A 56255-nucleotide genomic window follows, 5' to 3' on the forward strand; every position below is an offset into this window, starting at 1 on the left:
AATCGGTCAACGGCGCGCAGAAGCGCGTGCTGGGCGACAAGGTCGTGCGCCGCTTCGGCGATGACCTGACCGGCCGCACCTTTGCCGTGTGGGGCCTGGCCTTCAAGCCCAACACCGACGACATGCGCGAGGCGCCGTCGCGGGTGCTGGCGCGCGAACTGGTGTCGCGCGGCGCGTCGCTGCGCATGCACGACCCGGTGTCGATGGCCGAAGCCCGGCGCGTGCTGGATGCCGACCTGGCCGACCTGCCGGGCGGCGCCGCGCGCGTGAGTTTCCATGAGAACCAGATGGATGCGCTGGACGGCGCCGACGCGCTGGTGATCGTGACCGAATGGAAGGTGTTCCGCAGCCCCGACTTCGGCCAGATCAAGCGGCGCCTGAAGACCCCGGTGATCTTCGACGGGCGCAACCTGTATGAGCCCGAGGCCATGGTCGAGAACGGCGTGGAGTACCACGCCATCGGCCGCCCGACCCGGCCGGCCGTGAACGAATGAGGCGCCGGCGGGTCAACGGACTCATCAACCGATAAGCTAGCGCGACGGCTGCGGCCGTCGCGATATTGCCAAGGATCTTCATGAACAAGACCGTCATTCCGCAGGAGCAGATCCGGCAGTCCCATATCCTGGTGGTCGGCGACATGATGCTGGACCGCTACTGGTTCGGCGATGTGGAACGGATCTCGCCGGAAGCGCCGGTGCCGGTGGTGCAGGTCAAGCGCAGCGACGAGCGCCTGGGCGGCGCCGCCAACGTGGCCCGCAATGCCGCGGCATTGGGCGCACGCGTGGGCATGCTGGGCGTGGTCGGCGACGACGAGCCGGCCCGAACGCTCGAAACGTTGCTGGGCGAGAGCCACGTGCAGCCCTATCTGCACCGCGATCCCAAGCTCAACACCACCATCAAGCTGCGCGTGGTGGCGCACCAGCAGCAGTTGCTGCGCGTGGATTTCGAGAGCGCGCCGGCGCATGAAGTGCTGGCCGCGGTACAGGACCGCTTCCTGGCCCTGATCAACGACTACCAGGTGCTGGTGCTTTCCGATTACGGCAAAGGCGGCCTGACCCACGTCACGCGCATGATCGACGCCAGCCGCGCAGCCGGGCGCAAGGTGCTGATCGACCCCAAGGGAGACGACTACTCGCGCTACCGCGGCGCCACCCTGATCACCCCCAACCGGGCCGAGATGCGTGCCGTGGTCGGCGCCTGGAAGACCGAGGCCGACCTGACCATCCGCGCGCAGAACCTGCGCCGCGGGCTGCAGTTGGAGGCACTGCTGCTGACGCGCTCGGAAGAGGGCATGACGCTCTACACCGAGGCCGAAGTGCTGCACGTCTCCGCCCAGGCGCGCGAGGTCTATGATGTATCGGGTGCTGGCGATACCGTGATTGCCACGCTCGCCACCATGCTGGGTGCCGGCGTGCCGCTCAAGGAAGCCGTGCAGCTTGCCAATCGTGCCGGCGCCATCGTGGTGGGCAAGCTTGGTACCGCCGTCGTCTCCTATTCTGAATTGTTCGGCGCCGCCCCGTGAGGCGTGGCGCCCCCATCCTGATCCGACCATGACCATCATCGTCACCGGCGCCGCTGGCTTTATCGGCAGCAACCTCGTCAAGGGTCTGAACGACCGCGGCGAGACCAACGTCATCGCCGTCGATAACCTGACCCGTGCCGACAAGTTCCACAACCTGGTCGACTGCGAGATCTCCGACTACCTTGACAAGCAGGACTTCCTCGCGCGCTTAGCCCGCGGCGAGTTCGGCAAGGTGCGGGCGGTATTCCATGAAGGCGCGTGCTCCGACACCATGGAGACCGACGGCCGCTACATGATGGAGAACAACTACCGTTACACGCTGTCGCTGATGGAGAGCTGCCTGGAACAAGGCACGCAGTTCCTGTACGCGTCGTCGGCGGCCACCTACGGCGCCTCGCAGGTGTTCCGCGAAGACCGCGAGTTCGAGCGCCCGCTGAACGTGTACGGCTACTCCAAGTTCCTGTTCGACCAGATCGTGCGGCGCCGGCTGCCGTCGGCGCTGTCGCAGATCGTGGGCTTCCGCTACTTCAACGTGTACGGCCCGCGTGAAACGCACAAGGGCCGCATGGCCTCGGTTGCCTACCACAACTTCAACCAGTTCCGCGCCGACGGCACGGTGAAGCTGTTCGGCGAGTACGGCGGCTATGCCCCCGGCATGCAGAGCCGCGACTTCGTCTCGGTCGAGGACGTGGTCAAGGTCAACCTGCACTTCTTTGACCATCCGGACAAGTCCGGCATCTTCAACCTCGGCACCGGCCGCGCGCAGCCGTTCAACGACATCGCCGCCACCGTGGTCAACACCCTGCGCGAGGCCGAAGGCAAGCCGCGCCTGTCGCTGGAAGAACTGGTGCAGGAAGGCCTGCTCGAGTACGTCAAGTTCCCCGATGCGCTGCGCGGCAAGTACCAGTGCTTTACGCAGTCGGATGTGTCGAAGCTGCGCAGCGCCGGCTACAGCGAGCCCTTCCTGTCCGTCGAGGAAGGCGTGGCGCGCTACTGCCGCTGGCTGATCGAACGCGCCGGCTGATACCGGCGCGCAACCGGCTGACACGCTTTCGTGCGGCCGGTGTCAACTTTTGTTGCTGCATGGGCCGCCGCTGCGGCCCGCCCCTATCCTGACCTGACCTCGCCGCCCCGGCGGGGGGTGGTACCTCAGACCATCCACAGGAAAGGAGAGCCTTCATTTTCAAGCATTGGGTCCGGCAACTTGCCCGGCGTTTTTCCCTGGTTTCCCTCGCTGCAACCATCTGCCTGTTCGCGGGCGGTGCCGCGCATGCCGCCATCGATGTCAATACGGCGGACGAGGCGGCCCTGACCTCGGTCAAGGGCGTGGGACCAGCCACCGCCCGCAACATCATCGACGAACGCAACAAGCGTGGGCCCTACAAGGACGCCGCGGACCTGGCCGAGCGCGTCAGTGGCATCGGGCCGAAGTCCGTGGCGAAGCTGCAGGACGCTGGCCTTGCCATCGGCACGAAGGGAACCGCAGCAGCGGCGCCGCCTGCGGCCGCCACCCCGGCCAAGACAGCCAAGGCAGCGCCCGCTGGCGCCGCCAAGCCAGCGCGCTGACAGGGTCACGGTCCGGCGTCCGGCCGCGCAGCGGCCGGACGCTCTCCGTGCTGGTATGGGTTGTGCTAGACCCTTGCCGCTTCGCACGCCCCGTGGCGGCGGAGTATCATGCGGACGCCGCGCCGGCAGGATCTGCCGCGCGCGGCTGCCGACAGGCACGCATCTACCAGACAACCAGGCACAAACGCGGCGGCTGCCGACCAGGCGGCCAGCCCGGACCACAGGGAGCAGAACAATATGGCGAATGGCGAGGACGCGGGATTCCTGCCGCAATGGCGGCTCAAGACCGAAGGCGTGATCGGGCCGGATGAGCGGCTGCCCGCCGGACAGACGCTGCTGGCCGGCATCCAGCACGTGGTGGCGATGTTCGGCTCGACCGCCATTGCACCGATCCTGATGGGTTTCAACCCGAATATCGCCATCCTGTTTTCCGGCATCGGCACGCTGATCTTCTTCCTGTGCGTGCGCGGGCGGGTGCCGAGCTACCTTGGCTCCAGCTTCGCCTTCATCGCCGTGGTGATCGCTGCCACTGGCTACGCGGGCAGCGGCCCCAACCTCAATATCCCGGTGGCGCTGGGCGGCATCATCGCCGCCGGTGCGCTGTACACGGTGATCGGCCTGATCGTGCAGGCGGTGGGCTACGCCTGGGTCGAAAAGCTGATGCCGCCGGTGGTGACCGGGGCGATCGTCGCGGCGATCGGGCTGAACCTGGCCCCGGTGGCGGTCAAGGCGGTCAGCGGCGCGGCCCTCGATACCTGGGTGGGCCTGCTGACGGTGGTGGCCGTGGGGCTGGTGGCGGTGCGCGCGCCCGGCATGATCGGGCGTCTGCCGGTGCTGATCGGCGGCCTGGCCGGCTACCTCGCCTACTACCTGGGCACCAACGTGATGGGGCTGGGCAAGCCGATCGACTTCTCGGGCGTGGCAGCGGCCAGCTGGTTCGGGCTGCCGGCGTTCACCGCACCGACCTTCGAGTTCAGCGCCATGCTGCTGATCGCGCCGGTGGCGATTGTGCTGGTGGCGGAGAACCTGGGCCATATCAAGGCCATCGGCGTGATGACCGGGCGCAACCTGGACCCGTATATCGGCCGTGCCTTTATCGGCGACGGCATCGCGACCATGCTGTCGGCCAGCGGCGGCGGCACCGGCGTGACCACTTATGCCGAGAACATGGGCGTGATGGCGGTCACCAAGATCTACTCGACGCTGATCTTCGTGGTGGCGGCCGCGGTGGCTATCCTGCTGGGCTTCTCGCCCAAGTTCGGTGCGCTGATCCTGACCATCCCGGGTCCGGTGATCGGCGGGTTGACCATCGTCGTGTTCGGCCTGATCGCAGCGACAGCGGGCCGGATCTGGGTGCAGAACAAGGTGGACTTCTCCAGCTCGCGCAACCTGATCACGGTTGGCGCCACGCTGACGGTGGCAGCCGGCGACCTGACGCTGAAGCTGGGCGGCATGACGCTGGGCGGCATCGGTACTGCCACCTTCGGCTGCATCCTGCTGTACCACCTGCTGGGCGAAGGCAACCACGAAGAAGGCTGAGCCACGGCAGGATGGGCGCAGGCGGGCGGGAGGCAGCGTAAATCCCGCCTGCCGGCGAGGGATAGGTGTCTGGATTACAATGGCCGGCGAATTGGAATCCCCCGTTTGCGACCCTCTTTCGCGACCCCTCGCCCCATGGCCTACAAGACAATTGAAGACACCATCGGCAACACGCCGCTGGTCAGACTGCAGCGCATCCCCGGTGCCGCCAACGACGCGCGCGGCAATGTGATCCTCGGCAAGCTCGAAGGCAACAACCCGGCCGGTTCGGTCAAGGACCGCCCCGCGGTGTCGATGATCGCCCGGGCCGAGGCGCGCGGGCGCATCAAGCCGGGCGACACCCTGATCGAGGCGACTTCCGGCAATACCGGCATCGCGCTGGCCATGGCAGCCGCCATCCGCGGCTACAAGATGGTGCTGATCATGCCCGAGGACCTGAGCCTCGAGCGCCGCCAGAGCATGGCGGCCTACGGTGCCGAGATCATCCTGACCCCGGTCAAGGGCGGCATGGAGTACGCCCGCGACCTGGCGGATTCGATGGAGCGCGACGGCAAGGGCGTGATCCTCGACCAGTTCGCCAACCCGGACAACCCGCAGGCCCACTACGAGGGCACCGGGCCGGAGATCTGGCGCGATACCGACGGCCGCATCACCCACTTCGTTTCTGCGATGGGCACCACCGGCACCATTACCGGCGTGTCGCGCTACCTGAAGGAACAGAACCCGGAGATCCAGGTCATCGGCGCGCAGCCGGCCGACGGCTCGCGCATCCCGGGCATCCGCAAGTGGCCCGAGGCGTATCTGCCCAAGATCTACGATGCCAGCTACATCGACCGCACCGAGCCGGTGAGCCAGGGCGACGCCGAGCACATGGCGCGGCGCATGGCATCCGAAGAGGGCATCTTCTGCGGCATTTCGGCGGCCGGCGCGCTCTGTGTTGCGCTGCGCATTGCCGAGGAAGTGGAGAACGCCACCATCGTCTTCGTGGTGTGCGACCGCGGCGACCGCTACCTGTCGACCGGCGTGTTCCCGGCGTGACCTGAACCGGTGCCAACAAGAAAGGCCTCGCAAATTGCGAGGCCTTTTTGCTTTGGCGGGCAGCTGGCATCAACCCATCGCCGCCTTGACCGCCTCGCCCAGCTGGTACACCGCCAGCGCATAGAAGAAGCTGCGGTTGTAGCGTGTCAGCACGTAGAAGTTGCGCAGGCCGAGCAGGTATTCGGTCGGTTGGTCGGGGGTGGGCAGGTCCACCACCAGCACGCCGGTCTCGCCTTCGCGCACGGGGTCGATCGGCTCGTCCACGCGCAAGCCGGCGCGGGTCAGCTGGTTGAGCGTGCGCGTGGGCCATGGCTCGCCGTCGGCCGCCGCCGTGGCGACACCCAGGCTGCCGGCGTCGCCGGCAATGCGCCACACCACCGGGCGGCCCGGCTCCCAGCCGTGCAGCTGCAGGAAGCGCGCGACACTGCCGATGGCATCGGTAGGGCTGTTGCGCAGGTCGATGCGACCGTTGTTGTCGTAGTCGATGGCGTATTCGCGCAGGCTGGTCGGCATGAACTGCGGGATGCCGATCGCGCCCGCGAAGGAGCCCAGCACCGAGTACACGTCGGTGCGGGTGTCGCGGCACCACAGCAGGTAGTCGGCCAGCTGGTTGCGGAACAGCGTGCTGCGGGCTTCGCGGTTGGGCGTGTCCGGGTAGTCGAAGGCGAGCGTGGACAGCGAGTCGAGCACGCGGAAGGTGCCCATGTCGCGGCCGTAGATGGTTTCCACGCCGATGATGCCGACGATGACCGAGGCCGGTACGCCGAACTCGGCTTCGGCACGGCGCAGCGTGTCGCGGTTGTCCTGCCAGAAGCGCACGCCCGCGTTGATGCGGATCGGCTCGATAAAGCGCGAGCGGTAGGTGCGCCAGCTTTTGCGGCCGGTGGTGGCGGGCGGCATGATCAGCCGCACCACGGTGGCCGAATAGACCGCCTGGCTAAACCACTCCTGCAGCATCCCGCGGTCAAGGCGGTGGCGGGCCACCATCTCGTCGATAAACGCGCGGGTCTGCGGATTGTCGCGGTAGCGGCCGGGTTCGATCTCTTCCTCGCGCATGCTGACGCGGCGCTTGCCCGCGGCGAGCAGGCTGGGGGAGAGGCCGCAGAGTCCGAGTGCGGCAGCGGAAAGCGCGGCGCCCAGCAGGGGGCGTCGCAGTGAGCGCTGGGTGTCGGTCATGATGTCCTTTGCAAGTCGCACCGAGTATAGCGGATGCCACTGCGGCAACTACGGGCAAGCCGTCACGGCATGGCGCGCCAGTGCCGCTGGGTGGCATGGGCTGGCGTGTGCTAACGTAGCGATTGGAGACAACATTGCGACGATAAGAGATGCCGACAGGCTATTACACGCACCCCGAGTTCCAGCGGCACGAGATGGGGCATTTCCATCCTGAGTGCCCGGAACGCCTGCAGGCGATCGAGGATCACCTGATTTCGCACGGCCTGGACGGGCTGCTGGAGCGCCGCGAAGCCCCGCCCGCCACGCGCGAGCAGCTGGAGCGCGTGCACCGTCCCGACTATGTCGATTCGCTCGAACGCGCCAGCCCGGCCAGCGGCTATCACGCGATCGATCCGGATACCTCGATGAACTCGCACACGCTTGCCGCCGCCACGCTGGCCGCGGGCGCGGCGGTGGCGGCCACCGATGCGGTGATCGCGGGCGAGTTCGAGAACGCGTTCTGCTGCGTGCGCCCGCCCGGCCACCACGCCGAGCCTGACCGCGCCATGGGCTTCTGCTTCTACAACAACGTCGCCATTGCCGCGCGCCACGCGCTGCGGGCGCACGGCCTGGAGCGCGTGGCCATCATCGATTTCGACGTGCACCACGGCAACGGCACCGAAGCGGCGTTCCGCGGCGACGAGCAGGTGATGATGTGCAGCATCTTCCAGCACCCGTTCTATCCGTACAGCGGCACCGAGCATCTCGCGCCCAATATGGTCAACATCCCGCTGCCGGCCTATACCAACGGCGTGGCCGTGCGTGAAGTGGTCGAGACCATCTGGCTGCCGCGGCTCAATGAATTCCGCCCGCAGATGCTGTTTATCTCCGCCGGCTTTGATGCGCACCGCGAGGACGACCTGGGCCAGATGGGCCTGGTGGAGCAGGACTACGCCTGGATTACCGGCCAGTTGGTGGACCTTGCGCGCGTCCATGCGCAGGGCCGCATCGTCAGCTGCCTGGAGGGGGGCTACAACCTGAGCGCGCTGGGCCGCAGCGTGCTGGCGCACCTGAAGGTGCTGCTGGAACGATAGGAGAGCATGGCCATGGCCGAGAACGATGCGCGCGTGGACGCGCCGCTGCTGACCGAAGTGCGCGACACCGCGGGCGTGGTGCGACTGACCATGAATCGGCCGCAGGCGTTCAATGCGCTGTCAGAAGGGCTGCTCGACGCGCTGACCGAGGCCCTCGGCCGGCTGGCGTCGGACCACACCGTGCGCGTGGTGGTGCTGGCCGGCGCCGGCAAGGCCTTCTGCGCCGGGCACGACCTGCGCGAGATGCGGGCCTCGCCGTCGCACGACTACTACCGGCGCCTGTTCGACCGCTGCACCCGCATGATGATGGTGATCCAGAAGATGCCGCAGCCGGTGCTTGCGCGCGTGCAGGGCATCGCCACGGCGGCGGGCTGCCAGCTGGTGGCCATGTGCGACCTTGCGGTGGCCGCCGACGATGCGCGCTTTGCGGTATCCGGCGTCAACCTGGGCCTGTTCTGCTCGACGCCCGGGGTGGCGTTGTCGCGCAACCTGCACCGCAAGCAGGCAATGGAGATGCTGCTGACCGGCGACATGATCGACGCCGAAACCGCCCGTGAGCGCGGGCTGGTGAACCGGGTGGTGCCCGCTGGGCAGCTGGACCAAGAGGTGGCGCGCCTGGCCGCCAGCATCTGCGCCAAGCCGGCCGCCGCGGTGGCCGCGGGCAAGGGCCTGTTCTACCGCCAGCTGGAAATGGGCATCGAGGCCGCCTACCAGCTCGCCGGCCAGACCATGGCCTGCAACATGATGGACGAGTCGGCGCTGGAGGGGGTGCAGGCCTTCATTGACAAGCGTTCGCCGTCCTGGCGTGGCTCATAGTCGACTTTCTCGCTTCTTATATGCCGGGAACGTATAAAGACATCGGCAAAAAGTCGTTTATGGTATGAAGCGAATCGCATAAAATACGCGCTTCAGAAAAATAACGAGCGGCAACAGCGCTGGAGATCCCTCGCCTGTTGCCGTTTTCTTTTGGTCACCTTTCCATGATCGAACTGCAAGGACTGTCGCAGCGCTTCCCGGGCGCGTCTGGCGACGTGCATGCATTGCGGGACGTCAGCCTGTCGATAGCGGCGGGCGAAGTCTTCGGCATTATCGGCCGCAGCGGCGCCGGCAAGAGCACCCTGGTACGCGCCATCAATCTGCTGAACCGGCCCTCGAGCGGCCGCGTGATTGTCGCGGGCCAGGAACTGACAGCGCTGGACACGGGCGCGCTGCGCCTGGCACGCCGCGAGATCGGCATGATCTTCCAGCACTTCAACCTGCTGTCGTCGCGCACGGTGTATGAGAACGTGGCGCTGCCGCTGGAACTGGCCGGCAAGCCCAAGGCCGAGATCGCCGCGACGGTGCTGCCGCTGCTGGACCTGGTGGGCCTGTCGGAGCTGAAGGACCGCTATCCGGCGCAGATCAGCGGCGGGCAGAAGCAGCGCGTGGGCATTGCACGCGCTCTTGCCAGCAAGCCCAAGGTGCTGCTGTCGGACGAGGCCACTTCCGCGCTGGACCCGGAAACCACCCGCTCCATCCTGGAACTGCTCAAGCAGATCAACCGCGACCTGGGCCTGACCATCGTGATGATCACGCACCAGATGGAAGTCATCAAGCAGGTCTGCGACCGCGTGGCCGTGCTTGAAGCCGGCCAGGTGGTGGAGACCGGGCGCGTGATCGACGTATTCCTGCGCCCGCAGCACGACGTCACGCGCGCCATGATCGGCGACGTCATCTCGCAGGAGCTGCCGGCCAGCGTGCTCAAGCGCGTGGAGAGCCGGCTGGGCAACGGGCGCGACCACGTCTACCGCCTGGCCTTCACCGGCGAGGGCGTGGACCAGCCGGTGCTGGCCCAGGCAATCCGCCGCTACGGGCTGGACTTCAATATCTTGCACGGCCATATCGACGAGATCCAGGGCCAGGCCTTCGGCTCGCTGGCGATCATGGCCACGGGCGAACTGGCCGACGTGAAGGCGGCGATGGAATACCTGCAGGCGCAAGGCGTCGTGGTGGAGGAGTTCGAGCATGTGGTCTGAAATGTTTGACCTGTTCCTGACCTCGTTCAACGAGACCCTGGTGATGGTGGCGATCTCGGGCGTGGTCGGCTCGCTGCTGGGCGTGCCGCTGGGCGTGCTGCTGCACCTGACCAACCGCGGCGGCGTGCTGTCGCACCCGTTGTTCAACCGCAGCATCGGCGTGGTGGTCAACGCGGCGCGCTCGATCCCGTTCATCATCCTGCTGGTGGTGGTGATCCCGTTCACGCGCTTTATCGTCGGCTCGTCGATCGGCACCACCGCGGCAATCGTGCCGCTGACCATCGCGGCGATCCCGTTTATCGCGCGCCTGGTGGAAAGCGCGCTGCGCGAGGTCGACAAGGGCCTGGTCGAGGCCGCCCAGTCGATGGGCGCCACCACCCGCCAGATCGTGTGGAAGGTGCTGCTGCCCGAGGCAATGCCCGGCATCGTCGCCGGCCTGACCATCACCTTTGTCAGCCTGGTCGGCTATTCGGCCATGGCGGGCGCGATCGGCGGCGGCGGCCTGGGCGACCTGGGCATCCGCTACGGCTACCAGCGCTATATCACCGAGGTCATGGTGGCGGTGGTGGTGATCCTGATCGTGTTCGTGCAGGCCGTGCAGAGCTTCGGCGACTGGCTTGTCCGCCGTATCAGCCACCGCTAATCCGTCAACGCCAAGCCAATTATTTTCTGAAACAGGAACGCATATCATGCAACGTCGCAACCTGCTGCAATGGATTCTCGGCGCCGCGATCGGCGCAACGCTGGCCACCGGCGCCGTCGCCCAGGAAAAGCCGATCAAGATCGGCGTGACCGGCGGCCCGCACGCCCAGATCATGGAACAGGTGAAGAAGGTCGCCGCCAAGGACGGCTTGAACATCCAGGTGGTCGAGTTCAGCGACTACATCCAGCCCAACGCCGCGCTGGCTGCCGGCGACCTGGACGCCAACAGCTACCAGCACCTGCCGTACCTGGAAGCCCAGATCAAGGACCGCGGCTACAAGTTCACGCATATCGCCTATACGGTGACGTTCCCGATGGGCGTGTACTCCAAGAAGATCAAGTCGCTCGACCAGCTCAAGCAGGGTGCGCGCGTGGGCGTGCCCAACGATCCCACCAACGGCGGGCGCGGCCTGTTGCTGCTGCAGAGCAAGGGCGTGATCAAGCTCAAGCCCAACGCCGGCCTGAAGGCCACGCCGCTGGACATCGTCGAGAACCCGAAGAAGATCCGCATCGTCGAGCTGGACGCCGCGCAGCTGCCGCGCTCGCTGGATGACCTGGATGCCGCCGCCATCAACGGCAACTACGCGGAATCGGCCGGCCTGTCGCCCGTCAAGGACGCCATCGCCATCGAAGGCCCGAAGGGTCCGTACGCCAACCTGATCGCGATCCGCGAGGCCGACAAGAACAAGCCCTGGGTGGCCAAGCTGGTGAAGGCCTATCACTCGCCGGAAATTAAGCAATACGTCACATCGACCTTCAAGGACTCGGTCATTACCGCCTGGTAAGCCCGACGTCACTTTGAGGTTTTCATCCAATCAGACGATGCCCGCAAGCCCCGGTTTGCGGCACAATCGCTGGACGGCTGGGATCTGCCGGGCTATGCCCGGCATCATTTTGCCGATAAAATAGTACGATCGTTCGAAAAACAGGAGAGCCGCCAACCCGGTGGTTATAATGACGAGCGAACAAAATTTCTGACTATCAGCTATCAGTGGAGTGAGCGCATGAAAGTACTCGTCGCAGTCAAGCGGGTGGTGGATTACAACGTCAAGGTCCGCGTCAAGGCGGACGGCAGTGGCGTCGATCTGGCCAATGTGAAGATGAGCATGAACCCCTTCGACGAAATCGCCGTGGAAGAGGCCGTGCGCCTGAAGGAAGCGGGCGTTGCCACCGAAGTGATCGCCGTCTCGTGCGGTGTCACGCAGTGCCAGGAAACCCTGCGCACCGCGATGGCCATCGGTGCCGACCGCGGCATCCTGGTGGAATCGAACGAAGACCTGCAACCGCTGGCCGTGGCCAAGCTGCTGAAGGCGCTGATCGACAAGGAACAGCCGCAACTGGTGATCCTGGGCAAGCAGGCCATCGACGACGACTCCAACCAGACCGGCCAGATGGTGGCCGCGCTGGCTGGCCTGCCGCAAGCCACGTTCGCCTCCAAGGTGGTGGTTGCCGACGGCAAGGCCTCGGTGACGCGTGAAGTCGATGGCGGCCTGGAAACGCTGTCGCTCAAGCTGCCGGCCGTGGTCACGACCGACCTGCGCCTGAACGAGCCGCGCTACGTCACGCTGCCCAACATCATGAAGGCCAAGAAGAAGCAGCTCGATATCGTCAAGCCGGAAGACCTCGGTGTCGACGTCAAGCCGCGCCTGTCGACCCTGAAGGTGGTCGAGCCTGCCAAGCGCAGCGCGGGTGTGATGGTGCCGGACGTCGCGACGCTGGTGCAGAAGCTGAAGAACGAAGCCAAGGTTATCTGAGCGCGGGGGAGAAATAACATGACTGCACTCGTCATTGCTGAACACGACAATCAATCCATCAAGGCCGCCACGCTGAACACCGTGACCGCCGCTGCCCAGTGCGGCGGCGACGTGCACGTGCTGGTGGCTGGTTCCAACGCCAAGGCCGCGGCTGACGCCGCCGCCAAGATCGCCGGCGTGACCAAGGTCCTGCTGGCCGACGCACCGTACTTCGGTGACGGCCTGGCCGAGAACGTGGCCGAGCAGGCGCTGGCCATCGCCAACGACTACTCGCACATCCTGGCTCCGGCCACCCCGTACGGCAAGAACATCCTGCCGCGCGTGGCTGCCAAGCTGGACGTGGCCCAGATCTCGGAAATCTCCAAGGTCGACGCCCCGGACACGTTCGAGCGCCCGATCTACGCGGGCAACGCCATTGCCACGGTCAAGTCGGAAGACAAGATCAAGGTCATCACCGTGCGCGGCACCGCCTTTGACGCCGCTGCCGCCGAAGGTGGCTCGGCCGCCGTTGAAACCCTGCCGGCCGTGGCCGACGCAGGCGTTTCGCAGTTTGTTTCGCGCGAAGTGGCCAAGAGCGACCGTCCGGAACTGACCGCCGCCAAGATCATCGTCTCGGGTGGCCGTGGCGTAGGTTCGGGTGAGAACTACACCAAGGTGCTGACGCCGCTGGCCGACAAGCTGGGCGCCGCGCTGGGTGCCTCGCGCGCTGCCGTGGACGCCGGCTTCGTGCCGAACGACTACCAGGTCGGCCAGACCGGCAAGATCGTCGCGCCGCAGCTGTACATCGCCGTCGGTATCTCCGGCGCGATCCAGCACCTGGCCGGCATGAAGGACTCCAAGGTGATCGTCGCGATCAACAAGGATGCCGAAGCGCCGATCTTCTCCGTGGCTGACTACGGCCTGGTGGGCGACCTGAACACCGTGGTGCCGGAGCTGGTGGCAGCACTGGGCTGATGCCTCGCCGGCCGCCCGGCGGCCGGCACGGGTAGCCGCAGGTAGCAAGTAACGAGCCGTTCCGGGGGTGACCCGCGAACGGCTTTTTCATACATGTTGGGAGACATCGATGACTTACCGTGCGCCGATCAAGGACATGCTGTTCGTCATGAACGAGCTGGCCGGGCTTGAGGCCGTCAGCAAACTGCCGGGCTTCGAAGAAGCCACGCCGGAAACGGCCGAGGCCGTGCTGGACGAGGCCGCCAAGTTCAACGAGCAGGTGGTCGCGCCGCTGAACCGCGCCGGCGACCTGGACCCGAGCAGCTGGAAGGACGGCGTGGTCTCCACCACACCCGGCTTCAAGGACGCGTTCCGCCAGTTCGGCGAGGGCGGCTGGCAGGGCGTGCTGCATCCGCAGGAGTTTGGCGGCCAGGGCCTGCCCAAGCTGATCGCCACCGCCTGCAACGAGATGCTGAACAGCGCGAACCTGTCGTTCGCGCTGTGCCCGCTGCTGACCGATGGGGCCATCGAGGCGCTGCTGACGGCCGGCACGGATGAGCAGAAGGCGACCTTCCTGCCGAAGCTGATCTCGGGCGAGTGGACCGGCACCATGAACCTGACCGAGCCGCAGGCCGGCTCGGACCTGGCCGCGGTGCGCACCCGTGCCGAGCCGCAGGGCGACGGCACCTACAAGGTGTTCGGCACCAAGATCTTCATCACCTACGGCGAGCACGACATGGCGAAGAACATCGTCCATCTCGTGCTGGCCCGCACGCCCACCGCGCCCGAGGGCGTCAAGGGCATCTCGCTGTTCATCGTGCCGAAGTTCATGGTCAACGCCGACGGCAGCACCGGTGAGCGCAACGACGTGCATTGCGTATCGATCGAGCACAAGCTGGGCATCAAGGCCAGCCCCACGGCCGTGCTGCAGTTCGGCGACCATGGCGGCGCCATCGGCACGCTGGTCGGCGAAGAGAACCGCGGCCTTGAGTACATGTTCATCATGATGAACTCGGCACGCTTCTCGGTCGGCATGCAGGGCATCGCCGTGTCCGAACGCGCCTACCAGCAGGCGGTGGCCTTTGCGCGCGAACGCGTGCAGAGCCGCCCGGTCGATGGTTCGGCGCGCGAGGCGGTGACCATCATCCACCACCCGGACGTCAAGCGCATGCTGATGACCATGCGCGCGCTGACCGAAGGCGCACGCGCCGTGGCCTACGTGGCCGCGGCCGCCAGCGACGCGGCGCACCAGCATCTCGACGAGGCCGTGCGCAGGCAGAACCAGGCCTTCTACGAGTTCCTGGTGCCGGTGGTGAAGGGGTGGAGCACCGAGCTGTCGATCGATGTCACCAGCCTGGGCGTGCAGGTGCACGGCGGCATGGGCTTTATCGAGGAAACCGGCGCGGCGCAGCACTACCGCGATGCGCGCATCCTGCCGATCTACGAAGGCACCACGGCAATCCAGGCCAACGACCTGATCGGCCGCAAGACCGTGCGCGACGGCGGCGCCGTGGCACGCGCGATCTGCGCGCAGATCGCCGAGACCGAGGCTGCGCTGGGCAAGCATGGCTGCACTGCGTTCACCGCGATGCAGGCGCAACTGGCCAAGGGCCGCGCGGCGCTGGAAGATGTAGTGGCGTTTGTCGTGGCCAATGCCAAGTCCGACCCGAACGCCGTCTTTGCCGGCAGCGTGCCTTACCTGAAGCTGTGCGGCATCGTGTTCTCCGGCTGGCAGTTCGGCCGCGCGATGCTGGCTGCCGATGCCAGGCGCGCCGAGGATCCTGCCTTCCACGATGCCAAGATCGCGACCGCGCATTTCTTCGCCGAGCACATCCTGTCGCAGGCGTCGGCATTGCGTGATGCCGTCGTCAGCGGCGGGGCGCCGGTCAATGCGCTGACCGCCGAGCAGTTCTGACCGGCAAGCGCTGCGCGCAGATGTGAAAAGGGCGACCCCGAAGGGTCGCCCTTTTTGCTGGTCGGGACGGTACCTGGATCAGGCGGCAGCCGGGCGCGGCGCCAGGTGCTGGCGCGCGGGCTTCAGGTAGCGGCCCACCGACAGGTCGTCGGCGCGGATCGCGGGCGACTTGCCCGAGACCAGGTCCGACAGCAGCTTGCCCGAGCCGCAGGCCATGGTCCAGCCCAGCGTGCCGTGGCCGGTGTTCAGCCACAGGCCGCGCACCTGGGTCGGGCCGACGATGGGCGTGCCGTCTGGGGTCATCGGGCGCAGGCCGGTCCAGAAGGTGGCGCGGCTGACATCACCGGCGCCCGGGAACAGGTCGGTCACCACGTGTTCGAGCGTGCGGCGCTTGGCCGGATCGAGGCTGCGGTCATAGCCGACGATCTGGGCCATGCCGCCCACGCGGATGCGGTCTTCGAAGCGGGTGATGGCGACCTTGTAGGTTTCGTCCAGCACGGTGGACACCGGGCTGCGCGACGGATCGTTCAGCGGCACCGTGATCGAGAAGCCCTTGAGCGGGTACACCGGCAGTTTGGACATGCCCGACAGGAACGGCTTGACCAGCTGCGTCGACCAGCTGCCCAGCGCCACCACCACCAGGTCGGCGGCCATCGGCTCGCCGTTGACCACGGCGCCGGTGACGGCATCGCCCTGGGTCATCAGGCTGTCGATCGAGCGGTTGTACAGGAATTTCACGCCCAGCATCTCGGCCATGCCTGCGAGCCGTTGCGTAAACAGCGCGCAGTCGCCGGTTTCATCGTTGGGGAGGCGCAGGCCGCCGGCCAGCTTGTGGCGGACGGCGGCCAGCGCCGGTTCGCTCGCGGCGAGTTCCTCGCGCGAAAGCAACTGGTAGGGCACCCCGGCTTCTTCCAGCACGGCGATGTCCTTGGCCGCGCCTTGCAGCTGCTCTTCGGTGCGGAACACCTGCAGCGTGCCTTGCTGGCGGCCTTCGTAAGCGATGCCGGTTTCCGCGCGCAGCGCGCGGATGCAGTCGCGGCTGTACTCGGCCAGCCGCACCATGCGTTCCTTGTTGACGGCGTAGCGCCCGGCGCTGCAGTTCAGCAGCATCTGCCACATCCATTGCAGCTGGAACAGGGTGCCGTCCGGACGGATGCTGAGCGGCGCGTGTTCCTGGAACATCCACTTGATCGCCTTGAGCGGCACGCCGGGCGCGGCCCATGGCGACGCATAGCCGGGCGAGATCTGCCCCGCGTTGGCAAAGCTGGTGCCGAGCGCGGGACCTGCCTCGCGGTCGACGACGGTCACTTCGTGACCGGCCTTGGCCAGGTACCACGCGCTGGTGACGCCAATAACACCACTGCCGAGTACGAGAACGCGCATGTCCGGAAGCTCCAACTGCAATGACAAGTTGATAGAGGATTTATCTCTATACTATTGAATCCAATCCAGTCATTGTTATCGAATTTCTCCGGAAAACAGGAAAAACTCATGAGAACGAGTCGCCAGCCCATGCGCACCCTCGACCGGCTCGACCGCAAGATCCTGATGGCGCTGCAAAGCGACGGCAGGATGTCGATGAAGGACCTCGCCGAAGCGGTCGGGCTGACCATCACGCCCTGCATCGAGCGCGTTAAGCGCCTGGAGCGCGATGGTGTCATCATGGGCTACTACGCACGGCTGAACCCGGCACTGCTGGGCAGCGCGCTACTGGTGTTCGTCGAGATCTCGCTGGGCAACAAGTCGGGCAATATGTTCGAGCAGTTCCGGCGCGAGGTGCTGCGCATCCCGGAAGTGCTGGAATGCCACCTGGTCTCGGGCGATTTCGACTACCTGATCAAGGCGCGCATCCGCGAGATCGGCGAATACCGCCGGCTGCTGGGCGATATCCTGCTGCAGCTGCCCGGCGCAGCGCAGTCGAAGAGCTATGTGGTGATGGAAGAGATCAAGGAGACACTGGCGATTTCCGTCGAGGAGAAGAGCCAGGCAGTGTGACCAAGGCCAGCATGGAGCGCCCTCCGCAAAAACCCAAGCCCGCCAGCGGCCGCCCGACGCGGCCCGATGCCGACCCGGATGCACTCGCGCCGCAGGCAGGCCCGCGGCCGCCCGTGGCGCGCAAGGGCCGGGGCGCCGTGAGCAACCTGCAGGGACGTTTCGAGCGCGACCTGCGCGAAGCGTTCGACGATGGCTGGGGCAGTGCACCGGAAGAGGCACCGCATACCATCGAGGCCGCCCCGTCGCCGGAAGCCGCCCCGCTGCCGCCGCTGCGCACGGAAGTCCATATCGAGCGCGCCCGTTCTGTCCTGACGCGCAATGCATCGCCCGACATCCCGTTCGATGTCTCGCTCAACCCCTACCGCGGTTGCGAGCACGGCTGCATCTACTGCTTCGCCCGGCCGACGCACGCCTACCTGGACCTGTCGCCGGGGCTGGACTTTGAAACGCAGCTTTATGCCAAAACCAATGCCGCCGAGCGGCTGCGCGAGGCGCTGGCACGGCCGTCGTACCGCTGCGAGACCATCGCGCTGGGCGTCAACACCGACGCCTACCAGCCGATCGAGCGCGAACAGCGCATCACGCGCGGCCTGCTTGAGGTTCTGAGCGAGTGTGACCACCGGCGATTGTCAACGTAGTTGTCACGTCACCTCACGCAACCTGCTTTAGTTCTGCTGGCTCAATCCGTTCCGGATTGAGCCAGACTTCGTCTGCCAAACTCCAGTTCCGTGTCGGCCCGGACCAACGCTTGGGCGTTCTGGCCTTAGCCTCAGCATAGACTGCTTCACGGTGCGCCAGCACCGCCGCGGCTACGCCACCGTGGCGCTGCGCCGGTGTCACGAATTTCAGCCCACTATGCTTGTGCACGTGGTTGTACCAACGCACAAATCGCTGCGTCCATGCACGCGCCTCGTCCACGCTGCCGAATGCTTGGCGCGGGTAGTCCGGCCGATACTTGCAGGTCCGGAACAGCGACTCGGCGTAGGGGTTGTCATTGCTCACGCGCGGCCGGCTGAACGAAGCGACCACCCCCAGGTTTTCCAGGGTGGCGAGCATCGTCGCGCCCTTCATTGGACTGCCGTTATCCGAGTGCAGAACCAGAGGACGTCCAGCCAGACCTTCGGCCAAACTGGCTCGCCGCATGAGCAACGCCGCCAACTCCGCCGACTCCGCCCGATGCACTTCATGACCGACGATCTTGCGGCTGAACACGTCCAGCATCATGTACCAGTAGTAATACTGGCCCTTGATTGCTGCCGGCATCCAGGTAATGTCCCAGCTCCACACCTGATTGGGTCCGGTGGCGCAATGGCTGGTCACCACCCGCGCCGAGGGCTTGCGCGCACGACCGCGGTGATGCTGCTGCGACGCGCTACGCAAGACACGATAGAAGCTCGACTCCGAGGCCACGTACTGGCCGCGGTCCGCCAGCGTCGGTACGATCTGGCTGGGCGGCAAACTGGCAAACTCCACGCTGTTGGCCACCGCAAGAATCTGCTGGCGTTCCGCCTTGCTTAGCTTGTTGGCTGGCGCTGGCCGCACAGTGGTGGTGCGAGCATCTGCGACCACCTCGTCGCCTTCTCGAACCCAGCGCTGGAAGGTGCGCAAGCTCAGACCCAACTCGTCGCAAGCCTGTGCCAGTCGGCAGCCAGAGCGTTCTGCCTCACGAATCAACGATATACACAATCGGCGATCTGGGACGTTGATCAGTCGTCCTCTTTTTCTCCCCAAATCGCCTGGGCTTTTTTTCTCAGGATGAGCAATGCGGCCGCCTCCGCCAGCGCCTTCTCCTTTCGCTGTAATTCCTTCTCAAGCTGCTGGATGCGCTTCTTGTCACCCTTGGACTGAAGTCGTTGTTCTCGCGCCTGTTCACCGGCGTTGGCATTGGCCGAGCGACAGGCCTCCCGCCAGGCAGCGATCTGCTCCGCGTAAAGACCCTTGCGGCGGCAATACTCCGCCAATTCCGCTTCATTGAGCGGCGCGGTTTCCAGTACCACCGCAAACTTGTCCTCCGAGGACCACGCCTCGGGGTTCTTTCCATCTCCCGGCACCGGGACTCCTTGCGCTTTCATCTGTCGACGCCAAGCATACAACGTCTGCTCCGCAACTCCCGTCTCCCTTGCCAACGCCGACACCAACGCGTTCTCGGGGGGCATCATGCGACGCAACAGCGCTTCCTTTCTCTCTGCTGAATAGGCTCTCATTCACTCTGACTCTACCGCCCCCAGACTGGGTCAATCGAAATCAGGTGACACGACAACAATTCTGACGCCGGGGGCCACCCGGTGGCGCTGATTACCAAGTCGTCGCTGATCGAGCGCGATATCGACCTGCTCGCGCCGATGGCGGCGAAGCGGCTGGCGGTGGCGGCGGTCACCATCACCACGCTGGATGCCGGCATCGCGCGCACGCTGGAGCCGCGCGCGGCCACGCCGTCACGCCGGCTGCGCACCATCCGCACGCTGACCGACGCCGGCATCCCGGTGGGTGTGAGCATCGCCCCGGTGATCCCGTTCATCACGGAACCCGACCTGGAGCGTGTATTGGAAGCGGCGCACGAAGCGGGCGCCGTCTATGCAAACTACATCGTGCTGCGGCTGCCCTGGGAAGTGCGGCCGCTGTTCGAGGAATGGCTGCTGGCGCATTTTCCCGACCGCGCGGAACGGGTGATGAACCGCGTGCGCGACATGCGCGAGGGCAAAGCCTACGATGCCAGCTTTGCCTCGCGCATGCGCGGTACGGGCGTGTGGGCGGACTTGCTGCGCCAGCGTTTCTACAAGGCCGCCGAACGGCTAGGGTTTCGTTACAACCGGTTCGAGCTGGATACGTCGCGTTTCCGCCCGCCAGTCAGGGGGCCCCGCGGCAAGGACGATCCGCAGGGTTCGCTGTTCTGAGTCTTCTGAGCGCGCTCGGTGGCCAGCTGGTCGCCGATCATGCTGCTGGCGAGTTCCAGCGCGGCCTTCGCGCTCGATGGCGGCAGTCCCGAGGACAGCGCCAGCCTGACAGCGATCGCCGCCAGGCGTCCTTCCTCATAGGTTGGCATGTCGATGCTTGCTCCTTTGCGCCAGGGTGTGGCCCCGCCGCGCGTGACACCGCCGGGATCGGACGGCTCTACCAGTATGGGCGAATTGGCGGAAAGGAGAGCCGCCGTTTGCGCCGGCCTTGATCGTGCGCAAGCGCGCAGTGCGCTCTAGGTATCGGGCCGGTCCCAATAGGGCGGGTTGCCGAAGCGCTCGGCGAAGAAGTCCACGAAGGCGCGTGTCTTGGGCGGTACCAGGTGCCGGCTGGGAAACACTGCCCAGATCGACACTGCCGGCACCACTGGGTATTCGTCCAGCACTGTCTCCAGCGCGCCGCTGCGCAACAGCGGGCCCACATCCCAAGTCGACTTGAGCGAGATGCCGACGCCGGCCACCACCGCGTCGCGCAGCACTTCGCCGTTATCCACGCGCAGGTTGCCGCGGACGTTCACCACGGTCTCGCCCAGCGGCGTATTGAAGCGCCACGCCGACTGGTCGGCCAGCACCAGGCAGTTGTGCTGGCGCAGGTCGTCCGGGTGGCGCGGCACGCCATGGCGGTGCAGGTAGGCGGGTGAGGCGCAGATCACGCGGTGGCTGGGTGCGAGCGCGCGTGCCACCAGCGTGGAATCGGGCAGCACGCCCATGCGCAGCGCCACGTCGATGCTGGCATCGACCAGTCCGATCACCTGGTCGGTCAGGCGCAAGTCAAGCGTGATGTCGGGATAAGCGGCAAGGAATTCCGGCAGCGCCGGCGAGACATGCTGGCGCCCGAAGGACGCCGGCGCGGTCACGCGCAACTGCCCGCGCGGGTGCTCGGCGCTGGTGCCGACCGATTCGCTGGCCAGATCCGCGGTGGCAAGCAACTGCTCCGCATGCGGCAGGAAGCGTTCGCCGTCGGCGGTGAGTGCCAGCCGGCGTGTGGTGCGATGCAACAGGCGGCTGCCCAGGGACTGTTCCAGCCGGCCCAGGCGGGCGCTGGCGGTAGAGGTGGACAAGCCCAGGTCGCGCGCGGCGGCCGACAGGTTGCCCAGCGCCGCGGCGCGGACGAAGACGGCAATGTCGAGCAGGTCGAAATGCACGGCGCCAATGCCGCCGCGGCCGTTATTGCGACAACGCGCGGGCGGCCTCGACCTGCGATTCGAAGAAGGTCTGGAAGCTGATCGCCAGCCCGGCCATCAGCAGGCCGGTGCCGATCAGCAGCGACAGGATCACCAGAATCACCACCGGCCAGCCGGAGCGCGTAGGTTTGCCGAGCTGGTTGAAGCGTGCATCCCATTTGTCGTCCGGGCGCAGCCCATAGACGATGGCCGCCAAGAAGGCGCTGATGACGGAGGCTCCGCCGGCGACGGCGAAGGTCCAGTTCAGGACCGGGGTGCCCGCGCCGGCCGCCATCGAGGCCACGCCGATCGCGCCCGCCAGCAGCGCCAGCAGGTGCGTCCAGCCATACGGGTCGCGCAGGCCGCCCAGGTAGAAGCGATGCGCGCCCAGGCTGCCGAACAGGAACGCCAGCGCCACGGTCAGCAGCTTCGATTTGCCGCGCGCGGGCGGCGAGGCGAGCGTGGAGGCATGGCGGGCTGGCGTGGCTGCTGGCATGGTCGGATATCCGGCGGTTGCGGGCCGGCAATGCACCGGCACAGGAACGGCGGCACACGGGTACCGGCCGGCCCACATTGTACGCCGGCAGTCAGCGCAAGAAAGGGAAGTGCGTCAGAAGACGCGCAGGACGGCGCTAATGCCAGCCTGACTGCAGGCCGTCCAGGAAGGCCACCGCGTGCTCGCTGATATGGGTTTCGCCGTAGAGGACCAGGGTCAGGATGCCCATGAACAGGATTGACAGCGATAACTGGCCGGCGTGTTCGGCCAGGTCGCTAAGAAGGGATGACATGATAAACCTCACAGAATTATTGTTATTGTCTTTCTGGAGGCTGCGCCCGGGCCGTCTTGATCGGGTCCGGCAGGAGGTGTCGGGCAGAGGCAGGTCAGTTCGATTGCCGTCTGCACTGGACGGCACGCTGTGAGCCCCGGACAGCGCCGGGCGGCAGCCTGTGCGTGGCACCCGGAAAGCGGGGCACACACTTAAATAGAGACAGGGGGAGCGGGGGAGGAGTTCCGTGAACAGCCGAAAGACCGTTGGGCCGTGCGGCAATGGGCGGGGTTGCGCCGACAGCCGTCAGCAGCGACCTTTATCGGCCATTGTCGCGGCCGCGTGCCTGCCAGCCGGGGCCGACGTTGCCTGGCCGGGAGTCGTTGCGGGCTTCATTGGGGTTGTCGCGTTCCTGGCCCCGGCCGCGGTTATCGTCGCGGGCACCAGCCAGCGCGGCGCGGCGCCCGCTCAGGCGGTCGTCGGCACGGGCGCGTGCTTCCATGCGGTCGATCTGGGCTTGCACGTGCTCGCGGCTCTCGGCGCGCACGCTGGCCATCTGCCAGCCGTCGCGGGGCTGCGGCTGCATCCGAGCGGAGCGGCCATCGGGCCGTACTTGTTGCCAGAACGCGACCTGGGCATGGCTGGCGGCAACCGCGCCGACCAGGCCCGAGGCCACCAGGATGCCAGCCACCAGGTCGCGCAGGAGAGAGCGGGTGAGCATGCGGATTCCCAGGTTCCTGACGCGCTGTGTTGCTGTTGGAAGATGGGTTCATGGTACGCATGGGCCATCGGGGCGCCTATGCCAATCCCGTTACCGGTGTAACGGATTGTTTCGGCCACCCGGGCCCCCTTTCCGTGGGGTTTTCAGCGGGGTTCAGGGCCGGTAGCGGATGCGGTAAATGGCCCCGGCAAGGTCGTCGCTGACCAGCAGCGAACCGTCCGGTGCAACCAGGACGTCGACCGGGCGGCCCCACGGCCTGCCACCGCGCAGCCAGCCCTGCGCGAACACCTCCTGGTGCACCGCCTTGCCGGCATCGTCGAGCACCACCCGGACCACGCGGTAGCCGGACGGCTCGCTGCGGTCCCAGCTGCCGTGCTCGGCAATGAAGACGTTGTTGCGGTAGGGCGCCGGGAATTGCGTGCCGGTATAGAAGCGCATGCCCAGGGCCGCCACGTGCGCACCCAGCAGGGCCACCGGCGGCACGAACTCGGCGCAGGAGCGCTGGCTGCCATATTCGGGATCGGCAACCTTGCCGGCATGGCAGTACGGGTAGCCGAAATGCTGGCCGGCAGCGGTGGCGCGGTTGAGTTCGTCGTCGGGCAGATCGTCGCCCATGCGGTCGCGGCCGTTGTCGGTGAACCACAGTTCGCGCGTGGCCGGGTGCCAGTCGAAGCCGACGGTGTTGCGCACGCCGCGTGCCACCACCTGCAGGTCGCTGCCGTCGGGCTTCATCTTCATGATGTTGGCGTAGCGGTTCTCGTCGGGCGCGCAGATGTTGCATGGCGCGCCGACCGGCACGTAGAGATAGCCGTCGGGACCGAAGGCGATGAATTTCCAGCCATGGTGCCCGTCCGTGGGGAAGCGGTCGCTCACCACCGTTGGTGCCGGCGGCTTGTCGAGGCTGGCCTCGATATGGTCGATCCGCACGATCTTCGACACCGAGGACGCGTACAGGCTGCCGTCGTGCAAGGCCACGCCGGCCGGCATGCGCAGCCCGGTGGCGACCGTGCGCACGCGCGGCCGGGCCCCCAGCGCGTCGGTCACCGCGTAGACCTTGCCTTCGCCGCGCGAGCCGACGAAGAGCGTGCCCGACGGCGACATCGCCATGGCGCGCGCGCCTGGCACGTCCTGCGTCAGCACCTCGATGCGGAAACCAGGCGGCAGCCGGACCTGGTCCAGCGGCAGGGCGGCCGGCGCGGACCCGGTGCCTGCCAGCAGTACAATGGCGAGCAGGGCCGCGGGCTGCACGGTGCGTGCCATGAAGTGCAGAGCCGGGCGCATGTCGGGCCTCCTGTCGCGGTTTTTGCCACGATGCCTGCACGGCAGGCGCGCGTCAATCGCCTAAGTTCACCTAAGTGTTTGTTTGGCCTCGGTAACTGGGCTATACTCTTGCGTTTCGTGTTCGAACGTCCTCGAACACCCCGTTTCGAACACCCCGTTTTCTGAGGAATCATTCCATGGTCGTTATCCGTCTGGCTCGCGGCGGCAGCAAGAAGCGCCCGTTCTTCAACATCGTCGCCACCGACTCGCGCAACCGTCGCGATGGTCGTTTCATTGAGCGCGTTGGTTTCTACAACCCGCTGGCTACGGAAGGTGAAGAAGGCCTGCGCCTGGCGCAAGACCGCCTGGCCTACTGGCAAGGCGTTGGCGCCCAGCTGTCGCCGACCGTTGCCCGCTTGGTCAAGCAAGGCGCCGCCAAGGCTGCTGCCTGATAGTCGCCTGCAGCGCGCCCCGTCGAACCGTTTTTACGGCCGGCGGGGCGTGTTCTTATTGCACACGTGACTGAACGAAAGCAGGGCGCCGCCCGGCCGCTGAACCGACCGCTGGTTCAGCCCCAGGGCGAGCCGCAAAAGGCTTGCAAACTGCCCGCGGCGCTCCTGTATGCCGACCCCCTGCCGGAAGACCTGGTAGAGGTCGGCTATATTGGCGCTGCATACGGCATCCGCGGCTGGATCAAGGTCTTGCCGCATGCCGATGATGCTTCGGCCCTGCTGCATGCCCGCCGCTGGTGGCTGCTGGCACCGCCGCAGGCGGGGCTGGTGGTGGCCGATGCGTCGCGTGCCCAGCCCGTCTGCGTAAAGATCGCGCAGTCGCGCGAGCACAGCGGCACCGTCGTGGCGCAAGCGTCCGGCGTGGCCGACCGCAATCTTGCGGAAGCGCTCAAGGGCCGTCGCGTGTGGATCCGGCGTGCGGATTTTCCCGCGCCGGAAGAAGATGAGTTCTACTGGGTCGACCTGATCGGCTGCACCGTCAGCAACGAGCAAGGCGAGTTGCTGGGCGAGGTGTCCGGGCTGATCGACAACGGTGCCCACCAGATCCTGCAGGTGGCCTGCGTGCTCCCTGACGGCAAAGCCGGTGAACGGCTGATTCCGTTTGTCGATGCGTTCCTGCGCTCGGTGGATACCGCGGGCAGGCGCATCGTGGTGGACTGGGGGCTCGACTACTGAGCCTGTGCCCGCGATGGTGCGGGATTGGCGCAGGATTGGGATTGGGAGAGAGCGGATGCAGTTCGATGTGATCACGCTGTTTCCCGACATGTTTCGCGCGCTGACCGACTGGGGTATCACCAGCCGGGCGGCCAAGCAGCAGCGCTATGGCTTGCGCACTTGGAATCCGCGTGATTTCACGGTCGACAACTACCGCACCATCGATGATCGTCCTTACGGCGGCGGTCCCGGCATGGTGATGCTGGCCAAGCCGCTGGATGATGCGATCGATGCCGCGGTGGCGGCGCAGGCGCAGGCCGGCGTGCCGAAGCCGCATGTGGTGCTGATGTCGCCGCAGGGCAAGACGCTGTCGCATGCCAGGGTGATGGAGCTGGCCGAACGGCCGGGCCTGGTCTTGCTGTGCGGCAGGTATGAGGCCATCGACCAGCGGCTGATCGACCGCCGCGTGGACGAGGAAATCAGCCTCGGCGACTTTGTGCTGTCGGGCGGCGAGCTGCCGGCGATGGCGCTGATCGACGCCGTGGTGCGGCACTTGCCCGGCGTGCTGGGCGATGCGCAGTCCGCCGTGCAGGACAGTTTCGTCAATGGCCTGCTGGATTGTCCGCACTACACGCGGCCGGAAGAATATGAAGGCGTGCGGGTTCCCGAGATCCTGCTCGGGGGCCATCACGCCGAGATCGAGAAATGGCGGCGCCAGCAGGCGCTGGCCAATACCGCGAGCAAGCGCCCCGACCTGATCGAGGCCGCTCGCGAACAAGGTTTGCTGACCCGCGCCGACGAGAAATTCTTGTCGGAATGGGCGGCGAAGGAAGGGCGGGGGGAGACCCCCGCCAGGTAAAACCCCATCCTCTGCCGGGGCCCGGGCAATGCCTGGGGCATACAACGCCGGCACGATGGTTACGGAGAAAAAACGATGAACATCATCGAGCAGATCGAGAAGGAAGAGATCGCGCGTCTGACCGCGAACAAGACCATCCCCGCATTCGCACCTGGCGACACCGTGATCGTCAACGTGAACGTGGTGGAAGGTACCCGCAAGCGCGTGCAGGCCTACGAAGGCGTCGTGATTGCCAAGCGCAACCGCGGCCTGAATTCGTCCTTCATCGTGCGCAAGATCTCGTCGGGTGAAGGCGTGGAACGTACGTTCCAGCTGTACTCGCCGCTGATTGCCGGCATCGAAGTGAAGCGTCGCGGCGACGTGCGTCGTGCGAAGCTGTACTACCTGCGCCAGCGTTCGGGCAAGTCCGCACGTATCAAGGAAAAGCTGGTGTCGAAGGCTGCTGTCGCTGCCAAGGCTGCGCAGTAAGCTGGGCATGCCGGCCGGGGCAGCCCGGCCAGCGTTTCCTCAGGAAGGGCACCCCAGGGTGCCCTTTTTGCATTGGCGCGGCGCAAACGTTGGAAGCGGCGGGCATTTTTGCTGCGGCGCGAGAATGCGCGCTTCTGTCATACTTGCGATCTTATGCGTCCTGCTTTCGATCCCGAATCCCTTCCCGTCATCGACACCGACCTGCGCAACAGCGCCCTGAGCGCGCCGCGGTTGCAGGTGGACTTTATCCGGCACCGCTTCCAGGTGCCGCCGGCCTGGGCGCCGGAGCTGACCGATGAATCGCGTGTCTATGACCGCAGCCGCGGGCTGCGCGACGCCGCCGTGCTGGTGCCGCTGGTGGAGCGCCATGACGGCCTGACGGTGCTGCTGACGCAGCGCAATGCCAACCTGAGCGCGCATGCCGGGCAGATCAGCTTCCCGGGCGGGAGGCAGGAGTCATGGGATGTCAACCGAATCGACACGGCGCTGCGCGAGACGGAAGAAGAGGTGGGCCTGGCGCGCGACTATGTGGAAGTGCTGGGTGCGCTGCCGGACTACATCACCGGCACCGGTTTCCACGTGAGCCCCGTGGTAGGGCTGGTGCGTGACGGTTTCACGCTGCGCCCCGATGCCTCGGAAGTCGCCGACGTCTTCGAAGTGCCGCTCGCGTTCCTGATGGACCCGTCCCACCATGAACGGCGCCTGTTCCGCTGGGTCGATGGCGAACGGGTGTTCTACGCCATGCCCTATCCGCGCGAGACAGGCGGCCACCGCTTTATCTGGGGCGCCACCGCGGGCATGCTGCGCAATCTTTACCACCTGCTGGCGGCCTGAGCTGCCGGGTTCTTAGGCTGCGGCCTGGTCCTTGCTGCCGATGCAGTGGGGGCAGCTCTTGCCGACCACGTAGTGCGGGCTTTGCTGCTCCTGCGGCGTGACCACCGCGCGGCAGGCAAAGCATTGCTTGGGGCCGGCAGGCTCCAGGTTGGGGTTCAGCGCGGTGCGGTAGTCAAAGACGAAGCAGTCGCCGCGATAGTGGCTGCCGCCGACCTCCTCGAAGTACTTCAGGATGCCGCCCTCGAGCTGGTACACGCGCTCGATGCCGGCTTCCTGCATATGGATCGCCGCCTTCTCGCAGCGGATGCCGCCGGTGCAGAACGACACCACGGTCTTGCCTTCCAGCTCACCCTTGTGGGCCGCCACTGCCTCGGGAAATTCGCTGAACTTGGCGATGTCGTATTCGACGGCGTCTTCGAACGTGCCAACCGCGACTTCGAAATCATTGCGCGTGTCCAGCATCACCACCGGACGGCCTTCGTCGTCGTGCCCCTGGTCCAGCCAGCGCTTCAGGTCGGCCGGCCGCACTGACGGCGCGCGGCCTTCCTCGGGGCGGATCAGCGGCATCTTCATGGTGATGATTTCCTTCTTGGCGCGCACCAGCATGCGCTTGAAGGGCTGGTTTTCCGACAGGCTTTCCTTGGGCACGATATCGGCAAAGCGCGCATCGGCATGCAGCCAGGCCATGAAGCCGTCGATGGCAGCGCGCGGGCCCGCCAGGAACATGTTGATGCCCTCGGGCGCGAGCAGGATCGTGCCTTTCAGGCCGGCCGCTTCGCAGCGCTCGCGCATGGCCGGGCGCAGGGTCTCGATGTCGTCCAGCGAGACGAATTTGTAAGCGGAAATATTGACGATCTGCATGAGAGACTGCGCCTGCACGGCCGCGTCCGGGAGGGGCGCCGACGGCTTGCGATAACTACCTGATTGGAAAGGCGAAATTATAACGCGTGCGGGCGCCGGCGCCGCGCATTCCCAAGCACGCCGATCAGCTATGCCGGGCCCTCGCGCGAGGCCGCCTGCACGCAATATCGGAGGCATGCCAGCGGACTGAGCCGGTACAATGTCGCCCATGTCCGCACCCCGCTTCGTACACCTCCGCCTGCATTCCGAATATTCCATCGTGGACGGCATCGTCCGCCTGGAAGACGCCGTCAAGGCCGCCGCCGCCGATGGCATGGGCGCGCTCGCCCTGACGGACCTTGCCAACGCCTTCGGGCTGATCCGTTACTACAAGGAGGCGCGCGGCGGCGGCGTGAAGCCCGTGGTCGGTGCCGACGTCTGGCTCACCAACGCCGAGGACCGCGACAAGCCGTCGCGCCTGCTGCTGCTGGTGCAGGACCGCCGCGGCTACCTGAACCTGTGCATGCTGCTGTCGCGCGCGTGGCTGGGCAACCAGCACCGCGGGCGCGCCGAGATCGATCCGGCCTGGTTCCTGGAACCCGGCGAGGACGACCTGCCGCTGGCCACCGGCCTGATCGCCCTGTCGGGCGCAATGGGTGGCGATATCGGCATGGCGCTGGCCAACGGCAATGCCGACGGTGCGCGCCGCGCGGCACAGCATTGGTCCACGGTATTCGCGCAGCGCTTCTACATCGAACTGCAGCGTGCCGGCAATGCCGGCACCGATGCCTACGTGCAGCAGGCCGTGCAGCTGGCGGCTGAACTGCAACTGCCGGTGGTGGCCACGCATCCGGTGCAGTTCATGACGCCGGACGACTACACCGCGCACGAGGCGCGCGTGTGCATCGCCGAGGGCGAGCTGCTGGCCAATCCGCGCCGCACCCGGCGCTTTACCACCGACCAGTACTTCAAGACCCAGGACGAGATGTGCGCGCTGTTCGCGGACATCCCCTCGGCACTGGAGAATGCGGTCGAGATCGCGCGCCGCTGCAACCTGACGCTGGAGCTGGGCAAGCCGCGCCTGCCGCTGTTCCCGACGCCCGACGGCATGTCGCTGGACGACTACCTGGTCTTCATGGCCAAGGACGGGCTGGAGAAGCGCCTGGCGGTGCTGTTCCCCGACGAGGCGGTGCGCGAATCGAAGCGCCCGGAATACTACGCACGGCTGGAGTTCGAGACCGGCACGATCATCAAGATGGGCTTCCCCGGCTACTTCCTGATCGTGGCGGACTTTATCAACTGGGCCAAGAACAACGGCGTGCCGGTGGGTCCGGGCCGCGGTTCGGGCGCCGGTTCGCTGGTCGCGTATGCGCTCGGCATTACCGACCTGGATCCGCTCAAGTACGCGCTGCTGTTCGAGCGATTCCTGAACCCAGAACGGGTGTCGATGCCTGACTTCGACATCGACTTCTGCCAGCACGGCCGCGATCGCGTGATCACCTACGTGAAGGAGAAGTACGGCAAGGACGCGGTATCGCAGATCGCCACCTTCGGCACCATGGCGGCCAAGGCCGCGGTGCGCGACGTGGGCCGCGTGCTCGACCTCGGCTACGGCTTTGTCGACGGCATCGCCAAGCTGATCCCGTTCAAGCCGGGCAAGCTGGTCACCATCGAGGAGGCCAAGAAGGAAGAGCCACTGCTGACCGAGCGCGAGAATAACGAGGAAGAAGTTCGCCAGTTGCTGGAACTGGCGCAGCGCGTGGAAGGCATGACGCGTAACGTCGGCATGCACGCCGGCGGAGTGCTGATCGCGCCCGGCAGGCTGACCGACTTCTGCCCGCTGTACACGCAGGGCGCGCAGAACGACGGCATGAGCGGCGTGGTCAGCCAGTACGACAAGGACGACGTCGAGGCCGCCGGCCTGGTGAAGTTCGACTTTCTGGGCCTGACCACGCTGACCATCCTGGACTGGGCCGAGCGCTACATCCGCCGCCTCGATCCGAGCAAGGCCGACTGGAACTGCAGCCATATCCCGCTCGACGACAGTCCCGCCTTCGATATCCTGAAGACTGCCAACACCGTCGCCGTGTTCCAGCTGGAAAGCCGCGGCATGCAGGGCATGCTCAAGGACGCCAAGCCTGACCGCTTTGAGGACATCATCGCGCTGGTGGCACTGTACCGCCCGGGCCCGATGGACCTGATCCCCAGCTTCTGCGCGCGCAAGCACGGCCGCGAGAAGGTGGAGTATCCCGATCCGCGCGTCGAACCCGTCCTGAAAGAGACCTACGGCATCATGGTCTACCAGGAGCAGGTGATGCAGATGGCGCAGATCATCGGCGGCTACTCGCTCGGCGGCGCCGACCTGCTGCGCCGCGCCATGGGCAAGAAGAAGCCCGAGGAAATGGCGCAGCACCGCGTGATGTTCCGCGAAGGTGCCGACAAGAATGGTCTCTCCGCGCAGCAGGCCGACGATATCTTCGACTTGATGGAGAAGTTCGCGGGCTACGGCTTCAACAAGTCGCACGCGGCCGCGTACGCACTGCTGGCGTACTACACCGCCTGGCTCAAGGCCCACCATCCGGCCGAATTCATGGCAGCCAACATGTCGCTGGCCATGGATGACACCGACAAGGTCAAGATCCTCTACGAGGACTGCAAGCTCAACAAGCTCGCGGTGCTGCCGCCCGACGTCAACGCCAGCGAATACCGCTTCGCGCCGACCGACTCCAAGACCATCCGCTATGGCCTGGGTGGCATCAAGGGCAGCGGCCAGGGCGCGATCGAAGACATCCTGCGCGCGCGCGAGGAACGGCCCTTCACCGATCTGTTCGACTTCTGCGAACGCGTCGACCGCCGCCAGGTCAACCGCCGCACTATTGAGGCATTGATCCGCGCCGGCGCTTTCGACAGCCTGAACGACAACCGCGCACAGCTGCTGGCATCGGTGCCGATCGCGATGGAGGCCGCCGAGCAGAAGGCGGAGTCCGCCAACCAGGTGTCGCTGTTCGACCTGATGGGCGATGCCGGCGAAGCGCACCGCCCAGAGTTGCTGGACGAGCCGCGCTGGAGCCCGAAGCGCGCGCTGCAGGAAGAGAAGCAGGCGCTTGGCTACTACTTCTCAGGCCATCTGTTCGATGCCTATCGCGACGAGGTGCGCCGCTTCAACAAGGGCACGCTGGCCGCGCTGGAAAAGGAAGTGCAGGGCAACGGCGGCGGCTTCGGCCGCGATGTGCGCGGCAAGGCCATCGCCGGCGTGATCTCCGGCGTCCGCACGCAGATGACCCAGCGCGGCAAGATGCTGATCGTGACGCTCGACGACGGCACCGGGCTGGTCGAGATGACGGTGTTCAACGAGCTGTTCGACGCCAACCGGCACATGTTCCGCGAGGACGAGCTGCTGATTGCCACGGGGAATGCGCGGCACGATACGTTTACCGGTGGGGTGAGGTTCACGGCGGAATCGGTGATGGACCTGGTGGCCGCGCGCCTCAAGTTCGCCAGCGCGGTGCGGCTGGCGATGAATGGCAATTCCTCGACCGGGATGCTGCGCGAACTGCTGATGCCGCACCTGGCCCGCGCCAGCGGCGGGCAGGGTTTGCCGGTGCGCATCCACTACCAGTCGGCGGCGGCTTCGTGCGAGGCCATGCTCGGAGCGGACTGGAAGGTGGTGCCCTCCGACGAGGCGCTGACCGCGTTGCGGCTGGCACTGTCGCCGGACAGCGTCAGCACCCTCTACGAATAAACCGACGGCAGCGGCGGTCTCAGGCCGCCTGCCGGGCGGCACGCGCGCTGGCCGCCAGCGTTAGCAGCGCGTCGACGTGGGCCTCGATGCCCGGATCGTAGTTGAGCATCGCCATCGGGTCCGCCAGCCGGCCCTGGCCGCTGCGTGCCGCGTCGACCGCGGCGCGAATCGCGCGGTCGAGCGTCTCGGCGCGATCGCGTGCGAAGGCATGCACGGCCTGCGGCCGGATCACCTCCAGGCAGGCAATATTGTCGGCAAAGACCAGCGGTGTGCCGCACAGCACCGATTCCACGCCGACCAGTCCGAACGGTTCATAGCCCGAAGCCAGGATGGTGAAGTCCGCGGCGCGGTAGAGCGCGTCGATGCGGCTGCTGTAGCCCAGTTCCCGTACCCGCGGGATGGTGCGCCCGACCGGACGGCCGGCCACGGCAAGCGTGATCGGCAGGTCCGATTCAGAGAAATAGTCGGCAAGCAGGTCGAAACCCTTGCGGGCATGGCCCGAAGACGGGAACAGGAACACGACCTCATCGTCACCGAAACCGAACTCACGGCGCAACGCGGCGCGCGCGTCGGCGTCGACCGGCGTGAAGCGCTGCGTGTCGACCGGCGGATAGATCAGTTCCACGCGGTCCGGCGGCATCCCGTACAGCTCGATCACCTCGCGGCGCATCAGCGCCGAATGCGCCACCACGCGATGCGCGCCAGCATACTGCGCACTCTCCAGGTCGATCTGCCACTGGTCGGAGCGGCGCGCTTCCGTGCCGCGCGCGCCGAGATAGCCGCGGTGGGTGCCGCCGCAAATGGCGATGTCCGAGCCGCGCACGCGGTTGCAGCCGATCAGCACTTCATCCGCTGGCAGGCGCGCTTGCAGGCGCCACGAGAAATAGCGGTCGCGCAGCTTGCCGGGCAGCCACGAGACCAGGATGCGATGCGGCGTGACGCCGGCCGCCTGCGCCACGCCGGTGTCGAAGCGGCGCGCGTAGACCGACACCTCGGTGCCGGCGCGGGCGGCCATCGCGCGGCTGATGTCGAGCGCGTAGCGTTCCAGGCCGCCGCCTGCGCCGAAGCGATTGCAGGAGATGCCAACTTTCATCGATGCATGGAATAAAGGGGAGGGGCGGCCGGCCGCTTCAACGGGTGACCTCGGGGGCGGCTGCCTTGAGATCGGTTTCGGCCTGCAACTGCGCCAGCTTGGCGTACTTGTAGTAGCTTGCCTGCGCATTCATCAGCGCCACGCCGAAGCCTGCGCTGCCGTCCAGGAAGCCTCGCTTGAGCAGGTAGGTCCGGATGAAGGCCCACAGGCCGTGGCCCGCGGCGGACGCCACCGAACTACGCTTGCCCCGCGCGTAGGCCTGCTGCGCGCCTGCGCTGGAGTAGCTGTCGATCTTGCGCAGCACGTCTGATAGTGTGCGGTAGCTGTAATGGATCAGCGGCTCGCGCAGATGAGTGACCGGGTCGTCCACCTTCAGGTGTTCGTGGACCAGGTCATCCGTGAAGCGGCCGCGGCCCTTGCGGAAGACGCGGGTCACATAGTCCGGATACCAGCCTGCGTGGCGCACGAAGGTGCCGCAGAACGCTGAAAGGCGCGGCAGCGCAAGCGCGTGGGCGTCGGCCCGCTTCAGATGGCCCCGGATCTCGTCGCGCAGGGCGGGGGTGACACGTTCATCAGCATCGAGGCTCAGGATCCAGTCGCCCGTGGCGGCGTCAACCGCACGGTTCTTCTGCGGTCCGAAGCCAGGCCAGTCGTCGGTCTGGATGACAGTGGCGCCGGCAGCACGCGCAATCGCCACCGTGTCATCCGTGCTGGCCCAATCCACTATAATCGCCTCTTCGCACCAGGACACGCTTTCGAGGCATGGCCCGATATTGTGAGCTTCATTCCTGGTAATGATGACGGCCGAGACTCTCATGGAACATAGGGGAGGCACGCAGGTCGGACAAGACCGACGGGCCGCCGGAGTCGCCCACGGCGCCACGCGCTGGATCGAGACCGCGTATTCTACCGCACTGGCGCATGGCGCCCTTCGCGCACCCTGATGCGATCGAGTCGGCTCGCGGGCCGTTTCCTGATTCTCAAATTGATGATACGAGCACAATTGTCCCGTTCTGCCGGGATGGAAGAAGTCTTCTTTCTGCCTGCGCGTGCAGCATTGGCCTCTCTCTTGCCGGCTGCAATCCGGGCAAGACCGGACGCGCAGGCGCTAGCCGTATGATCGGCGCCTACGTCATCAATCTCGACACCGCGCGGGAGCGCCGGGAGCGCATCTCCGGCCAGCTGGCGGGCCTTGGTATCCCGTTCCAGGTGTTCCGGGCCGTGGATGGCCGCGTGCTGGCGGAGGAGGAAGTGGCCAGCAAGTACGATGCCGCCGCCGCCGCCGCGCGTTACCGCCCCATGAGCCGGGGCGAGGTGGGGTGCGGATTGAGCCACCTTGGCGTGTACCGCAAGATGCTGGACGACGGCGCCGCCTTCGCGCTGGTGCTGGAGGACGATGCATCGCTCGGCCCCGACCTCGCAAGCGTGCTGGCCGACCTCGAGTCACGCCTGGATCCGGACCGGGCCGAGGTGGTGCTGCTGTCCCATGTCGACAAGTACACCCGCTGGGGTGCGCGCAGGCTTGGCGGCGAGCGACGCCTGGTCAGGCGCTACGGCGAATGGTGGCTCGCGCACGGCTACGTGGTGACGCGCGCCGCAGCGCAGCGGCTGCTGGCCGGCCTGCAGCCGCTGTGGTGCGCGGCCGACTATTGGTCGGCCTTTGAAAAACAGGGTCTGGTGTCGGTCAGTGCGGTGGTGCCATATTGCATTGGCCTGACCGAGCTGGCCGAGACCTCGTCGCTCGAAACGCATCGCGCCGACCTGGACGCCACCGACAAGGCTCAGCGCAGCATCGGCTATTATCTGCGCCGCTACGTCTATCAGCGCTTCCTGTTCCAGCTCATCGTCAGGCCCTTCCTTCGGGTAGCCCGGCAGAAGCGGCCGGGCTAGCGCCGGGCCGGCACGTCGCCTCCACACACAAGAAATATCAGTGACCACATCCAAACCGCCCATTTCGCCAGGTGCCGCCGTGCCGTCCAGCATGGCCAGCCGGCTCTGGTCTTACCTGCGCCCCGAGTTACGTATCTTCATCGGCGCTATCCTCGCCATGGCCGTGGTCGCGGGCAGCGAAGGGGTGATCCCCAAGGTCGTCAATGACCTGCTCGACAAGGGCTTCGGCGGCGACTACGCCGGCACGCTGTGGCATGTCCCCGCGATCCTGACCGGCGTGGCCCTGATCCGCGGCGTGGCGCAGTTTGCCTCGGGCTACCTGTTGAACCTGATCTCGAACCGCGTGCTGCTGAAGATGCGCCTGCAGATGTTCGAGCGCCTGCTGCAGGCGCCGGCGTCGTTCTTCCACCGCAACACGGCGGCTTCGCTGATCAATGCCGTGATCTTCGAGGTCAACCAGGTGCTGCAGATCCTGACTAGCGTCTTTATCACGCTGGTGCGGGACTCGCTGACGGTTGTCGCGCTGCTGATCTATCTCTTCTATACCAACTGGCGCCTGACGCTGATCGTGGCGGTGATCCTGCCGGTGATCGGCTACCTGATGTCGAAGATCAACCGCCGGCTGCGCAAGCTCAACCGCGATCACCAGGCCTTTACCAACAACGCTGCCTATGTCGTGGAAGAGGCCGTGGGCGGCTACAAGGTGGTCAAGCTGCATGGCGGCGAAGCCTACGAGATGGGCCGCTTCCGCACCGTGGCCGAGCGGCTCAAGAACTACTCGATGCGCATGGCGGTTGCCGGCGGGTTGAACCAGCCGGTCACGGCCTTCCTGGCTGCGCTGGCGCTGTCGGTGATCATCACCATTGCGATGGTGCAGGCGCAGGCCAACCAGACCACGGTGGGCGGTTTTACCGGCTTTGTGATGGCGATGCTGCTGCTGATCTCGCCGCTCAAGCACCTGACCGACATCAACCAGCCGCTGACGCGCGGCATCACCGCAGCCGAGATGATTTTCCGGCTGATCGATGAACCGATCGAGCCGCAGGACGGTGGCAAGATGCTGGGTCGTGCCCGTGGCGAGCTGGCCTTCGAGCAAGTCGGCTTCCGCTACGGTGAAGCGTCCCGCGCAGCGCTGGAGGGCATTGACCTGCGCGTCAGTCCGGGCGAGGTGGTGGCGCTGGTGGGCCCGTCGGGCAGCGGCAAGACCACGCTGGTCAACCTGGTGCCGCGCTTCTTCGACCCCACTGCCGGGCGCATCTTGCTGGATGGCGCGCCGCTGACTGAGTTGTCGCTGAAGGACCTGCGCAACCAGATTGCCTTCGTCAGCCAGGACGTGGTGCTGTTCAACGACACCGTCGCCGCCAATGTGGCATATGGCGCGCAATCCGATAGCGAGATCGACATGGCCCGCGTTGAGCGCGCGCTGGCGGCCGCCTACCTGACGGAAACGGTCAAGGGGCTGCCGGAGGGCCGGAACACCAATATCGGCGACAACGGCATGAAGCTGTCCGGTGGCCAGCGCCAGCGGCTGGCGATTGCCCGGGCGCTGTACAAGGACGCACCGATCCTGATCCTGGACGAGGCCACTTCGGCACTGGATTCGGAGTCGGAGCGCCAGGTGCAGGCGGCGCTGGAGGAACTGATGAGGGGCCGGACCACGCTGGTGATTGCGCACCGGTTGTCCACCATCGAGAACGCCGACCGCATCGCCGTGCTGGACCACGGCCGCGTGGCGGAGCAGGGCACGCACGCGCAGCTGCTGGCGGCCAACGGCCTGTACGCCGGGCTGCACCGGATCCAGTTCGCGACGCAGCAACGGTAACGGACGTACCAACGACAAAGGCCGGCGCTTGCGCCGGCCTTTGTCGTTTCCTGCGTGCTCAGTTTGGCGAGGTGACGGGCGGCTGCACGCCCAGCACTTCATCGATGGCAGCCAGCACCTGATCGCGCCGCGGCACCACGCCGCCGCCGCCCAGCGAGACCGCGCGGCCCGGCGCATCGACGCCGTACAGGTGGCGCGACGTGGTCGTGAACAGGATCACGGTCGGGCGGCGCAGCGCATCGGCGATATGCACGAAGCCGGTGTCCATGCCAACCACCAGCGATGCCTTGCCTACCATCTGCGCCACGCCGGTGATGCTCAGGCGCGGCATCACTTCGGCGTTGGGCACGCTGGCGGCGATGGTCTCGGCTTCCTTGCGCTCCGCGTCGTTGCCCCAGGGCACCAGCACGCGCAGCCCGCGCGCCGAGATCGCGCTGCCCACGCTGATCCAGTCGGCGACCGGCCACTTCTTTTCTTCGCTAGAGGTGGCATGGAACAGCATCGCGTACGGACCCTTGGCGGCCGGCGCCGGCGTGTCTGCGGGCATCTCCAGGCCGTAGTCCATGTCCCGGGTCAGCTCATAGCTCAGGGCGCGGCTGACGGCGCGGCGCATCCGCTGCCGCGCGCAATCTTCTTCGACAAATGGCTGGAACACATGGTTGTAGGCGAAGCGAGCGCCGCTCTCGCCCAACTCTGCCACGGGGTAGCCATAGCGATTGCGCGTGCGTGCCAGGAAGGTCACGATGGCGCTCTTGTAGACGCCGTGGACGTCCAGCACCGCATCGTACTTCTCGCGGCGCAGTTCACGCAGCGCACTGAAGATCGCACGCAAGCCAGCCCAATTGCGCGACTTCTTGAAGCCGCGCAGCGGCGCGGAAATCACACGCTCGATATTCGGATTCCAGCGCGGCACGTCGGCGCAATATGAGTCGGCGATCCAGTCGATCTTGACGCCGGGAAAGGCCCGCTGCAGGTCCGCGACGAGCGGCTGGGTGAACACCATGTCGCCGAGGGAGGTCAGCTTGACGATGAGAATACGTTTCATCAGGAACAGTAGGGCGGGCAGTGTGCCCCGCCTGGTTCGGAAGGTGCGTAGTATGCCTTATCCAGGAGACAAGTGTCCGTGCGATGCATGGGCGACATGGCGCCCGCTACACCCATGCCGATCCGTTAGTATCTGCATCAGAAGCTCACGATCGATGACGCATATCCAACAGGAGACCACCATGTCCGACACGTCATTCCCCATCAGCCGCTACCCCATCCCCGCGCTGACCAACCTTCCCGACGACATCCGCGCCCGCATCCTGGAAGTCCAGGAAAAAGCCGGCTTCGTCCCCAACGTCTTCCTGGCGCTGGCGCACCGTCCCGACGAGTTCCGCGCGTTCTTCGCCTACCACGACGCGCTGATGCTCAAGGAGGGCGGCCTGACCAAGGGCGAGCGCGAGATGATCGTGGTGGCGACCTCCGGTGCCAACCAGTGCCTGTACTGCGTGGTGGCGCATGGGGCAATCCTGCGCATCTATGAGAAGAAGCCGCTGGTGGCGGACCAGGTGGCGGTGAACTACCTGAAGGCGGATATTCCGCCGCGCCAGCGCGCGATGCTCGACTTTGCGATGAAGGTGTGCAAGGCGTCGCATGAAGTGGGCGATGCCGACTTTGCTGCGCTGCGCGAGCACGGTTTTTCCGAGGAGGATGCCTGGGATATTGCCGCCATCACGGCGTTCTTCGGCCTGTCGAACCGGATGGCGAACACGATCAGCATGCGCCCGAACGACGAGTTCTACCTGATGGGCCGGGTGCCGAAAGCGAAGTAACGCCGCAGGGGCTCAGCGCACCTCGGCGCAGGCACCGCTCTTGGGATCGAACAGCACCGGCCACGCCTGCTCGTAGATGCCGGGCGTGCAGTGCTTCTCGCAGCGGTTATGGGCCAGCGTCACGCGGCGCGGGTCCTGCCACACCAGCAGCTTGCACTGGCTGCCGTCGATGGCCTGCAGTTCGATGTGCGGGCTCTCGCGGACCTGGCGGAACTCGGCCAGGTTGAATTCGCAACTGCCGCGCCGCGATACCCACAACTTCCATTTCAGTGCGCGCACCTCGTTGGCCCTGACGTCCATCAGCGCGTCTTCGCGGAAGCCATCTTCCTCGGTGCGCTTGCAGGCGGCGGCAATGTTGATGGTCTTGTTCGCGATAGGGGTGGCGCGCTCCTTGGGCGCAGCGGCGACCGCTTCGCCCTTCGCCTCGGGCGGCGGTAGGGGCGCGCGCTTGGTGATCGGCAATGGCGCGCACGCCACCGACAACAGAAGGGCCAGCAGACAGGCCCCATGGTTCGTGGCGTTCATGCCGGACTCCTCGCTTGCTTGCCGGCCGGGCCGCGCCTTGCATCGGGGCGGCAGGCCGGGCGCGGCATCCGTGCGGATGCCGCTGACTACCCTAGCTTAGTTATAGCGGATGGCAAACGGAATTGGAGTAGGACCATCCCCGAGCCCGTGAGGAGGCGGACGCAAGCGGACAGACGAATGCGCTGCAACGCGGTTACGTTCGTAAACAGCTTGATACACAGATGCGGGATGCGGCGTGCTAGCCTTCCTCAACCATCGCTCGCCGCCCCCAGAATGAAGCCCCGCGCCCTTGTTGCCCTCGTTGTATTGCCCGTGCTCCTTGGCACCATCTCCGCCGCCGCGCATGCCGACGACGACTGGGACGACGATCACCACTACGCGCGCCGCTACAAGGGCGGCGACTACAAGGAAGAGTTCTGGGTCGGCAACTGCAAGATCAAGCGCAAGTGGAAAGACAACGGCGAGTACAAGGAAGAGCGCAAGTGCAAGGACCGGCCGGTCGTGTACCAGCCGCCGCCGGCTGTGTACTACCAGCCCGAACCCGCCTTCGTGGTGAGTCCGCAAGTCGTGATCCGGCCCTAGGCCAGAATGCAGAAAGGCCCGCCAGTGAGCGGGCCTTTCCATGCCTGCGCCGGCATCTTCACATCAGGATGATGTCGTATTGCTCCTGGTGGAACGTCGATTCCACCTGCAGCGAGATCGGCTTGCCGATGAAGTCGCCCAGCATCGCCAGATGCTGGCTTTCTTCTTCCAGGAACAGGTCGATCACTTCCTGCGAGGCCAGGATGCGGAATTCGCGCGGGTTGAACTGGCGCGATTCGCGCATGATCTCGCGCAGGATGTCGTAGCAGGCCGTGCGCGGCGTCTTGACCTGGCCCTTGCCCTGGCAGACCGGGCATTGCTCGCACAGCACATGCGCCAGCGACTCGCGCGTGCGCTTGCGCGTCATCTCGACCAGGCCCAGTTGCGAGAAGCTGTTGACCGTGATGCGGGTGCGGTCGCGTGCGAGCGCTCGCTTCAGCTCGGACAGCACCGCGTCGCGGTGCTCGGCGTTCTCCATATCGATGAAGTCGATGATGATGATGCCGCCGAGGTTGCGCAGGCGCAGCTGCCGCGCGATGGTGTGGGCCGCCTCCAGGTTGGTCTTGAAGATGGTGTCGTCGAAGTTGCGCGCGCCCACGTAGCCGCCGGTGTTGACGTCGATGGTCGTCATCGCCTCGGTCTGATCGATCATCAGGTAGCCGCCCGACTTCAGGTCCACCCGGCGCGACAGCGCCTTCTCGATCTCCGCGTCGATATTGAACAGGTCGAAGATCGGGCGCTCGCCGGTGTAGTGCGACAACCGCGGCAGTACCGCCGGGGTGTATTCCTTGGCGAACTCCAGCAGCATCTGGTAGTTCTCGCGCGAGTCGATCTGGATCACGCCGGTGGCGTCGTTGATGAAGTCGCGCAGCACGCGCTGGGCCAGGTTCAGGTCCTGGTAGAGCAGGCTGGGCGCGGGCAGGGTGGTGGCGTTCTGGCGGATCGTGCCCCAGATCTTGCGCAGGTAGGCAATATCGTTGCCGAGTTCCTCGTCGGTCGCTTCCTCGGCGATGGTGCGCACGATAAAGCCGCCGCGCTCGTCGGCGGGCACCAGGCCCTGCACGCGGCTGCGCAGCGCCTCGCGGTCCACTTCGCCCTCGATGCGCTGCGAGATGCCGATATGCGGGTCCTGCGGCAGGTACACCAGGGTGCGCCCGGCGATGCTCACTTGCGTGGACAGCCGCGCGCCCTTGGTGCCGATCGGGTCCTTGATCACCTGCACCATCAGCGCCTGGCCTTCGAACAGGGTCTTCTCGATGGCCAGCTGCGGGGTGGAATTGTTGCGGTCGGCGTCGCGTGGATGCCAGATATCGGCCACGTGCAGGAAGGCGGCGCGCTCCAGCCCGATGTCGATAAAGGCCGATTGCATGCCGGGCAGCACGCGCACCACCTTGCCCAGGTAGATATTGCCGACCAGCCCGCGCGTCAGCGTGCGTTCGACATGCAGTTCCTGCACGGCGGCCTGCTGCACGATGGCGACGCGGGTCTCTTGGGGCGTGATGTTGACGAGGATGTCTTCAGTCATAGCGGGTGAAACGCGTCGCCGGTGGTCCGGCTGTATAGGGTGGCCCGGCGCGGGGGCCGGGTCTTGTCTGGGCACGGAGGGCGCGGCTCAGAACTGCAGATGAGCCTGGCGAAGTAACGCCGCCGTCTCAAACAAAGGTAAGCCCATGATACCTGAATAGCTGCCCGCGATCCGCTCCACGAACTCCGCCGCCCGGCCCTGGATGCCGTAGGCACCGGCCTTGCCGAGCGGCTCGCCGCTGGCGACGTAGCGCTCGATCTCGGCGGGCTGCATCTGGCGGAAGGTGACTTCGGAGATCGACAGCGCATGCCGCATGCCCGTGGTCGACACGATCGTCACGGCGGTCAGGACGCGGTGGGTGCTGCCCGAGAGCGCGCCCAGCATGGCCGCGGCATCGGCGCCGTCGGCGGGTTTGCCCAGGATGCGGCCGCCCAGGCAGACCGTGGTGTCCGAGGTCAGCACCGGCGCATCGGGCAGCGCGCGGCGTTCGCGGCGGCGCAGCGCGGCTTCTGCCTTCAGCGCGCAGACGCGCTGGACGTAGTCGTCGGGGGTTTCGCCGGGCTGGACCGCCTCGAGCGCTTCGGCATCCTCGTCGTCATCGGCCAGCAGCAGTTCGTAGCGCACGCCGAGCTGGGTCAGCAGCTCGCGGCGGCGCGGGCTCTGCGAGGCGAGGTAAAGATAGTCGTGCAGGGTGTCGGACATCGCGGCGGAGGGGCCTTCCGGCGACAGCCGGGATCAGGCCCGATGATAGGGGTGGTTCTGCGTGACGGACCAGGCGCGGTACAGCTGCTCGGCCAGCAGCACGCGCACCATGCCGTGCGGCAGGGTCAGGCTGGACAGCCGGATCAGGGTGCTGGCGCGGGCTTTCAGGGCCGGGTCGAGCCCGTCGGCGCCGCCGATCAGGAAGGCCACGTCGCCGCCCTCGCGCTGCCAGTCGGTCAGCTGCGCGGCCAGTTGCACGGTGGTGAAGTCGCGCCCGCGCTCATCCAGTGCGACGATGCGGCACTGCTTCGACAGCGAGCCCAGCACCGCCTCGATGCGCGCGGCTTCGCGCTGCATCACGGTGGCGGCGTTGTTGCTGGACGAGCGGGTTTCAGGCTTGACCTCGCGCAGTTCGATGCGCAGCTCGGGCGGCATGCGCTTGGCGTACTCGCTGAAGCCGGTTTCGATCCAGCCGGGCATCTTGTGGCCGACGGCCACGATCACCAGTTGCATGGGGCAGAGGACGGGTCATGCTGCGCGGCCGCCTGGCGGCCGTGCGCCGGGGCTCAGGCCGAGCGGGTGGTGCGCTTGCGCGCGGCCGGCTTGGCTGCTGCGGTCTTGCTGGCAGCGGTCTTGCTCGGGGCCTTCTTGACCGCGGTCTTGGTCGCGGTCTTGCGCGCGGTGGTGCCGGCAGCGGTCTTGCGCGGCGCGGCGGCGCGGGTGCCGGCGGTCTTGGTCGCTGCCGACTTGGTGGCGGTCTTGCGGGCCGGCTTGCGGATGGTGGCGATGGCGTCCGCGTCGGTGTCCTCATGGCCCATCGGCGGCGACGGCTCCTTCATGCCTTCGGGCAGGCGGGCCAGCGCGGGGCGCAGGTTGCTGGCGCGGCGCACGGTGCGCACCGGGGCTTCGTCCTCGTCCTCGTCCATCGGCTCGCTGGCCTTGGCCAGGCCGCGGCCGCCGGTGGCCAGCTTCATGCGCACCGGCTTGTCGCCCCAGATCTCTTCCAGGTTGTAGTACAGGCGCAACTGCGGCTGCAGGATGTGGACCACGGCGTCGCCGCAGTCGACCAGCACCCATTCGCCGGTTTCCAGGCCCTCGACCGCCACGATATGGCCGCCGGCTCCCTTCACCGTATCCCGCACCGACGCTGCCAGCGCCTTGGTCTGGCGGTTGGATGTCCCGCTGGCAATCACCACCCGGTCGAACAGTTCGGTCAGGTGGCTGGTGTCGTACACCTTGATGTCCTGCGCTTTGACATCCTCGAGGCCGTCGACGATGGCGCGTTGCAGTTTACGAATATCCATGGTGTCTTCTTGTTCAGCTGAGATCGGTTGGGGGTGGGCGCCGGGATTGGTGCAACCCCGGTCATGCCCTGGCCGGGGCGTTGCGGTACAGCCCGTGGTTGGCAATGTAGTGTGCCACGCCGGGCGGCAGTTGGTCATCTGCCGGCTGGCCGGCTGCCAGCCGCTGGCGCAGGTGGGTGGAAGACAGGTCGACGGCGAGCGTCTGGTCGATCCACATCCGGCCGGAGGGCGTGCATTGTATCAGGTGCGTGTCAGCCTGGCGTTCGGCCAGTGCCGCCAGCACCGGACCCTCCAGTGCCGCCAGCTCAAAACGCGGCCGCGTGGCGGTGCACAGGTGCACATGTTCGAACAGGGCCTGCCAGCCGTGCCAGGTGTGCAGGCGCAGCAGCTGGTCGGCGCCCATCAGCCAGCACAGCGAGGCTTCGGGGCCGTATTCGGCGCGCAGCTGGCGTACCGTGTCGATGGTGTAGCTGGGGCCGGCGCGGTCCACTTCCATGCGGCTCACGCGGACTTTGGCGCCGCTGTCGCCAAGCGCCGCGGCGGCCAGTTCGGTCATCGCCAGGCGGTCGGCGGCAGGGGTCACGTCGTCGCCTTTTTGCCACGACTGGCCGGTGGGAATCCACACCAGCTCATCCAGCCCGAGGTGTTCGATGCACAGCCGCGCCAGTGCCAGGTGGCCGACATGGGGGGGATCAAAAGTGCCGCCAAGGATACCCAGGCGATAGGGGCGGGCGGACGGTTGCGGCGGTTCTCCCGCGTCGGCGGCGGGCTTGCGGTGTTGCGCTGGATTGGCCATAGGTCAGGCGTCAGGCCCAGTCGCGCGCTGGCAGGAAATCGGTGTACAGCGCCGCTTCGGGGCTGCCCGGTTCCGGTTGCCAGTCATAGCGCCAGGTCACCAGCGGCGGCATCGACATCAGGATGGATTCGGCGCGTCCGCCCGACTGCAGGCCGAACAGCGTGCCGCGGTCGAACACGAGGTTGAATTCGACGTAGCGCCCGCGCCGGAAGGCCTGGAAGCCGCGCTCGCGCTCGCCGTAGGGCGTGTCCTTGCGCGCCTGCAGGATGGGCAGGTAGGCGTCCAGGAAGGCGTCGCCGACCGATTGCATCATGGCGAAGCTGCGCTCGAAGCCCAGCGCGGAGAAGTCGTCGAAGAAGATCCCGCCCACGCCGCGCGCCTCGTTGCGGTGGCGCAGGAAGAAATACTCGTCGCACCACTGTTTGAAGCGCGGGTACAGGTCGTCGCCATAGGGGGCCAGCGCCTGCTGGCAGGTGCGGTGGAAGTGCGCGCAGTCGCCGGCGTCGCCGTAGTAGGGCGTCAGGTCCATGCCGCCGCCGAACCACCATACCGGCTCGGCCCCCGGCTTGACCGCCAGGAAGCAGCGCACGTTCATATGGACTGTGGGCACATAGGGATTGCGCGGGTGGAACACCAGCGACACGCCCATGGCCTCGAAGCTGCGACCGGCCAGTTCCGGCCGGTTGGCGGTGGCCGACGGCGGCAGGGTGTCGCCGCTCACGTGCGAGAAGCCCACGCCGGCGCGCTCCATCACCGCGCCGCCTTCCAGGATGCGGGTGCGGCCGCTGCCGCGCAGGCGTTCGGTGGGCGGTTTCTCCCAGGCGTCGGTCAGGAACGGCTGGCCGTCGATGGCACCGATGGCATCGGTGATGCGGTCTTGCAGACCGAGCAGATAGGCACGGACTGCCTGGGAATCGATCATGATTGGCGGAAAGCGGATGGACCGGGCTCGGCGTCCGGCAGCGCTGGCGGCTGCCGGGTGCGTCACAACGTTGTCACGATTGTACCGGCTGGGGCCGCTGGCCGGGCGCGCGGGTCCAAAGCTGGCCGGCAAGGCGGATCAGCCATGCCGGCCGGAACGGCGTTTGCCGGGAAGGATCAGCGCTTGATGGCGCGGTAGCCGATGTCGGTCCGGTACTGCATGCCGTCGAAGCGGATCTGCTCGACCGCGGCATAGGCGGCGCGCTGCGCTGCCTTGACGGTGTCGGCCAGGCCCACCACGCACAGCACGCGCCCGCCCGAGGTCAGCAGGGTGCCGTCCTTGAGGGTGGTGCCAGCGTGGAAGGTCACGCTGTCGTCGGTCTCGGCCGGGATGCCGGTGATGGCATCGCCCTTGCGCGGGCTGTCGGGATAGCCGTAGGCGGCCATCACCACGCCCAGCGCGGTGCGGCGGTCCCAGTCCAGCTCGATGCTGTCGAGCTTGCCGTTGACGGCGTGCTCCATCACATCGACCAGGTCGGTCTTCAGGCGCGCCAGGATCGGCTGGGTTTCGGGGTCGCCCATGCGGCAGTTGAATTCCAGCGTCTTCAGGTTGCCGTCCTTGTCGATCATCAGACCGGCGTACAGGAAGCCCGTGTACGGAATGCCGTCCTTTTCCATGCCGCGCACGGTCGGCAGGATGATCTCGCGCAGCGCGCGCGCATGCAGCGCGGGCGTGACCACCGGGGCGGGGGAATACGCGCCCATGCCGCCGGTGTTGGGGCCGGCGTCGGCGTCCAGCAGGCGCTTGTGGTCTTGGCTGGTGGCCAGCGCCAGCACGTTCTTGCCGTCGACCAGCACGATAAAGCTGGCTTCCTCGCCGTCCAGGAACTCTTCGATCACCACGCGCGCGCCGGCGTCGCCGAGCTTGTTGTCGGCCAGCATCATGTCGACCGCGGTGTGCGCTTCTTCCAGCGACATCGCCACCACCACGCCCTTGCCCGCGGCCAGGCCGTCGGCCTTGATCACGATCGGAGCGCCCTGGGCGTCAATGTAGGCGTGCGCCTGGGTGGCGTCGGAGAAGGTCTGGTAGGCGGCGGTCGGGATGCCGTGGCGCTCCATGAACGCCTTGGCGAAGTCCTTGGACGATTCCAGCTGCGCGGCAGCCTGGGTGGGCCCGAAGATGCGCAGGCCCTTGGCGCGGAAGATATCGACGATGCCGGCGGCCAGCGGGGCCTCGGGGCCGACCACGGTGAAGGCCACGCCCTCGCGCTCGGCAAAGGCGGCGATGACCTCGGGGTCGGTCAGCGGAACATTCTGCAGGCGCTTGTCGAGCGCGGTCCCGCCGTTGCCCGGCGCGACATACACCACCTGCACCTTGGGGGACTGGGCCAATTTCCAGGCCAGCGCGTGTTCACGTCCACCCGAGCCGACAACCAATACTTTCATGATCACTGCCAGAAAAGAAACACATACTAAGAGGCGGCGGCCTGGGCTGTGTCCGGGTCGCCGCCGATGGGGGCTTGTTGCAGCTTAGTCTTCGATTACCGCGTTGGTGAAGACTTCCTGCACGTCGTCCAGGTTTTCCAGGGCGTCGAGCAGTTTCTGCATCTTGAGCGCGTCGTCGCCGCTGAAGCTGACTTCGTTCTGCGGCTTCATCACCACGTCGGCCACTTCCGCCTTGAAGCCGGCGGCTTCCAGCGCGGCCTTGACCGCCGAGAAGTCGTTGGGCGGGCAGGTGACTTCGATCGAGCCGTCGTCGTTGGTGACGACGTCGTCGGCGCCGGCTTCGAGCGCGGCTTCCATCAGCTTGTCTTCCGGCGTGCCGGGGGCATACAGGAACTGGCCGCAGTGGGTGAACATGAACGCCACCGAACCTTCGGTGCCCATGTTGCCGCCGTGCTTGGAGAACGCATGGCGCACTTCGGCCACGGTGCGGGTGCGGTTGTCGGTCAGGCAGTCGACGATGATGGCCGCGCCGGCCAGGCCATAGCCCTCGTAGCGGATTTCTTCGTAGTTGGCGCCTTCCATGCCGCCCACGCCGCGCTGGATGGCGCGCTGGATGTTGTCCTTGGGCATGTTCGCGTCCATGGCCTTGTCAATCGACAGGCGCAGGCGCGGGTTGGAGTCGACATCGCCGCCGCCGAGCTTGGCGGCAACGGTGATTTCCTTGATCAGGCGGGTCCAGATCTTGCCGCGCTTGGCGTCAGCGGCGGCCTTCTTGTGTTTGATATTGGCCCATTTCGAGTGACCGGCCATGATTCTCTCCGAAGCGGAATGCGGTGATCTGCGGTGATGTTGTGCGGGGTCGCCATGCACGCCGTGACCGGGGTGGCAAAGCCCTCGGACAGCGCGCGCCAGGTGACGGATATGCCTGGCGGCTGGCTATAATCAGCCCAGGATTTTATCACGCGGGCCTGCCCGCGCCGCCCGGATCCACCAGATCCCATCAGACGCTATCAGACGCTTACGGAACCCAGGAACATCATGGCCGACCCCATCCTCATCGCCAAGAACGCCGAACATGAACTGGTGCTGCTGCCGCAGATGGGCAACCGGCACGGGTTGATCACCGGCGCCACCGGCACCGGCAAGACCGTCACGCTGCAGACGCTGGCTCAGGGCTTCTCGCGCCTGGGCGTGCCGGTCTTCATGGCGGACGTCAAAGGTGATCTGACCGGCATCTCGCAGGCCGGCCAGCCGTCCGACAAGCTCAAGCAGCGCCTGGCCGACCTGAACCTGCCGGAGCCGGCATGGGGCGCGTGCCCGACCACGCTGTGGGACGTGTTCGGCGAGAAGGGCCATCCGGTGCGCGCCACGGTCTCGCATATGGGCCCGCTGCTGCTGTCGCGCATGCTGGAGCTGAACGACACCCAGCAGGGCGTGCTGAACCTGGTGTTCCGCATTGCCGACGCCAACGGCCTGTTGCTGCTCGACGCCAAGGACCTGCGCGCCATGCTGCAGTACGTCGGCGACAACGCCGGCCAGTTCACCACCGAGTACGGCAATATCTCGGCCGCCTCGATCGGCGCCATCCAGCGCGGGCTGATCGCGCTGGAATCGCAGGGCGGGGATGTCTTCTTCGGCGAGCCGATGCTGAACCTGGAAGACTTCATCCAGACCGAGAAGGGCCAGGGCGTGGTCAATATCCTGGCCGCCGACAAGCTGATGAACGCGCCGCGCCTGTACGCCACTTTCCTGCTGTGGATGCTGTCCGAGCTGTTCGAGAAGCTGCCCGAGGCCGGCGACCTGGACAAGCCCAAGCTGGTGTTCTTCTTCGACGAGGCCCACCTGCTGTTCAACGATGCGCCCAAGGCGCTGCTCGACAAGATCGAGCAGGTGGTGCGGCTGGTGCGCTCCAAGGGCGTGGGCGTGTACTTCGTCACGCAGAACCCGATCGACATCCCCGACACCGTGCTGGGCCAGCTGGGCAACCGCGTGCAGCATGCGCTGCGCGCCTTTACCCCGCGCGACCAGAAGGCGGTCAAGGTGGCTGCCACCACCATGCGCGCCAATCCCAGGCTGGACCTGGAAACCGCGATCAGCGAACTGGGCGTGGGCGAAGCGCTGGTGTCGTTCCTGGACGCCAAGGGCACGCCCTGCGTGACCGAGCGTGCCTGGGTGCTGGCACCGGGCAGCCGCATCGGCCCGGCGACGGAGGAAGAGCGCAAGCAGCTGATCGCCAGTTCGCTGGTGGCGGGCACCTACGAGAAGACCGTGGACCGCGAATCCGCCTATGAAAAGCTGCGCGGCAGCGTGGCGACGGCCGGCAATGGCAACGGCAAGGGCGCTGGCGGCGCGCCGGCGGGGCAGCCCGCTGGTGAGCAGGACAGCGGCTGGCTCGGTACGGCCGGCGAGATCTTCGGCACGCTGACCAAGGGCACCGGCAAGACCGGCCGCGGCGATTCGATCCTGGAGTCGATGGCCAAGTCGGCCGCGCGCACGGTGGGGTCGCAGGTCGGCCGCGAACTGATCCGCGGTGTGCTGGGCAGCCTGCTGGGTAAGAAGAAGTAAAGACGGACTGACGGAATGACGGAAAGGGCCGCGCGATGCGTTAATGCCGTTCAGTTAAGGTCCTTTCTGAGGAACCGAACGGTGTAGCGCTTAGGCAGGGCTTTGACCACACGGGGGCACTTACGCCCCCGTCGTTTTTGGACGATCGCCAACTGAAGTTTGGCCCGCATGCGCTGCAGATGGGCCGGCAGCTTGCCTGGGGCCATGCCGGCTGCCCAGGTCAGTTCGCCCTGTATCAGGCGCAAGGCCAGCACAAAGCTCAGGTCGGTAGGCTCGACGCGAGCCTCGAGCGCAGCCTTGGCCATCTCCAGACGTACCAGGTTGTACGCAATCAGTGCCCCCCAGATTTCCTGATGCACGCCCTCAGGCTGGCGGCTGCGCAAGGTCAGTTCGGCCCCGAGCATCGTCTGCTTCAGTTCCCGATAGCTGGTTTCGATTTCCCAACGGCGCCGGTAGCACGCAAGGATATCGGCGGCCTTGAAGCGCCGACGGTCCGTCAACGAGGTCAACAGAACGCGCTCTGACTCCTCGTCCCGGATCGCGCGAGCTGTCCAGGTCTCTGGCAAGGCTGGATTCTTGCGGCGAGCCTGAGGGGAGACCTTCATCTGAACGATGCCATCATCCGCACTGCCTGAGAGCAGCTCCCACTGCAGATTCTTTTTCGCTGGGATCAGGAAGTGGCGCTCGCTGCCGCCCATGCGCAATCCCCACAGGATCTCTGCGGCCAGAAAGCCTTTATCAAAGATCGTCAGCGAATCATCCGGGATCCGCTCAATAAGCGGCTTGGCATAGAGCATCTCATTGCAGCCGTAACGGCCAAAGGCGATATCAGCAACAAGATGGGTAGGAACAGCCGTGAGCGAGACACCGCGGACTTGTGGATAGCTGGCGACCTTGCCACTGGCATAGCTCTGGGCGCCAAAGTACAGGCGATTCTCAGGGCTATCGGCAGTGCGGAAGGTGGTGCCATCATGGCGTAAAGCGCCAAGCCCTTCCATTTGTAGTGCGCAGCATCCTGAGCCACCCACGCCCGTGCGGTCTGCTCGAACAGCCACAACAAAGGCTTGTCTCCAAGCCGCTCGCGGGCTTGGGCGATGCCGCTCTTGCTGACACAGGCGCTGGCATCGTTGGGCAGTGCCAGGTCCAGCGTCTCCAGCACATCGGGAATCGATTGGTGCCGATAGAGCGCCAGCGCGATGACCAGCCAGACCACCTGCTCTGCTGGCAGTCGGCGCCGGCGAACGGACGCTGTTCCCGTGGCGGCCAGCGCCTGCTCGATCCATGCCATCGGCAGATGCTCGCTGAGCCGGGCAAAACTGGCCGGCTCACTAAGCTCAAGGGCGGTGTGGACTTGTTCCGATAGCATCGGAACGGCAAGTTAACAGCTCGACACCTTGTTTACAACCCCTGCAAAGAAAAATGCCGTTCAGACTTAACTGAACGGCATTACCGCGCGATGCGGCCCTTTCCCTTAGTGGCGCTGCGCCTGTTGCTGCGCCTTGGCCGCTGCCGCGTCCTCGCGCATCTTGCGCGCGAACATCCGCGCAAAGAACCACCCCATGCCGATGATGAAGACGATCACGCCCAGGCTCATCAGGCCGGTGCTGGTACTGAACAGGATCTTGAAGGCTTCCATGCTTGGCTCCCTTTGCGTTGGCGATGGCGGCCGGCGAGGTCTCGCCGGCGCTTGCCGCCAGTGTAGGGAGCCCTGTGGCGCGGACTATTGAGGCCGGTCAAGCGCAAGCCAGCCCGCCGCCGCACCACTCAGTTCTTGGTGCCGAACAGGCGGTCGCCCGCATCGCCCAGGCCCGGCACGATATAGGCATCGCCGTCCAGGTGGCTGTCCAGCGAGGCGACGAACAGCTTCACCCCCGGATGCGCCTTCTGGAACACTTCCACGCCCTCCGGGGCCGCCACCAGCGCAACGAAGGTGATGGCCTCGTCCTTGACCCCGCGGCGCTTGAGCACCTCCACCGCGTGCGCGGCGGAGTAGCCCGTGGCCACCATCGGGTCGCACAGGATGAAGCTGCGGTCTTCCAGGTCAGGCAGACGCACCAGGTATTCCACCGGGCGGTGCTGCTCGTCGCGGTACACGCCGATGTGGCCGATGCGCGCCGACGGGATCAGCTCGACCAGGCCGTCGCTCATGCCCACGCCCGCGCGCAGCACCGGCACGATGGTCAGCTTCTTGCCGGCGATCACCGGCGCCTCCAGCTCTACCAGCGGCGTTTCGATGCGGCGTGTGGTCAAGGGCAGGTTGCGGGTGATCTCGTAGCCCATCAGCAGCGTGATCTCGCGCAGCAGTTCGCGGAAGGTGCGCGTCGACGTTTCCTTGTCGCGCATGTGCGAAAGCTTGTGCTGGATCAGCGGGTGGTCGAGGATGAACAGGTTGGGAAAGCGCGGATCTTGTTTCATGGCTGGCGGCGAGGGCTCGGCGGGGTAGGGACAAGCAGGTGAAGCGGGCGGCGAGATCGGATGGACCAGCGCGCCGCGCCGTTGCAGCCGGATTGTAATGGAAGCGGGCCGCCCTGCCCGTGGCTTCGCTTTCGAGACCCGCCCACGCCAGCCGCCGGCGGGCTCCCTGAACTGCCGGGAGCGGCCGGCGGTGCCTTGCGCTAGTCAAGCGCGCGATTCTTCGACTCGATATCCACCATGTAGATGGCGATTGCCGCCACGGCAAGAAATGACGAAAGCAGCGCCAGGGCAAGGGTGAACTGGCTGGCCATGATCGGTGCAATGATCGAAGGCGCAAACAGGCCGCCAAAGCGCGCCATCGCGCCTGCAGTGCCCATCCCGCTGGCGCGCAGGTCGGTCGGGTACACCTCGGGCGTGAAGGCGTAGAGCGCGCCCCAGGTACCGAGGAGCGAGAAGCTCATCAGCAGGGTCGAGCCGACGATAAGCGCGGTGGACTGGCCCAGGCTATAGAGCATGCAACCTGCCGCGCTGAGCAGCAGGAAGCCGATCAGCGTCGGCTTGCGGCCCCAGCGCTCGACGCCGTGCGCGGCCAGCGCGAACCCGGGAAGCTGCACCAGCGCGAGCACAATCAGGAAGACCTGGCCACGCATGAAGCCAAAGCCCTGGCCCGCCAGCTTGACCGGCAGATAGACGAAGACGCCGTAGTAGGCGATCGAGATCAGCGCCCAGGCGGCAAGCAGGCAGATGGTGCGGCGCCGGCATCCGCGCGCGAACAGCGCAAAGACCGACTTGCGCTCCATCGGCTGCGGCTCCAGGTTGCCGATTTCCACGGACACGCGATTGGCGGTGGCGACACGCTGCAGCACCGCGCGTGCCTCGGCCGAGCGTCCCGATTTATTCAGGTAGAGCGGAGACTCGGGAACAAAGAACCGGAAGACCACGCCGACCAGGGCGGGGATGCCCGTGACGAGGAAGATCAGCCGCCAGGCATCATCGCCTCGCGACACGGCGATCAGCGCAAGAATGGCGAGCAGGATCGTGCCGACGGCCCAGAACGACTCCAGCAGCACCAGCCAGCGACCGCGCCGGTCCGAGGGCAGGAACTCGGCCATCATGGTGTAGTCCACGGGCAGCGTGCCGCCCACGCCGATGCCGGTCAGGAAGCGCAGCAGCAGCAGCCACTGGAAGTCCGGTGCGAAAGCGGAAGCGACACCGCAGATGGCGTCGATGACCACCGCCATCATCAGCACGGGCCGGCGGCCGATCCTGTCAGCCAGTCGGCCGAACACGAATGCGCCGATCAGCATGCCGACAAAGAACATCGTCCCGGTCTGCAGAGCGGTCGGTACGGGAATGCCGAAGGTCGCCGCAATCGACGGCGCGGTGAAGCCGATCGACAGCACCTGCATCGCGTCAGCCAGCCAGACCAGGCCGAAGATGACAAAGAGCCGATACTGGAACCGGCCGACGCCGGCCGCGCGGATGCCTTGCTCGATCGTGATGGTTTGAGGCGATGCTCCCCGCGCGCTGGGCTGTGGGGCCGAGCCTAGCGTGACTTCCGGGATGGTCGTGGTTGCCATGGATGAAATTGATGACGACATGTTGTCTACCTGTCTTTATAGGCTGGTTCTTGAACTCGGACGCACACGTTTATCGAAGCAGGGCCAGACGGTACTGACTAATGCGTGATGATCACACCGGGGCAACCGCACCGAATTGCAACGAAACGTGGTGAGTACTCCAATTGGCGAGGCTGGAACTAACCCGGTAGCACGCTCGCAACACCTGCTTGGTTCTGATACGACATAGTCACTCCTTGTTGTCTACCCTTGGTTGGTCCAGGCCCGGCCTCCCGGTCGGCGCTGCGGGGAACTATGCAAGCCCCGGGCCAGCGCTTCCGGTGATGTAAAGGGCCAATCTTTTAGTTTTGTTGTCTCGTCTGCCGCTTGCGGCGCGCCGTCCTTGTGCGGGGAGGCACCGCTGCGGGCCTAGCGGCACTCATGTAGTGCGCACTACATGATCGTTCAGCGTAAGCTACATGAAACTGGCGGGCAAGGCCGAATTGCGTTTTCCCTCCTTGGGGTTTTCCCGCGCGTGGCGCGCATGGCGCCGGCGCGGGAATGCACGTCTCCCTGCCCGGTGGCGAAGCGCCTTGCCAGGCACGGCGTAGGTGCGGTCAGCGTGGATGCGGAAGGCGCGGCGAGCCGGCCCCGCGGCGTCTGCGTTGGTCCTAGTGGGCAGGCATCGCGCGCAGGCGCGCGACGGTGTTCTCCAGGTCCTGCCATGCGGGTTTGTCGGGCGCAAAGCGCGCGCGCAGGTACTGCGCCAGCTGCGTGATCTGCTGGTCGTCGAGGGTGTCGGCATAGGCCGGCATCGCACCCAGTTCGCTGTTGGGCGGTGCCGGCATGCCTTGCAGCAGCACCTGGATCACGTTGTCCGGCAGCTTGCTGTGCAGGTTCGTATTGAGCGCCAGCGAAGGCTTGACGCCGAACTGGGCGATGCCCTGGTCCGACTGGTGGCAGACCGCACATGCGCTTTGGTACAGGCGTTCGCCGGGACCGCCCAGGGTGCGCGCGGCCTGCGCGCTGCGCTGCTCGATCTGCGCGGCCTGTGCGGCCAGTACGGTAGGCGAGGGCGGTGGCGTGCCGAACGAGGCCACGTAGTGCGCGATCGCGCGCACGTCGGACTCAGGCAGTTGCGCCAGTTCTTCGACCACCGGTGCCATCGGTCCGGCCGCGGCGCCATGGTGCGGCGCATAGCCGCCGCGCAGGTAGGTGAACAGCGCTGCTTCGGTCCAGGGCAGCGGTGCGTGCGACAGTGCGCTCAGCGGTGGCGCTTCCCAGCCTTCGGCGCTGCCGCCGGTCAGGTACTGGCGGCCGCCTTGCTCGGCACCGAGCGCGTTGCGCGGCGAATGGCAGGCGCTGCAGTGGCCCAGTCCTTCGGCCAGGTACGCGCCGCGATTCCATTGCGCGGAGCGCGACGGGTCCGGCGTGAAGCGCTCGTTGCGATGGAACACCAGGTTCCAGCCGGCCAGCAGCGGGCGCACGTTGAAGGGGAACGCAAGCTGCGTCTGCGGGACTTCGGATTTCACCGGCTCTGCCGACATCAGGTACCCGTATAGCGCCTGCATGTCGCCATCGCTGATCTTCGCGAATGCGGTGTATGGGAACGCGGGATACAGGCGCCGTCCGTCGCGGTGGATGCCCTCGCGCATGGCGCGCTCGAACGCGGCGAAGGACCAGTTGCCGATGCCGGTCTGCACGTCCGGGGTGATATTGGTGCTGTAGACGGTACCGAAGGGCGTCTCCAGCGGCAGGCCGCCGGCGTTCTTCACGCCGCCCGGCGCGGTATGGCAGACCGCACAGTCTCCCGCGGCGGCCACCAGCCGGCCGCGTTCGAGCGTGGCGGCGGAATAGAAGCCGGCCTCGGGCGGCGCCACCGGTGCGATCGGCGCGCGCCAGGGCAGCAGCGTGGCGCACACGCCGGCAGCGGCTGCGGCGGCAGCGGCGATCCAGCCGCGCTTGCTGCGCTGGTTGCCGGGCCTGGCCTCGGCCAGCGCCAGGCGGATGCGATCGGCGCTGAAGGGCGGCGCGCGCAGGCGCACGCCGGTGGCGTCGTAGATGGCATTGGCCACGGCCGCGGCGGCGGGCATGGTGTCGGTCGGGCTGGCAGCCAGCGCGTCATGCGTGGCGAGCGTGCCGGCCAGGCGGATTTCCGGCAGGGTGCTGCCCGGCACGGCTGGCAGCGTCTGGCTGGCAGGTGGCGCTTCGGCCGGCCAGGTGTCGAAGGCGGGCGTGGCCGACGTCAGCTGCAGGGCGGCATCGGCCACGGCCTGCTCCAGCGAGCGCGCGGACGGCGCGGCTTGTGCGCGCGGCAGCGATTCACTGTCATGCCCCACCGTCACGCGCGTGACCGCCAGCTCGCCGGTGGTGCCGTCGACCTCGACCTCGGCCACCCATGCCGACCAGGTCTGCCCGGCTTCGTGATCGACGGTGTTGGCATAGGCAAAGCCGCGGCCGCGCTGCACGTTGCCGGCCGCTGTGTTGGCGCGGGGCGCGGCCGACGTCCAGCCGGCACGCTCGGACACTTGGCGTACCAGGGCTGTGCCGCGCGCATCGTCGAGATGCGCCATCCGCAGCGCGACCGGGTCGGTGCCGGAGTCGGCGGCAAGCTCGTCGAGATGGGATTCCCGGGCGAACACCTGGGCCCGGGCTGCCGCCAGTGGCGCCGCATCGGACGCGGCGGCGCTGCCTGTCGAGACCAGGTCGACATGCGGGATGCGATAGGGCGGCATGGCGGTGTCGCCTGCGTGGCCGGCAGCGATGCTGTTCGCCACGGGCGATGCCGTATGCGTCAGCCACAGCGCCAGCGGCACGGCCGGGGCTGCGGTGCCCGCCAGTGTTGCGGCGTAGGCTTCGACGGCGGTGCCGGCCAGCGCGGTGTCGACGCGCACATCGAGCACGGCATCGGCAAGGCCTACATCGGCCGCACACAGCCGACGCATCACGGGCAGTCCGGCGGCGTGGGCCAGCAGCGCCGCGTCGGCGGCGGCGTGCGGCGCGAGCAGCGCGGGGTCCGCGCGGTCGTCGGGCGATTGCCAGCAGGCCAGCACCACCTGTTGCGGCGCGATGCCCAGCAACGCGGCAAGCTCGGCGCGCAGCGCGCCAGGGCGCGTGCTTGGCAGCCACACGGTCAGCTTGCCGTCGCGCCAGTCGGCGACGGCCGTGCAATACGCCTCAGCGTGGGTGCCGGCCAGGGGCCACTGGTAGTGCTGCGTGTGGCGCGCATCGGCGCCGGCCAGCACCGCATCGGCATTGCCGCGCTGGGCCAGCGTGAGGCGCGCTACCGGC

The 56255-nt window shown here is 66.5% G+C and carries 51 protein-coding genes and 3 pseudogenes (2 of these 54 running past the window's edge); 28 read left to right on the forward strand and 26 right to left on the reverse strand.

Annotation, left to right across the window (positions count from 1 at the left end):
- The 6 genes from CNE_RS03965 to cysM form a co-directional block, all read left to right on the forward strand.
- Positions 1 to 494, forward strand: partial view of a UDP-glucose dehydrogenase family protein gene (locus CNE_RS03965; RefSeq protein ID WP_013955853.1) — the end only. Its footprint begins 889 nt before the window's first position; the window shows 494 of its 1383 coding nt (coding positions 890-1383); its start codon lies beyond the left edge, outside the window; the stop codon is at positions 492 to 494.
- 80 nt (positions 495 to 574) lie between these two features.
- Positions 575 to 1522, forward strand: coding sequence for a D-glycero-beta-D-manno-heptose-7-phosphate kinase (gene rfaE1, locus CNE_RS03970; protein WP_013955854.1), 948 nt, complete (start codon positions 575 to 577; stop codon positions 1520 to 1522).
- 28 nt (positions 1523 to 1550) lie between these two features.
- Positions 1551 to 2546, forward strand: a complete 996-nt coding sequence (rfaD, locus tag CNE_RS03975) for an ADP-glyceromanno-heptose 6-epimerase (RefSeq protein WP_013955855.1) — start codon at positions 1551 to 1553, stop codon at positions 2544 to 2546.
- Positions 2547 to 2701: 155 nt separating this feature from the next.
- Positions 2702 to 3088: a ComEA family DNA-binding protein gene (locus CNE_RS03980; protein WP_080569532.1), complete on the forward strand. Its 387-nt coding sequence runs from the start codon at positions 2702 to 2704 to the stop codon at positions 3086 to 3088.
- Positions 3089 to 3325: 237 nt separating this feature from the next.
- Positions 3326 to 4627 carry a solute carrier family 23 protein gene (locus tag CNE_RS03985; protein ID WP_013955857.1) on the forward strand — a complete coding sequence of 434 codons (1302 nt, stop codon included), beginning with the start codon at positions 3326 to 3328 and terminating at the stop codon, positions 4625 to 4627.
- Between the two features lie 135 nt (positions 4628 to 4762).
- Entirely contained in the window at positions 4763 to 5665 is a 903-nt protein-coding gene (cysM, locus tag CNE_RS03990) for a cysteine synthase CysM (RefSeq protein WP_013955858.1), read from the forward strand.
- A 69-nt stretch (positions 5666 to 5734) separates the two neighbouring features.
- Here the strand turns inward: cysM and mltB are convergent, their stop codons facing one another.
- The gene (gene mltB, locus CNE_RS03995; protein WP_013955859.1) at positions 5735 to 6841 is read right to left on the reverse strand and encodes a lytic murein transglycosylase B; all 1107 of its coding nucleotides are present in this window, start codon (positions 6839 to 6841) and stop codon (positions 5735 to 5737) included.
- 149 nt (positions 6842 to 6990) lie between these two features.
- Here mltB and CNE_RS04000 point away from each other — a divergent pair, with 149 nt between their 5' ends.
- The 8 genes from CNE_RS04000 to CNE_RS04035 all read left to right on the forward strand — a co-directional run bounded on the left by CNE_RS04000 (position 6991) and on the right by CNE_RS04035 (position 15233).
- Positions 6991 to 7914, forward strand: a complete 924-nt coding sequence (locus tag CNE_RS04000) for a histone deacetylase family protein (RefSeq protein ID WP_013955860.1) — start codon at positions 6991 to 6993, stop codon at positions 7912 to 7914.
- Between the two features lie 12 nt (positions 7915 to 7926).
- Complete coding sequence (locus tag CNE_RS04005; RefSeq protein ID WP_013955861.1) at positions 7927 to 8730, forward strand: enoyl-CoA hydratase; 804 nt, start codon at positions 7927 to 7929, stop codon at positions 8728 to 8730.
- Positions 8731 to 8894: 164 nt separating this feature from the next.
- The gene (locus tag CNE_RS04010; protein ID WP_013955862.1) at positions 8895 to 9929 is read left to right on the forward strand and encodes a methionine ABC transporter ATP-binding protein; all 1035 of its coding nucleotides are present in this window, start codon (positions 8895 to 8897) and stop codon (positions 9927 to 9929) included.
- Positions 9919 to 10572, forward strand: a complete 654-nt coding sequence (locus CNE_RS04015; protein ID WP_013955863.1) for a methionine ABC transporter permease — start codon at positions 9919 to 9921, stop codon at positions 10570 to 10572. The genes CNE_RS04010 and CNE_RS04015 overlap by 11 nt, the downstream gene beginning before the upstream one ends.
- Before the next feature lie 46 nt (positions 10573 to 10618).
- The gene (locus CNE_RS04020; protein WP_013955864.1) at positions 10619 to 11416 is read left to right on the forward strand and encodes a MetQ/NlpA family ABC transporter substrate-binding protein; all 798 of its coding nucleotides are present in this window, start codon (positions 10619 to 10621) and stop codon (positions 11414 to 11416) included.
- Positions 11417 to 11635: 219 nt separating this feature from the next.
- Positions 11636 to 12385, forward strand: coding sequence for an electron transfer flavoprotein subunit beta/FixA family protein (locus CNE_RS04025; RefSeq protein WP_013955865.1), 750 nt, complete (start codon positions 11636 to 11638; stop codon positions 12383 to 12385).
- 18 nt (positions 12386 to 12403) lie between these two features.
- Positions 12404 to 13339, forward strand: a complete 936-nt coding sequence (locus tag CNE_RS04030) for an electron transfer flavoprotein subunit alpha/FixB family protein (protein ID WP_013955866.1) — start codon at positions 12404 to 12406, stop codon at positions 13337 to 13339.
- Between the two features lie 109 nt (positions 13340 to 13448).
- Positions 13449 to 15233, forward strand: coding sequence for an acyl-CoA dehydrogenase (locus CNE_RS04035; protein WP_013955867.1), 1785 nt, complete (start codon positions 13449 to 13451; stop codon positions 15231 to 15233).
- Between the two features lie 78 nt (positions 15234 to 15311).
- On the opposite strand, the gene CNE_RS04040 is transcribed toward CNE_RS04035, so the two are convergent.
- Entirely contained in the window at positions 15312 to 16616 is a 1305-nt protein-coding gene (locus CNE_RS04040) for a D-amino acid dehydrogenase (protein WP_013955868.1), read from the reverse strand.
- A gap of 108 nt (positions 16617 to 16724) precedes the next feature.
- Between CNE_RS04040 and CNE_RS04045 the strand changes: the two genes are divergently transcribed.
- Positions 16725 to 17228 carry an Lrp/AsnC ligand binding domain-containing protein gene (locus CNE_RS04045; RefSeq protein WP_013955869.1) on the forward strand — a complete coding sequence of 168 codons (504 nt, stop codon included), beginning with the start codon at positions 16725 to 16727 and terminating at the stop codon, positions 17226 to 17228.
- An 11-nt stretch (positions 17229 to 17239) separates the two neighbouring features.
- A pseudogene (locus CNE_RS04050) lies at positions 17240 to 17848 on the forward strand (radical SAM protein); the annotation flags it as partial.
- A gap of 31 nt (positions 17849 to 17879) precedes the next feature.
- Here the strand turns inward: CNE_RS04050 and CNE_RS04055 are convergent.
- Positions 17880 to 19432 (reverse strand): IS3 family transposase gene (locus CNE_RS04055; protein ID WP_238553039.1). Its coding sequence is split into 2 segments (ribosomal slippage): positions 17880 to 18970 and positions 18970 to 19432, totalling 1554 coding nucleotides; the frame shifts between segments, so codons are not numbered across the junction.
- A 75-nt stretch (positions 19433 to 19507) separates the two neighbouring features.
- Here CNE_RS04055 and CNE_RS04065 point away from each other — a divergent pair.
- Positions 19508 to 20122, forward strand: a pseudogene (locus tag CNE_RS04065) (radical SAM protein); the annotation flags it as partial.
- Positions 20123 to 20418: 296 nt separating this feature from the next.
- On the opposite strand, the gene CNE_RS04070 reads toward CNE_RS04065, so the two are convergent.
- The 5 genes from CNE_RS04070 to CNE_RS04085 all read right to left on the reverse strand — a co-directional run bounded on the left by CNE_RS04070 (position 20419) and on the right by CNE_RS04085 (position 24114).
- Positions 20419 to 21327, reverse strand: a complete 909-nt coding sequence (locus CNE_RS04070) for a LysR family transcriptional regulator (protein ID WP_013955874.1) — start codon at positions 21325 to 21327, stop codon at positions 20419 to 20421.
- A 22-nt stretch (positions 21328 to 21349) separates the two neighbouring features.
- A complete protein-coding gene (locus tag CNE_RS04075; protein WP_013955875.1) occupies positions 21350 to 21841 on the reverse strand; it encodes an NINE protein in 492 nt (163 codons plus the stop codon).
- A gap of 136 nt (positions 21842 to 21977) precedes the next feature.
- Positions 21978 to 22133 (reverse strand): hypothetical protein, encoded by a 156-nt coding sequence (locus CNE_RS41680; RefSeq protein WP_013955876.1) that lies wholly within the window; start codon positions 22131 to 22133, stop codon positions 21978 to 21980.
- 298 nt (positions 22134 to 22431) lie between these two features.
- Positions 22432 to 22833, reverse strand: coding sequence for a hypothetical protein (locus CNE_RS04080; RefSeq protein WP_013955877.1), 402 nt, complete (start codon positions 22831 to 22833; stop codon positions 22432 to 22434).
- A 153-nt stretch (positions 22834 to 22986) separates the two neighbouring features.
- The gene (locus CNE_RS04085; protein WP_013955879.1) at positions 22987 to 24114 is read right to left on the reverse strand and encodes a PQQ-dependent sugar dehydrogenase; all 1128 of its coding nucleotides are present in this window, start codon (positions 24112 to 24114) and stop codon (positions 22987 to 22989) included.
- A gap of 176 nt (positions 24115 to 24290) precedes the next feature.
- Between CNE_RS04085 and rpsP the strand changes: the two genes are divergently transcribed.
- From rpsP to CNE_RS04110, 5 genes are all read left to right on the forward strand, one after another.
- A complete protein-coding gene (rpsP, locus tag CNE_RS04090; protein WP_010812927.1) occupies positions 24291 to 24545 on the forward strand; it encodes a 30S ribosomal protein S16 in 255 nt (84 codons plus the stop codon).
- Positions 24546 to 24656: 111 nt separating this feature from the next.
- A complete protein-coding gene (gene rimM / locus CNE_RS04095) occupies positions 24657 to 25280 on the forward strand; it encodes a ribosome maturation factor RimM (protein WP_049800598.1) in 624 nt (207 codons plus the stop codon).
- A gap of 55 nt (positions 25281 to 25335) precedes the next feature.
- Positions 25336 to 26118, forward strand: coding sequence for a tRNA (guanosine(37)-N1)-methyltransferase TrmD (trmD, locus tag CNE_RS04100; RefSeq protein ID WP_013955881.1), 783 nt, complete (start codon positions 25336 to 25338; stop codon positions 26116 to 26118).
- Positions 26119 to 26193: 75 nt separating this feature from the next.
- Entirely contained in the window at positions 26194 to 26586 is a 393-nt protein-coding gene (gene rplS / locus CNE_RS04105) for a 50S ribosomal protein L19 (RefSeq protein WP_013955882.1), read from the forward strand.
- Between the two features lie 153 nt (positions 26587 to 26739).
- A complete protein-coding gene (locus CNE_RS04110) occupies positions 26740 to 27420 on the forward strand; it encodes a CoA pyrophosphatase (protein ID WP_013955883.1) in 681 nt (226 codons plus the stop codon).
- 12 nt (positions 27421 to 27432) lie between these two features.
- Here the strand turns inward: CNE_RS04110 and CNE_RS04115 are convergent, their stop codons facing one another.
- Entirely contained in the window at positions 27433 to 28281 is an 849-nt protein-coding gene (locus CNE_RS04115; protein WP_013955884.1) for a sulfurtransferase, read from the reverse strand.
- A gap of 208 nt (positions 28282 to 28489) precedes the next feature.
- Here CNE_RS04115 and dnaE point away from each other — a divergent pair, with 208 nt between their 5' ends.
- The gene (gene dnaE / locus CNE_RS04120; protein ID WP_041228316.1) at positions 28490 to 32002 is read left to right on the forward strand and encodes a DNA polymerase III subunit alpha; all 3513 of its coding nucleotides are present in this window, start codon (positions 28490 to 28492) and stop codon (positions 32000 to 32002) included.
- Between the two features lie 19 nt (positions 32003 to 32021).
- Here the strand turns inward: dnaE and CNE_RS04125 are convergent, their stop codons facing one another.
- Positions 32022 to 33095: a glycosyltransferase family 4 protein gene (locus CNE_RS04125; protein ID WP_013955886.1), complete on the reverse strand. Its 1074-nt coding sequence runs from the start codon at positions 33093 to 33095 to the stop codon at positions 32022 to 32024.
- Between the two features lie 37 nt (positions 33096 to 33132).
- A complete protein-coding gene (locus tag CNE_RS04130; RefSeq protein WP_013955887.1) occupies positions 33133 to 33912 on the reverse strand; it encodes a glycosyltransferase family 2 protein in 780 nt (259 codons plus the stop codon).
- A gap of 299 nt (positions 33913 to 34211) precedes the next feature.
- On the opposite strand from CNE_RS04130, the gene CNE_RS04135 reads away from it, so the two are divergent.
- Entirely contained in the window at positions 34212 to 34985 is a 774-nt protein-coding gene (locus CNE_RS04135; RefSeq protein ID WP_013955888.1) for a glycosyltransferase family 25 protein, read from the forward strand.
- 91 nt (positions 34986 to 35076) lie between these two features.
- Positions 35077 to 36807: a lipid A export permease/ATP-binding protein MsbA gene (gene msbA / locus CNE_RS04140; protein WP_193351059.1), complete on the forward strand. Its 1731-nt coding sequence runs from the start codon at positions 35077 to 35079 to the stop codon at positions 36805 to 36807.
- 58 nt (positions 36808 to 36865) lie between these two features.
- On the opposite strand, the gene waaC is transcribed toward msbA, so the two are convergent.
- Complete coding sequence (gene waaC, locus CNE_RS04145; protein WP_013955890.1) at positions 36866 to 37852, reverse strand: lipopolysaccharide heptosyltransferase I; 987 nt, start codon at positions 37850 to 37852, stop codon at positions 36866 to 36868.
- Between the two features lie 181 nt (positions 37853 to 38033).
- Here waaC and CNE_RS04150 point away from each other — a divergent pair, with 181 nt between their 5' ends.
- On the forward strand, positions 38034 to 38624 hold the full coding sequence (locus CNE_RS04150) for a peroxidase-related enzyme (protein WP_013955891.1): 591 nt from the start codon (positions 38034 to 38036) through the stop codon (positions 38622 to 38624).
- 12 nt (positions 38625 to 38636) lie between these two features.
- Here CNE_RS04150 and CNE_RS04155 read toward each other — a convergent pair whose 3' ends face one another.
- On the reverse strand, positions 38637 to 39149 hold the full coding sequence (locus tag CNE_RS04155) for a hypothetical protein (RefSeq protein ID WP_013955892.1): 513 nt from the start codon (positions 39147 to 39149) through the stop codon (positions 38637 to 38639).
- Positions 39150 to 39422: 273 nt separating this feature from the next.
- On the opposite strand from CNE_RS04155, the gene CNE_RS04160 reads away from it, so the two are divergent.
- Complete coding sequence (locus CNE_RS04160; RefSeq protein WP_013955893.1) at positions 39423 to 39731, forward strand: hypothetical protein; 309 nt, start codon at positions 39423 to 39425, stop codon at positions 39729 to 39731.
- 58 nt (positions 39732 to 39789) lie between these two features.
- Here CNE_RS04160 and rng read toward each other — a convergent pair whose 3' ends face one another.
- The 8 genes from rng to CNE_RS04200 form a co-directional block, all read right to left on the reverse strand.
- Positions 39790 to 41256: a ribonuclease G gene (gene rng / locus CNE_RS04165; protein WP_013955894.1), complete on the reverse strand. Its 1467-nt coding sequence runs from the start codon at positions 41254 to 41256 to the stop codon at positions 39790 to 39792.
- Positions 41257 to 41343: 87 nt separating this feature from the next.
- Positions 41344 to 41958 (reverse strand): Maf family protein, encoded by a 615-nt coding sequence (locus CNE_RS04170; protein WP_013955895.1) that lies wholly within the window; start codon positions 41956 to 41958, stop codon positions 41344 to 41346.
- Between the two features lie 33 nt (positions 41959 to 41991).
- On the reverse strand, positions 41992 to 42471 hold the full coding sequence (rlmH, locus tag CNE_RS04175) for a 23S rRNA (pseudouridine(1915)-N(3))-methyltransferase RlmH (protein WP_011614787.1): 480 nt from the start codon (positions 42469 to 42471) through the stop codon (positions 41992 to 41994).
- A 53-nt stretch (positions 42472 to 42524) separates the two neighbouring features.
- Entirely contained in the window at positions 42525 to 43262 is a 738-nt protein-coding gene (rsfS, locus tag CNE_RS04180; protein ID WP_013955896.1) for a ribosome silencing factor, read from the reverse strand.
- Positions 43263 to 43323: 61 nt separating this feature from the next.
- Positions 43324 to 44058, reverse strand: a complete 735-nt coding sequence (locus CNE_RS04185) for a nicotinate-nucleotide adenylyltransferase (protein WP_013955897.1) — start codon at positions 44056 to 44058, stop codon at positions 43324 to 43326.
- Positions 44059 to 44068: 10 nt separating this feature from the next.
- Positions 44069 to 44980, reverse strand: coding sequence for an oxygen-dependent coproporphyrinogen oxidase (gene hemF / locus CNE_RS04190; protein WP_013955898.1), 912 nt, complete (start codon positions 44978 to 44980; stop codon positions 44069 to 44071).
- Positions 44981 to 45156: 176 nt separating this feature from the next.
- Positions 45157 to 46425 carry a phosphoribosylamine--glycine ligase gene (purD, locus tag CNE_RS04195; RefSeq protein WP_010812906.1) on the reverse strand — a complete coding sequence of 423 codons (1269 nt, stop codon included), beginning with the start codon at positions 46423 to 46425 and terminating at the stop codon, positions 45157 to 45159.
- A gap of 84 nt (positions 46426 to 46509) precedes the next feature.
- Positions 46510 to 47235, reverse strand: a complete 726-nt coding sequence (locus CNE_RS04200; protein WP_013955900.1) for a YebC/PmpR family DNA-binding transcriptional regulator — start codon at positions 47233 to 47235, stop codon at positions 46510 to 46512.
- A gap of 228 nt (positions 47236 to 47463) precedes the next feature.
- Here CNE_RS04200 and CNE_RS04205 point away from each other — a divergent pair, with 228 nt between their 5' ends.
- Positions 47464 to 48990, forward strand: a complete 1527-nt coding sequence (locus CNE_RS04205) for a helicase HerA-like C-terminal domain-containing protein (protein WP_013955901.1) — start codon at positions 47464 to 47466, stop codon at positions 48988 to 48990.
- A 50-nt stretch (positions 48991 to 49040) separates the two neighbouring features.
- Here the strand turns inward: CNE_RS04205 and CNE_RS04210 are convergent.
- The 5 genes and pseudogenes from CNE_RS04210 to CNE_RS04225 all read right to left on the reverse strand — a co-directional run.
- Positions 49041 to 50356: pseudogene (locus CNE_RS04210) on the reverse strand (IS4 family transposase).
- A gap of 105 nt (positions 50357 to 50461) precedes the next feature.
- Positions 50462 to 50626 (reverse strand): DUF3149 domain-containing protein, encoded by a 165-nt coding sequence (locus CNE_RS39065; RefSeq protein ID WP_013955903.1) that lies wholly within the window; start codon positions 50624 to 50626, stop codon positions 50462 to 50464.
- 128 nt (positions 50627 to 50754) lie between these two features.
- Positions 50755 to 51405: a uracil phosphoribosyltransferase gene (gene upp, locus CNE_RS04215; protein ID WP_013955904.1), complete on the reverse strand. Its 651-nt coding sequence runs from the start codon at positions 51403 to 51405 to the stop codon at positions 50755 to 50757.
- A 200-nt stretch (positions 51406 to 51605) separates the two neighbouring features.
- A complete protein-coding gene (locus tag CNE_RS04220) occupies positions 51606 to 53006 on the reverse strand; it encodes an MFS transporter (protein WP_013955905.1) in 1401 nt (466 codons plus the stop codon).
- A 629-nt stretch (positions 53007 to 53635) separates the two neighbouring features.
- Positions 53636 to 56255: the 3' portion of a c-type cytochrome gene (locus CNE_RS04225; RefSeq protein ID WP_085959678.1), read on the reverse strand. Its footprint extends 254 nt past the window's final position; 2620 of the gene's 2874 nt are visible here — the last part of the coding sequence; the start codon falls outside the window, past its right edge; it ends in the stop codon at positions 53636 to 53638.

Origin of the sequence: Cupriavidus necator N-1 (genome assembly GCF_000219215.1) — a bacterium.
GTDB classification, from domain to species: domain Bacteria; phylum Pseudomonadota; class Gammaproteobacteria; order Burkholderiales; family Burkholderiaceae; genus Cupriavidus; species Cupriavidus necator.

Excerpts from the sequence above, each read along its gene's own strand:
- rng (WP_013955894.1), bottom strand. The coding sequence starts at position 41,256 with ATGACTGAAGACATCCTCGTCAACATCACGCCCCAAGAGACCCGCGTC.
- CNE_RS04035 (WP_013955867.1), top strand. The coding sequence starts at position 13,449 with ATGACTTACCGTGCGCCGATCAAGGACATGCTGTTCGTCATGAACGAG.
- purD (WP_010812906.1), bottom strand. The coding sequence starts at position 46,425 with ATGAAAGTATTGGTTGTCGGCTCGGGTGGACGTGAACACGCGCTGGCC.
- CNE_RS04005 (WP_013955861.1), top strand. The coding sequence starts at position 7,927 with ATGGCCGAGAACGATGCGCGCGTGGACGCGCCGCTGCTGACCGAAGTG.
- CNE_RS04000 (WP_013955860.1), top strand. The coding sequence starts at position 6,991 with ATGCCGACAGGCTATTACACGCACCCCGAGTTCCAGCGGCACGAGATG.
- waaC (WP_013955890.1), bottom strand. The coding sequence starts at position 37,852 with ATGAAACGTATTCTCATCGTCAAGCTGACCTCCCTCGGCGACATGGTG.
- CNE_RS41680 (WP_013955876.1), bottom strand. The coding sequence starts at position 22,133 with ATGTCATCCCTTCTTAGCGACCTGGCCGAACACGCCGGCCAGTTATCG.
- CNE_RS04135 (WP_013955888.1), top strand. The coding sequence starts at position 34,212 with ATGATCGGCGCCTACGTCATCAATCTCGACACCGCGCGGGAGCGCCGG.
- CNE_RS04185 (WP_013955897.1), bottom strand. The coding sequence starts at position 44,058 with ATGGCCAATCCAGCGCAACACCGCAAGCCCGCCGCCGACGCGGGAGAA.
- CNE_RS04150 (WP_013955891.1), top strand. The coding sequence starts at position 38,034 with ATGTCCGACACGTCATTCCCCATCAGCCGCTACCCCATCCCCGCGCTG.
- CNE_RS04115 (WP_013955884.1), bottom strand. The coding sequence starts at position 28,281 with ATGCAGATCGTCAATATTTCCGCTTACAAATTCGTCTCGCTGGACGAC.
- CNE_RS39065 (WP_013955903.1), bottom strand. The coding sequence starts at position 50,626 with ATGGAAGCCTTCAAGATCCTGTTCAGTACCAGCACCGGCCTGATGAGC.
- CNE_RS04160 (WP_013955893.1), top strand. The coding sequence starts at position 39,423 with ATGAAGCCCCGCGCCCTTGTTGCCCTCGTTGTATTGCCCGTGCTCCTT.
- CNE_RS04010 (WP_013955862.1), top strand. The coding sequence starts at position 8,895 with ATGATCGAACTGCAAGGACTGTCGCAGCGCTTCCCGGGCGCGTCTGGC.
- hemF (WP_013955898.1), bottom strand. The coding sequence starts at position 44,980 with ATGATCGATTCCCAGGCAGTCCGTGCCTATCTGCTCGGTCTGCAAGAC.
- CNE_RS04040 (WP_013955868.1), bottom strand. The coding sequence starts at position 16,616 with ATGCGCGTTCTCGTACTCGGCAGTGGTGTTATTGGCGTCACCAGCGCG.
- CNE_RS04020 (WP_013955864.1), top strand. The coding sequence starts at position 10,619 with ATGCAACGTCGCAACCTGCTGCAATGGATTCTCGGCGCCGCGATCGGC.
- upp (WP_013955904.1), bottom strand. The coding sequence starts at position 51,405 with ATGAAACAAGATCCGCGCTTTCCCAACCTGTTCATCCTCGACCACCCG.
- CNE_RS04045 (WP_013955869.1), top strand. The coding sequence starts at position 16,725 with ATGAGAACGAGTCGCCAGCCCATGCGCACCCTCGACCGGCTCGACCGC.
- CNE_RS04080 (WP_013955877.1), bottom strand. The coding sequence starts at position 22,833 with ATGCTCACCCGCTCTCTCCTGCGCGACCTGGTGGCTGGCATCCTGGTG.
- rplS (WP_013955882.1), top strand. The coding sequence starts at position 26,194 with ATGAACATCATCGAGCAGATCGAGAAGGAAGAGATCGCGCGTCTGACC.
- CNE_RS03985 (WP_013955857.1), top strand. The coding sequence starts at position 3,326 with ATGGCGAATGGCGAGGACGCGGGATTCCTGCCGCAATGGCGGCTCAAG.
- CNE_RS04220 (WP_013955905.1), bottom strand. The coding sequence starts at position 53,006 with ATGTCGTCATCAATTTCATCCATGGCAACCACGACCATCCCGGAAGTC.
- CNE_RS04015 (WP_013955863.1), top strand. The coding sequence starts at position 9,919 with ATGTGGTCTGAAATGTTTGACCTGTTCCTGACCTCGTTCAACGAGACC.
- cysM (WP_013955858.1), top strand. The coding sequence starts at position 4,763 with ATGGCCTACAAGACAATTGAAGACACCATCGGCAACACGCCGCTGGTC.
- msbA (WP_193351059.1), top strand. The coding sequence starts at position 35,077 with ATGGCCAGCCGGCTCTGGTCTTACCTGCGCCCCGAGTTACGTATCTTC.
- CNE_RS04125 (WP_013955886.1), bottom strand. The coding sequence starts at position 33,095 with ATGAAAGTTGGCATCTCCTGCAATCGCTTCGGCGCAGGCGGCGGCCTG.
- CNE_RS04030 (WP_013955866.1), top strand. The coding sequence starts at position 12,404 with ATGACTGCACTCGTCATTGCTGAACACGACAATCAATCCATCAAGGCC.
- rlmH (WP_011614787.1), bottom strand. The coding sequence starts at position 42,471 with ATGCAACTGGTGATCGTGGCCGTCGGCCACAAGATGCCCGGCTGGATC.
- CNE_RS04205 (WP_013955901.1), top strand. The coding sequence starts at position 47,464 with ATGGCCGACCCCATCCTCATCGCCAAGAACGCCGAACATGAACTGGTG.
- CNE_RS04075 (WP_013955875.1), bottom strand. The coding sequence starts at position 21,841 with ATGCCAGCAGCCACGCCAGCCCGCCATGCCTCCACGCTCGCCTCGCCG.
- CNE_RS04085 (WP_013955879.1), bottom strand. The coding sequence starts at position 24,114 with ATGCGCCCGGCTCTGCACTTCATGGCACGCACCGTGCAGCCCGCGGCC.
- rfaD (WP_013955855.1), top strand. The coding sequence starts at position 1,551 with ATGACCATCATCGTCACCGGCGCCGCTGGCTTTATCGGCAGCAACCTC.
- dnaE (WP_041228316.1), top strand. The coding sequence starts at position 28,490 with ATGTCCGCACCCCGCTTCGTACACCTCCGCCTGCATTCCGAATATTCC.
- CNE_RS04155 (WP_013955892.1), bottom strand. The coding sequence starts at position 39,149 with ATGAACGCCACGAACCATGGGGCCTGTCTGCTGGCCCTTCTGTTGTCG.
- rfaE1 (WP_013955854.1), top strand. The coding sequence starts at position 575 with ATGAACAAGACCGTCATTCCGCAGGAGCAGATCCGGCAGTCCCATATC.
- CNE_RS04200 (WP_013955900.1), bottom strand. The coding sequence starts at position 47,235 with ATGGCCGGTCACTCGAAATGGGCCAATATCAAACACAAGAAGGCCGCC.
- rpsP (WP_010812927.1), top strand. The coding sequence starts at position 24,291 with ATGGTCGTTATCCGTCTGGCTCGCGGCGGCAGCAAGAAGCGCCCGTTC.
- CNE_RS04170 (WP_013955895.1), bottom strand. The coding sequence starts at position 41,958 with ATGTCCGACACCCTGCACGACTATCTTTACCTCGCCTCGCAGAGCCCG.
- CNE_RS04130 (WP_013955887.1), bottom strand. The coding sequence starts at position 33,912 with ATGAGAGTCTCGGCCGTCATCATTACCAGGAATGAAGCTCACAATATC.
- rsfS (WP_013955896.1), bottom strand. The coding sequence starts at position 43,262 with ATGGATATTCGTAAACTGCAACGCGCCATCGTCGACGGCCTCGAGGAT.
- trmD (WP_013955881.1), top strand. The coding sequence starts at position 25,336 with ATGCAGTTCGATGTGATCACGCTGTTTCCCGACATGTTTCGCGCGCTG.
- mltB (WP_013955859.1), bottom strand. The coding sequence starts at position 6,841 with ATGACCGACACCCAGCGCTCACTGCGACGCCCCCTGCTGGGCGCCGCG.
- CNE_RS04025 (WP_013955865.1), top strand. The coding sequence starts at position 11,636 with ATGAAAGTACTCGTCGCAGTCAAGCGGGTGGTGGATTACAACGTCAAG.
- CNE_RS04110 (WP_013955883.1), top strand. The coding sequence starts at position 26,740 with ATGCGTCCTGCTTTCGATCCCGAATCCCTTCCCGTCATCGACACCGAC.